The 57,671-nt window shown below is 40.5% G+C and carries 54 protein-coding genes (1 of these 54 only partly in view); 22 read left to right on the top strand and 32 right to left on the bottom strand.

Annotated features, from left to right (window positions below; genetic code table 11):
* A partial coding sequence (locus tag AC5JMF_RS24750) for a WD40 repeat domain-containing protein (RefSeq protein WP_495798357.1) occupies window positions 1-218 on the top strand: 218 nt, incomplete at its 5' end.
* A gap of 191 nt (window positions 219-409) precedes the next feature.
* On the top strand, window positions 410-652 hold the full coding sequence (locus tag AC5JMF_RS24755) for a hypothetical protein (RefSeq protein ID WP_495798358.1): 243 nt from the start codon (window positions 410-412) through the stop codon (window positions 650-652).
* 70 nt (window positions 653-722) lie between these two features.
* Here AC5JMF_RS24755 and AC5JMF_RS24760 read toward each other — a convergent pair whose 3' ends face one another.
* Window positions 723-845 (bottom strand): hypothetical protein, encoded by a 123-nt coding sequence (locus AC5JMF_RS24760; RefSeq protein ID WP_495798359.1) that lies wholly within the window; start codon window positions 843-845, stop codon window positions 723-725.
* 328 nt (window positions 846-1,173) lie between these two features.
* On the opposite strand from AC5JMF_RS24760, the gene AC5JMF_RS24765 reads away from it, so the two are divergent.
* Window positions 1,174-1,911 (top strand): LmeA family phospholipid-binding protein, encoded by a 738-nt coding sequence (locus AC5JMF_RS24765; RefSeq protein ID WP_495798360.1) that lies wholly within the window; start codon window positions 1,174-1,176, stop codon window positions 1,909-1,911.
* 230 nt (window positions 1,912-2,141) lie between these two features.
* Window positions 2,142-3,851: a beta-carotene ketolase CrtO gene (crtO, locus tag AC5JMF_RS24770; RefSeq protein ID WP_495798422.1), complete on the top strand. Its 1,710-nt coding sequence runs from the start codon at window positions 2,142-2,144 to the stop codon at window positions 3,849-3,851.
* A 43-nt stretch (window positions 3,852-3,894) separates the two neighbouring features.
* Here the strand turns inward: crtO and AC5JMF_RS24775 are convergent, their stop codons facing one another.
* Window positions 3,895-4,101 (bottom strand): ribbon-helix-helix domain-containing protein, encoded by a 207-nt coding sequence (locus AC5JMF_RS24775; protein ID WP_495798361.1) that lies wholly within the window; start codon window positions 4,099-4,101, stop codon window positions 3,895-3,897.
* Between the two features lie 163 nt (window positions 4,102-4,264).
* Here AC5JMF_RS24775 and AC5JMF_RS24780 point away from each other — a divergent pair, with 163 nt between their 5' ends.
* The 3 genes from AC5JMF_RS24780 (at window position 4,265) to AC5JMF_RS24790 (ending at window position 6,498) form a co-directional block, all read left to right on the top strand.
* Window positions 4,265-4,462 (top strand): hypothetical protein, encoded by a 198-nt coding sequence (locus AC5JMF_RS24780; protein ID WP_495798362.1) that lies wholly within the window; start codon window positions 4,265-4,267, stop codon window positions 4,460-4,462.
* A gap of 170 nt (window positions 4,463-4,632) precedes the next feature.
* Entirely contained in the window at window positions 4,633-5,739 is a 1,107-nt protein-coding gene (locus AC5JMF_RS24785; RefSeq protein ID WP_495798363.1) for a saccharopine dehydrogenase family protein, read from the top strand.
* Between the two features lie 339 nt (window positions 5,740-6,078).
* Window positions 6,079-6,498, top strand: coding sequence for a hypothetical protein (locus AC5JMF_RS24790; protein ID WP_495798364.1), 420 nt, complete (start codon window positions 6,079-6,081; stop codon window positions 6,496-6,498).
* 228 nt (window positions 6,499-6,726) lie between these two features.
* Here the strand turns inward: AC5JMF_RS24790 and AC5JMF_RS24795 are convergent, their stop codons facing one another.
* The 7 genes from AC5JMF_RS24795 to ndhC all read right to left on the bottom strand — a co-directional run bounded on the left by AC5JMF_RS24795 (window position 6,727) and on the right by ndhC (window position 14,244).
* Window positions 6,727-7,332 (bottom strand): DUF4360 domain-containing protein, encoded by a 606-nt coding sequence (locus tag AC5JMF_RS24795; protein ID WP_495798365.1) that lies wholly within the window; start codon window positions 7,330-7,332, stop codon window positions 6,727-6,729.
* A gap of 638 nt (window positions 7,333-7,970) precedes the next feature.
* The gene (locus AC5JMF_RS24800; RefSeq protein WP_495798366.1) at window positions 7,971-10,133 is read right to left on the bottom strand and encodes a tetratricopeptide repeat protein; all 2,163 of its coding nucleotides are present in this window, start codon (window positions 10,131-10,133) and stop codon (window positions 7,971-7,973) included.
* A complete protein-coding gene (locus tag AC5JMF_RS24805; protein ID WP_495798367.1) occupies window positions 10,123-11,415 on the bottom strand; it encodes an ATP-binding protein in 1,293 nt (430 codons plus the stop codon). Before AC5JMF_RS24805 ends, AC5JMF_RS24800 begins: the two co-directional genes overlap by 11 nt.
* 355 nt (window positions 11,416-11,770) lie before the next feature.
* Window positions 11,771-12,448 (bottom strand): class I SAM-dependent methyltransferase, encoded by a 678-nt coding sequence (locus tag AC5JMF_RS24810; RefSeq protein ID WP_495798368.1) that lies wholly within the window; start codon window positions 12,446-12,448, stop codon window positions 11,771-11,773.
* A 185-nt stretch (window positions 12,449-12,633) separates the two neighbouring features.
* Window positions 12,634-13,161 (bottom strand): NAD(P)H-quinone oxidoreductase subunit J, encoded by a 528-nt coding sequence (locus AC5JMF_RS24815; protein ID WP_495798369.1) that lies wholly within the window; start codon window positions 13,159-13,161, stop codon window positions 12,634-12,636.
* Entirely contained in the window at window positions 13,154-13,891 is a 738-nt protein-coding gene (gene ndhK / locus AC5JMF_RS24820) for a photosynthetic/respiratory NAD(P)H-quinone oxidoreductase subunit K (protein WP_495798370.1), read from the bottom strand. The genes AC5JMF_RS24815 and ndhK overlap by 8 nt, the downstream gene beginning before the upstream one ends.
* Window positions 13,882-14,244: a photosynthetic/respiratory NAD(P)H-quinone oxidoreductase subunit C gene (ndhC, locus tag AC5JMF_RS24825; protein ID WP_495798371.1), complete on the bottom strand. Its 363-nt coding sequence runs from the start codon at window positions 14,242-14,244 to the stop codon at window positions 13,882-13,884. The genes ndhK and ndhC overlap by 10 nt, the downstream gene beginning before the upstream one ends.
* 343 nt (window positions 14,245-14,587) lie before the next feature.
* On the opposite strand from ndhC, the gene AC5JMF_RS24830 reads away from it, so the two are divergent.
* The 6 genes from AC5JMF_RS24830 to AC5JMF_RS24855 all read left to right on the top strand — a co-directional run bounded on the left by AC5JMF_RS24830 (window position 14,588) and on the right by AC5JMF_RS24855 (window position 17,018).
* The gene (locus AC5JMF_RS24830) at window positions 14,588-14,923 is read left to right on the top strand and encodes a rubredoxin (RefSeq protein WP_495798372.1); all 336 of its coding nucleotides are present in this window, start codon (window positions 14,588-14,590) and stop codon (window positions 14,921-14,923) included.
* Between the two features lie 235 nt (window positions 14,924-15,158).
* On the top strand, window positions 15,159-16,181 hold the full coding sequence (locus tag AC5JMF_RS24835) for a photosynthesis system II assembly factor Ycf48 (RefSeq protein WP_495798373.1): 1,023 nt from the start codon (window positions 15,159-15,161) through the stop codon (window positions 16,179-16,181).
* A gap of 120 nt (window positions 16,182-16,301) precedes the next feature.
* Entirely contained in the window at window positions 16,302-16,550 is a 249-nt protein-coding gene (gene psbE / locus AC5JMF_RS24840) for a cytochrome b559 subunit alpha (protein WP_495798374.1), read from the top strand.
* Between the two features lie 9 nt (window positions 16,551-16,559).
* Window positions 16,560-16,697: a cytochrome b559 subunit beta gene (gene psbF, locus AC5JMF_RS24845; protein WP_103136072.1), complete on the top strand. Its 138-nt coding sequence runs from the start codon at window positions 16,560-16,562 to the stop codon at window positions 16,695-16,697.
* A 9-nt stretch (window positions 16,698-16,706) separates the two neighbouring features.
* A complete protein-coding gene (gene psbL / locus AC5JMF_RS24850) occupies window positions 16,707-16,826 on the top strand; it encodes a photosystem II reaction center protein PsbL (protein ID WP_071989460.1) in 120 nt (39 codons plus the stop codon).
* Window positions 16,827-16,898: 72 nt separating this feature from the next.
* A complete protein-coding gene (locus AC5JMF_RS24855) occupies window positions 16,899-17,018 on the top strand; it encodes a photosystem II reaction center protein J (protein WP_167725640.1) in 120 nt (39 codons plus the stop codon).
* Between the two features lie 186 nt (window positions 17,019-17,204).
* Here the strand turns inward: AC5JMF_RS24855 and AC5JMF_RS24860 are convergent, their stop codons facing one another.
* The 12 genes from AC5JMF_RS24860 to pstB all read right to left on the bottom strand — a co-directional run bounded on the left by AC5JMF_RS24860 (window position 17,205) and on the right by pstB (window position 32,521).
* Entirely contained in the window at window positions 17,205-17,315 is a 111-nt protein-coding gene (locus tag AC5JMF_RS24860; protein ID WP_495798375.1) for a photosystem I reaction center subunit VIII, read from the bottom strand.
* A gap of 175 nt (window positions 17,316-17,490) precedes the next feature.
* Window positions 17,491-20,007: a hypothetical protein gene (locus AC5JMF_RS24865; RefSeq protein ID WP_495798376.1), complete on the bottom strand. Its 2,517-nt coding sequence runs from the start codon at window positions 20,005-20,007 to the stop codon at window positions 17,491-17,493.
* 165 nt (window positions 20,008-20,172) lie between these two features.
* Window positions 20,173-20,832 (bottom strand): flagellar motor protein, encoded by a 660-nt coding sequence (locus AC5JMF_RS24870; RefSeq protein ID WP_495798377.1) that lies wholly within the window; start codon window positions 20,830-20,832, stop codon window positions 20,173-20,175.
* Between the two features lie 4 nt (window positions 20,833-20,836).
* Entirely contained in the window at window positions 20,837-22,504 is a 1,668-nt protein-coding gene (locus AC5JMF_RS24875; protein WP_495798378.1) for a hypothetical protein, read from the bottom strand.
* A 15-nt stretch (window positions 22,505-22,519) separates the two neighbouring features.
* Window positions 22,520-25,780 (bottom strand): tubulin-like doman-containing protein, encoded by a 3,261-nt coding sequence (locus tag AC5JMF_RS24880; RefSeq protein ID WP_495798379.1) that lies wholly within the window; start codon window positions 25,778-25,780, stop codon window positions 22,520-22,522.
* Window positions 25,781-25,798: 18 nt separating this feature from the next.
* Entirely contained in the window at window positions 25,799-26,956 is a 1,158-nt protein-coding gene (locus tag AC5JMF_RS24885) for a VWA domain-containing protein (RefSeq protein ID WP_495798380.1), read from the bottom strand.
* A gap of 526 nt (window positions 26,957-27,482) precedes the next feature.
* Window positions 27,483-27,728 (bottom strand): hypothetical protein, encoded by a 246-nt coding sequence (locus AC5JMF_RS24890; protein ID WP_495798381.1) that lies wholly within the window; start codon window positions 27,726-27,728, stop codon window positions 27,483-27,485.
* Window positions 27,729-27,757: 29 nt separating this feature from the next.
* Window positions 27,758-28,579, bottom strand: a complete 822-nt coding sequence (locus tag AC5JMF_RS24895; RefSeq protein WP_495798382.1) for a hypothetical protein — start codon at window positions 28,577-28,579, stop codon at window positions 27,758-27,760.
* A 109-nt stretch (window positions 28,580-28,688) separates the two neighbouring features.
* A complete protein-coding gene (locus AC5JMF_RS24900) occupies window positions 28,689-29,465 on the bottom strand; it encodes an RNA polymerase sigma factor SigF (RefSeq protein ID WP_495798383.1) in 777 nt (258 codons plus the stop codon).
* Between the two features lie 899 nt (window positions 29,466-30,364).
* Complete coding sequence (locus AC5JMF_RS24905) at window positions 30,365-31,198, bottom strand: photosystem II manganese-stabilizing polypeptide (RefSeq protein WP_495798384.1); 834 nt, start codon at window positions 31,196-31,198, stop codon at window positions 30,365-30,367.
* 301 nt (window positions 31,199-31,499) lie between these two features.
* Window positions 31,500-31,703 (bottom strand): hypothetical protein, encoded by a 204-nt coding sequence (locus AC5JMF_RS24910; RefSeq protein ID WP_495798385.1) that lies wholly within the window; start codon window positions 31,701-31,703, stop codon window positions 31,500-31,502.
* 8 nt (window positions 31,704-31,711) lie between these two features.
* On the bottom strand, window positions 31,712-32,521 hold the full coding sequence (pstB, locus tag AC5JMF_RS24915) for a phosphate ABC transporter ATP-binding protein PstB (RefSeq protein ID WP_495798386.1): 810 nt from the start codon (window positions 32,519-32,521) through the stop codon (window positions 31,712-31,714).
* A gap of 842 nt (window positions 32,522-33,363) precedes the next feature.
* On the opposite strand from pstB, the gene AC5JMF_RS24920 reads away from it, so the two are divergent.
* From AC5JMF_RS24920 to pstA, 4 genes are all read left to right on the top strand, one after another.
* The gene (locus tag AC5JMF_RS24920) at window positions 33,364-34,470 is read left to right on the top strand and encodes a sulfate ABC transporter substrate-binding protein (protein ID WP_495798387.1); all 1,107 of its coding nucleotides are present in this window, start codon (window positions 33,364-33,366) and stop codon (window positions 34,468-34,470) included.
* Between the two features lie 216 nt (window positions 34,471-34,686).
* Entirely contained in the window at window positions 34,687-35,688 is a 1,002-nt protein-coding gene (locus AC5JMF_RS24925) for a PstS family phosphate ABC transporter substrate-binding protein (RefSeq protein ID WP_495798388.1), read from the top strand.
* Window positions 35,689-35,726: 38 nt separating this feature from the next.
* Complete coding sequence (gene pstC, locus AC5JMF_RS24930) at window positions 35,727-36,668, top strand: phosphate ABC transporter permease subunit PstC (RefSeq protein ID WP_495798389.1); 942 nt, start codon at window positions 35,727-35,729, stop codon at window positions 36,666-36,668.
* 14 nt (window positions 36,669-36,682) lie between these two features.
* On the top strand, window positions 36,683-37,573 hold the full coding sequence (pstA, locus tag AC5JMF_RS24935; protein ID WP_495798390.1) for a phosphate ABC transporter permease PstA: 891 nt from the start codon (window positions 36,683-36,685) through the stop codon (window positions 37,571-37,573).
* Window positions 37,574-37,745: 172 nt separating this feature from the next.
* Here pstA and AC5JMF_RS24940 read toward each other — a convergent pair whose 3' ends face one another.
* The 3 genes from AC5JMF_RS24940 to AC5JMF_RS24950 form a co-directional block, all read right to left on the bottom strand.
* Window positions 37,746-37,991, bottom strand: a complete 246-nt coding sequence (locus tag AC5JMF_RS24940; protein ID WP_495798391.1) for a hypothetical protein — start codon at window positions 37,989-37,991, stop codon at window positions 37,746-37,748.
* Window positions 37,992-38,327: 336 nt separating this feature from the next.
* A complete protein-coding gene (locus AC5JMF_RS24945; RefSeq protein WP_495798392.1) occupies window positions 38,328-38,876 on the bottom strand; it encodes a phosphate-starvation-inducible PsiE family protein in 549 nt (182 codons plus the stop codon).
* Window positions 38,877-39,164: 288 nt separating this feature from the next.
* Window positions 39,165-40,076: a tetratricopeptide repeat protein gene (locus AC5JMF_RS24950; RefSeq protein WP_495798393.1), complete on the bottom strand. Its 912-nt coding sequence runs from the start codon at window positions 40,074-40,076 to the stop codon at window positions 39,165-39,167.
* 281 nt (window positions 40,077-40,357) lie between these two features.
* Here AC5JMF_RS24950 and AC5JMF_RS24955 point away from each other — a divergent pair, with 281 nt between their 5' ends.
* Window positions 40,358-42,406: an elongation factor G gene (locus AC5JMF_RS24955; protein WP_495798394.1), complete on the top strand. Its 2,049-nt coding sequence runs from the start codon at window positions 40,358-40,360 to the stop codon at window positions 42,404-42,406.
* Window positions 42,407-42,551: 145 nt separating this feature from the next.
* On the opposite strand, the gene AC5JMF_RS24960 is transcribed toward AC5JMF_RS24955, so the two are convergent.
* Complete coding sequence (locus AC5JMF_RS24960; protein WP_495798395.1) at window positions 42,552-43,433, bottom strand: 4-hydroxybenzoate solanesyltransferase; 882 nt, start codon at window positions 43,431-43,433, stop codon at window positions 42,552-42,554.
* 446 nt (window positions 43,434-43,879) lie between these two features.
* On the opposite strand from AC5JMF_RS24960, the gene AC5JMF_RS24965 reads away from it, so the two are divergent.
* Window positions 43,880-45,517, top strand: a complete 1,638-nt coding sequence (locus AC5JMF_RS24965) for a Ppx/GppA phosphatase family protein (protein ID WP_495798396.1) — start codon at window positions 43,880-43,882, stop codon at window positions 45,515-45,517.
* Between the two features lie 21 nt (window positions 45,518-45,538).
* On the opposite strand, the gene AC5JMF_RS24970 is transcribed toward AC5JMF_RS24965, so the two are convergent.
* From AC5JMF_RS24970 to AC5JMF_RS24980, 3 genes are all read right to left on the bottom strand, one after another.
* Entirely contained in the window at window positions 45,539-45,772 is a 234-nt protein-coding gene (locus tag AC5JMF_RS24970) for a hypothetical protein (RefSeq protein ID WP_495798397.1), read from the bottom strand.
* A complete protein-coding gene (locus AC5JMF_RS24975) occupies window positions 45,772-46,059 on the bottom strand; it encodes a type II toxin-antitoxin system HigB family toxin (RefSeq protein WP_495798398.1) in 288 nt (95 codons plus the stop codon). Before AC5JMF_RS24975 ends, AC5JMF_RS24970 begins: the two co-directional genes overlap by 1 nt.
* A gap of 250 nt (window positions 46,060-46,309) precedes the next feature.
* On the bottom strand, window positions 46,310-46,972 hold the full coding sequence (locus tag AC5JMF_RS24980; protein WP_495798399.1) for an SMI1/KNR4 family protein: 663 nt from the start codon (window positions 46,970-46,972) through the stop codon (window positions 46,310-46,312).
* A gap of 116 nt (window positions 46,973-47,088) precedes the next feature.
* Between AC5JMF_RS24980 and AC5JMF_RS24985 the strand changes: the two genes are divergently transcribed.
* Window positions 47,089-48,546: a protein adenylyltransferase SelO gene (locus AC5JMF_RS24985; RefSeq protein ID WP_495798400.1), complete on the top strand. Its 1,458-nt coding sequence runs from the start codon at window positions 47,089-47,091 to the stop codon at window positions 48,544-48,546.
* 571 nt (window positions 48,547-49,117) lie between these two features.
* Here the strand turns inward: AC5JMF_RS24985 and AC5JMF_RS24990 are convergent.
* The 4 genes from AC5JMF_RS24990 to AC5JMF_RS25005 all read right to left on the bottom strand — a co-directional run bounded on the left by AC5JMF_RS24990 (window position 49,118) and on the right by AC5JMF_RS25005 (window position 53,993).
* Window positions 49,118-51,634 carry a DUF3769 domain-containing protein gene (locus tag AC5JMF_RS24990; RefSeq protein WP_495798401.1) on the bottom strand — a complete coding sequence of 839 codons (2,517 nt, stop codon included), beginning with the start codon at window positions 51,632-51,634 and terminating at the stop codon, window positions 49,118-49,120.
* Between the two features lie 276 nt (window positions 51,635-51,910).
* The gene (locus tag AC5JMF_RS24995) at window positions 51,911-52,027 is read right to left on the bottom strand and encodes a photosystem II reaction center protein I (RefSeq protein WP_495798423.1); all 117 of its coding nucleotides are present in this window, start codon (window positions 52,025-52,027) and stop codon (window positions 51,911-51,913) included.
* Window positions 52,028-52,445: 418 nt separating this feature from the next.
* Window positions 52,446-53,153, bottom strand: a complete 708-nt coding sequence (locus AC5JMF_RS25000) for an acyltransferase (protein ID WP_495798402.1) — start codon at window positions 53,151-53,153, stop codon at window positions 52,446-52,448.
* 711 nt (window positions 53,154-53,864) lie between these two features.
* Complete coding sequence (locus AC5JMF_RS25005; protein WP_495798403.1) at window positions 53,865-53,993, bottom strand: hypothetical protein; 129 nt, start codon at window positions 53,991-53,993, stop codon at window positions 53,865-53,867.
* Between the two features lie 498 nt (window positions 53,994-54,491).
* Between AC5JMF_RS25005 and AC5JMF_RS25010 the strand changes: the two genes are divergently transcribed.
* Both AC5JMF_RS25010 and glgP read left to right on the top strand, forming a co-directional pair.
* Window positions 54,492-54,806: a hypothetical protein gene (locus AC5JMF_RS25010; RefSeq protein ID WP_495798404.1), complete on the top strand. Its 315-nt coding sequence runs from the start codon at window positions 54,492-54,494 to the stop codon at window positions 54,804-54,806.
* A 400-nt stretch (window positions 54,807-55,206) separates the two neighbouring features.
* Window positions 55,207-57,671, top strand: partial view of an alpha-glucan family phosphorylase gene (gene glgP, locus AC5JMF_RS25015; RefSeq protein ID WP_495798405.1) — the 5' portion only. It continues 100 nt past the right edge of the window; 2,465 of the gene's 2,565 nt are visible here — the first part of the coding sequence; it begins with the start codon at window positions 55,207-55,209; its stop codon lies off the right edge, out of view.

The raw sequence follows: 57,671 nt of genomic DNA on the forward strand, positions 1-57,671 counted from the left end.
TGAAAGGGCATCAAGGCGTTGTTACCAGTGTGAGTTTCAGCCCAGATGGCAAAACCATCGCCACCGCATCATCTGGTGGGATAGCGCGGTTGTGGGCAGTAGAAAATTTCGACCAACTACTGGCGCGGAGTTGCAATTGGCTACACGATTATCTGAAGAATAACCTAAACCCAAACGATCACGATCGCCACCTCTGCGATGACATCAAATCAAACTAAGTTTTGCTATTTTTACAGGCGATCGCCACCTCTGCGATGACATCAAATCAACTTAATCTTAGGCGATTTTAAAAGGCGATCGCCACCTCTGCGATCACTTTTTCACTGCAAAATAAACTGCAAACTAAAAAAACTCTAAAGAAGCAAAGATGAACCGTTACCAATAGTTTGTATTTTTGAGGATTACAAACATGACTGAAACAGCAACTCTAATACCGCTAAGCTCTGTTATTCCAGTTTTCACCGCAATCAGCGATCGCGATTGGGTACGGTTCAAGGAGCTTGAAGTAAGTTTTGCAAACACTCACGGTGTCGAAACTTGGGCAGATGTTTTCAACTTCCGAATCATGCCCGCACTAGAGCCTGATGCTAAAAGATGGCTGTTAGTGACAAAATGCAGCCAAGGTATTAAGTCAGTCCAAATCTTAGATTAAGGTCTTGTTGAGGCAGCATGTCATTCTTATATAAAGAATAACCCAAACGATCGCCACCTCTGCGATGACATCAAATCAACTTAATTTTAGGCGATTTTAAAAGGCGATCGCATTTCATTAATTGCTTTGGCTCAACTCTCAACCACTCAGTTGGTTGAGCGAAGTCGAAACCAACTGTTCTAAGCTGTTCCACATATAACTTGCATAATTAGGGCGGGCAAGATGCCCACCCCACAAGAGTTTTATTTAATTTGATTATGTAATTTAGATGTTTTTTAGCTTAGGAAATTTTTTCCTAGAAATCACTTAAGCATTTTTTACCAAAGTTAAAGCATTTATAATAAACTTTCGCAAGAGATTTTATGAACTATTCTTACGAGGAGCTATAAAAATATTTCTTCCCTACTCCCTATGTTCAAGACAATATATATTCCCAGTTGTATATACCTTGCTATAGATTCGTTCCTGTAAATCCAGGCTTAAAGTAAGGTGTAATAGGAATACTCAGAGAGTGAAAATTAATGTCAGATGAGCATAAATTGGAAGAAGAGTTATTGTCACAAGAAGCTAAAAGGCGGCTATATGACCAACTAGATAAAGCAGAAAAAATAGACGTAGATGTGCAAACTGATTTGTTGAAAGTCGTGCAAGGACAGCTAGACGGTGTTTCGGTTACAGGTCAAGGATTAGTAATCAAAGAAGACATCCGCGTTCAGGAAATCAAAATCCAAACTGATAGTATTGCTGTTAATCCTTTCAGGGCAATTTTGGGTCAAATAGAGTTAAATGAGCCAGTAAATGCTATGGCTCGTGTTACGCTCACTGAAGTAGATATTAATCGTACCTTATTATCAGACTTTACGCATAGTTATTTTAATACGTTTAATTTAGATGTAGATGGTGAAATTGTCAGTTTTGAACTGCAAGAAACTCAAATGTCATTACCTGGTGATGGCAAAATGGAATTTAGGGGAAAAGTACTGCTAAAGGAAAAGGGAAATACTCGTCCTTTAGCATATATGGCAATGATTAGCCCACGCACGCGATCGCAACCTATATTATTAGAGAGTTTTCGCTGCATTCAGGGTGAAGGAATTTCACTGGAAATAATTACGGCATTGATACAGAAAGCAAAAGAATTGGTGGATTTAAACTATTTTGAGTTCGAGGATATGGCGTTACGCGTCAAAAGTCTCAACGTGCAAAAAGGTAGTTTAATACTTTTGGTAGAGGCTAAATTAAAGCAAATACCATCTTAAATAATTCGTAATTCGTAATTCGTAATTCGTAATTAAAAGCGATTAGAAATCGCGGCTACACAGACAAAACCCACCTCCGTGGGTTTAAAATACATAACTTTTGGTTAGTCCACGGAGGTGGACTTTGCTTTGTGTAGTAGCGAATTCTATTCGCCCACAACTGATTTTGTAACTGGCGAATGATGTCAATTTAGTTAAAATTTTTTAATATTCAGAAAGATAGATATTTCATCAAAATTCCAACTATGCAAGAGTATGACGTTGTTATTATCGGTGCTGGACACAATGGACTAGTTTGTGCCGCATATTTACTAAAAGCTGGCTACAGTGTCCTGTTATTAGAAAAGCGTTCTGTTCCTGGTGGTGCAGCGACAACTGAAGAATGTTTGCCACAAGAGGCTCCTGGCTTTAAATTTAACTTGTGTGCAATTGATCATGAATTTATTCATTTAGGGCCTGTTGTTGAAGAATTAGAACTAAAAAAGTATGGTCTGGAATATCTAGAATGCGATCCAGTTGTTTTTTGTCCCCATCCTGATGGCAAGTATTTCTTAGGACATAAGTCGGTAGAAAAAACTTGTGCAGAAATCGCCCGTTATAGCCAGCGTGATGCTCAGAAATATGCAGAATATACCGACTATTGGCAGCGTGCGATCGGTGCAATGATTCCCGTTTTTAATGCACCACCAAAATCAGTTATAGACATCGTTGGTAACTACGATATCAAAAAACTCAGAGATTTATTCTCTGTAATTGGTGCGCCTTCTAAAACGCTGGATTTTATTCGCAATATGTTAACCAGCGCTGAAGATTTACTCAACGAGTGGTTTGATTCCGAGTTTCTCAAAGCACCTTTGGCAAGATTAGCGTCAGAATTGGGTGCGCCACCATCGCAAAAAACCCTTGCTATTGGTGCAATTATGATGGCGATGCGTCATAATCCTGGTATGTCAAGACCACGTGGAGGTACTGGCGCACTAGTGCAAGCTTTGGTGAACTTAGTCACAAGCCAAGGTGGCGTCATTCTCACAGATCAACATGTAGAAAAATTATTGATTGATGATGGTAAAGTTGTTGGTGTGCGGGTTGCTGGTGGTAAAGAATATCGCGCTAAACATGGAGTGATTTCCAACATTGATGCCCAGCGGTTGTTCTTGCAAATGACAGATAAAAGCGATATTAATGCAGTCGAACCCGATTTATGGGAAAGATTAGAACGTCGCATCGTTAACAACAACGAAACTATCCTCAAGATAGATTTGGCTTTAGATGAACCGCTACGTTTTCCCTATCATGCACACAGAGATGAGTATCTCATCGGTTCTATCTTGATAGCAGATTCTGTTTCTCACGTTGAACAAGCTCACAGTAAATGTACATTAGGAGAGATACCCGATTCTGACCCATCAATGTATGTGGTAATGCCCAGTGCCCTCGACCCTACCTTAGCACCTCCAGGCAAACATACCTTGTGGATTGAGTTTTTTGCCCCTTATCAAATTGCAGGTGCGGAAGGCACGGGTTTAAAAGGTACTGGTTGGACGGATGAATTAAAAAACCAAGTTGCAGATAAAGTCATTGACAAATTGGCAAGTTATGCTCCCAATGTAAAAAACGCGACAATAGCCCGCCGTGTCGAAAGTCCCGCTGAATTAGGCGAGAGATTGGGTGCATATAAAGGAAATTACTACCATATCGACATGACTTTAGATCAGATGGTGTTTTTCCGTCCTCTACCAGAAATAGCTAACTACAAAACCCCAATTGAAAATCTCTTCCTCACTGGTGCAGGCACACATCCAGGTGGTTCTATTTCGGGAATGCCGGGACGCAATTGTGCGCGGGTGTTTTTGCAGACTAAAAATCCCATTAGCCAGACACTCAAAGATGCGCGAGATTCGATTAAATCGACTGTAGAGTCGGTGTTTGGAATTAATTAAAGCAAGATGTACGCCCAAAAGCGCACATCTTTCAAGCTTCCTCTCAGATTTTTTTGGGATCTGGGGGGATTTTGTTTTCTGTTTCAGCTTGTTTTACTGCTGCTTCCACTATAAATGCAGCTAAGTTAGCAGTGGGTCTTCCTTCAGCATCTGCCCACCGCTCTAGCGCATAAAAGACTGCATCAGCCAAGGTTAGATTAAGTCGTTTGCTCACGGTTTCTTGTGCTTTATCGTCGATTCTATCGTACATTTCTGTGTCTTTAAAGTTATCATTAGTTACATATTAGTGTTTTTTTAGTAACATATTCGTGCTAAAGTATAAAAACTTTTAAAAAGTCAAAGCCAGCACTCCCAAGTTTGTCAGGCTCTGGTGTGCTGGCTTTGGCTCCAATTTGTATGGAGATAGCTAAATTATGTCGTATCGAGAACGACTCAACAATTGGGCAATTGCTCGTTTATTGCCAAACAATCAATGGCTGATTATTGCTAGATTTCGCATTCGGTCTGATGCTGATGGGCATTTTCAGTTTCTTTGCCGGACTATGCCCAATGTACAGTTTAAGGTTGTGTTTGATATGGCTGAGGATGGTGAGAATGCTAACACAATTTAGATTGCGTTTCTAGCGATCGCTTTTGTAGAGACGCCATAGCACGTCTCTACACCAAATTATCGTTAGAATAGTTGCCACTTCTCAATGATCAAGCAAGTCATCCTTGTAACCGATGACAAATAGGACATAAAACTGTTCAAATAATAGTGATGTTGCCCAATGCCGGAGTAATGACAGATCGCGTTTTAATTATTGGAGGACGGGGGCGAATTGGTAGCAGTGTTGCTCAAGATTTGGTCTCCCACACATCAGCACACATTACGATTACTGGGCGTTCCCCAGAAACTGTAAAAGCCATTAGCTTGCCTTTAGGAGAACAAGTAAATTTTTTAGTATTAGACTTAGCGGAAGTTGACAAATTGCAAGAAGCGATCGCTAACTCTAATTTAGTTATCCATTGTGCTGGCCCATTTCACTACCGAGATACCAATGTTCTTGAAACTTGCATTGCTCAAGGCGTTAATTATCTAGATGTCAGTGACCATCGTTCTTATACTAGTAAGGCTCTCAACTATCAAGAAAAAGCCGCTGATGCTGGTGTGACAGCCATTATTAATACTGGGATTTTTCCAGGTATTTCTAATAGCATGGTACGTGAGGGTGTCGAGCAATTTGACCAACCAGAAAAAATACATTTAAGTTATTTAGTTTCTGGTTCTGGTGGTGCTGGCATCACCGTGATGCGAACAACTTTTTTAGGATTACAGCATCCTTTTGAAGCTTGGATAGATGGAAAATGGCAGCTAGTTGAGCCATATAGTGAAAGAGAAACAGTGAATTTCTCATCACCCTATGGATATAGTGGAGTTTACTGGTTTGATATGCCGGAAACTTTTACAATGCCTCATTCTTTCCCCTCGGTTAAAACGGTGATTACCAAATTTGGATCTGTTCCCGATTTCTATAATCACATGACTTGGATCACCGCTCATGTATTTCCTAAATGGTTGATGCAGAAGCGCAGTACTATAGAATTTCTATCTCGTGTGAGTCATTTGATGACAGATATAACTAATAGCTTTACCGGAATTGGTGTGGCAGTCCGCTCAGAAGTTACCGGACAAAAAAATGGTGAAGCAGCTATTTTCTGTTCCGAGTTGGTGCATGAAAATACTGCGATCGCCTCTGGATGTGGCACGGGCAGTATTGCACAATTATTGCTAGAAGGTAAACTTCACAAACCAGGTGTTTTTGCCGTGGAAGAAGCCCTACCAACCAATTTATTTGAAGATACAATGCAAAGTCGAGGAATTCAAATATCTCATAGTTGGTCTTAAAAAATTTGAATTGTTACAAGGTTTGTATCTGTTGCTTGATTTTAGCGAATTGGTATAAGTATGAACGCTTGTATTGAGATAACTAAAAATTAACAAGTTCCGTGGTTTTAAGTCCCCCGGTTCTATAATCGGCAAGTTTTGTGTTTGGGTCAAATCCCCATTACAAAACTTAATTACGTTAGCGCAGCGGTAGCGAGTCCGCGATAGCGTTAGCGAAGCGGTAGCGAGGTACGAGCGTCAGCGTTAGCGACACAGGAGCGTCGCGTCATTACGAATTACGAATTATTTAATATATCTTCAGGTAGAAGTGAGAACTTTACCTAAACAATTACGATGCCTATGACCTTTAAACATTGGCAAGTGTTTACTATGCAAAAAATCTTTTTATCTTTAAAGCAAGTGCTACGTTCTAGTTTTTTAGTTATTGGCTTGCTCATGCTGATCAGCATCTCTAGTATATTCATTCTTGTTCCACAGCCTAGCTATGCCACCACACTTGAAGAATTGAAGTTAGTACCTCCAGAATACAAGCCAAATTCAGAAGAAAAAATTAATCGTGCTTACGAATATGATCCAGGTGTTGGTGTTCAAGAAGAAGAACGACAAGAAGCTTATGAACAAGCTATAAAAGATGCCGAAAACCTCAATACTATTGAGAAGGCATACAAAAGAAATTTAAAAGCTGAAAAAGCACAAAACCCTCAAGAAAGTTTTGTTGAGCAAGCCAAAGAAGTGATTGAAAATGTGACAGGCAAATAAGGATTATTGGCGTTGCTGAATGATAGGATGATTGAGGTTAACGTGAAGATGCGGGGATTATGTATTGATGCAAACTCTCAAATCATCCCGCAATTATGCAAGACCGGATTATTTTATTATAAAGTAGGCGTCTTTAGCCATAATCGTAGCTAAATTGGAATTGCGATCGCATACTTAAAAAAGTGCTGAGTATCAAATCATTTATGACTCAGCACTCACTACTCAATACTAACGACACTGGCGATATTTAATGTGATAAACTAACCCGCGATGAGCAAGGTCAAAGGAGTCAACAGTTGCCACTCCTTGACCACTGGCGGTCATTGCAGCATTCACCCGCATATTTACACTGTCACCGCAGCGCGACCAAACATCAGCCACAGTGACTAATTGATCTCTAACATTGTAGTCATTTTCGCCTCTAAATGTCCTAGAAAAAACAGGGCCACGTTGACCAGCAAAAAAGTACTCTGCTCTTAATCTTCCAGTTGTGTAGGGGGCAACATAGCCCCGATAATCAGCATCATAGAGGGAAATTTGAAAGCCTTGAGGTACTTTGATAGGAATGCTCAAGTTACAGCTTTTGCGTCTTTGTGATGATTTATTCCCCTCAGCAATAAACTGATCAAATAGGATACTCAATTCTTGACCATCGGGACTGATACTGACGCTAGCAGACCCATCAGGACAACCATTACCACCATATTCTGCATCTAAAATCTCAACTTTATCGTTAGCAAAAGCAGGATTAATAGATGCAGTAATCAGTATCGTTGCTGCCAAAAAAGCTTTAGCAATGTTGATAGACTTTTTCTCAAAGTTTTGATTATTCATTACTTACCTAACTTGAGTCTTTGGAATAGTGTTAGAACTAATATTTTGTAGGAATTGTAAATTACCAAATCAGAACGCATGAAAGTTAAGCATAGCCCACTACAGCTATCATCGACATCTTAAAGATGAGCGAAAAATAGCCTAATGTGGTATGCTAGAGTTATATCTGCATACTGAAGTTAAGCTTAACTAAAATTGAATTGCTGATAGAGCGATCTAAACAAAATTCAGTATTTTGAATCAGATAAGCGCGTAAGCTCAACGATTGTTCGATAAACGAACAATGTTTTGACACTCACCAAATTAAATATTTGGCAGTCTACAACTAGCGAAAAAATATCGCTAATTAATTCTGATTTATCAACTCTGAATTATTAGTCAAGCTTTTGATATTCAATCCTTACTCGCCTAATGACTGCAAATTTTTTCTTGTGTTCCCGTAAAAGCGATCGCTCTAGTTAACTTAGCCAAAAAGTGATTAAATTAAATGAGGCTTTAAGTAGGTTGGTGTGAATATTTATCATTAGGATGATGTAAGAAGCAGGGGGCAAAAAGCAAGAGGAAAGAGAGTTTAAATCTATTTAATTTTTCAATACATAGTTGTGTTTTTCCACCCCGTTCTACTTAACTCTCTTTTGTTACATACTATCTTGCATTGCTAAACTGAGTTTTTCCAGATTTTGCCCAATAGCAACAGTGCGGGAATGATTTGTACCCCAAACGCGTTCGCAAATATCCAAGGCCTGTAAATAAAGTGGTTGCGCTTCGCTGTGGCGTCCTGTGACGCGGTAGATTTCTGCTAGGTTGTTGAGACTTTCGGCAACATGGGGATGGTTGTCTCCCAACAAATGTTTATCAAGTTCTAAGGCTTTTATACACAAGGGTTCCGCCTGATCATAGCGTCCCTGTTCTCTGTACATGTAACCAAGAGCGTAGATGGTATCTGTTAATAAAGGATGCGCTTGTTGTAGGAAACGTTGCTTAATTTCCAAGGCTTTTAAAAACAATGGTTCGGCTTGGTCGTAACGTCCTTGAGCGCGATATATTAATGCTAAATTGTGAAAATCTGTAGCAACATCGAGATTATCTTCTCCTAAAAACCGCCGATCTAGTTCTATGGCTTGTAACGATAATGGTTCAGCTTCAGTGTAGCGTTCTTGATGATAATAAAGTAATGCAAGATTATTCAAAATGATCGCCAGAGAAGGATGATTTTCGCCTAGCAGGTGTTTTCTCAGTTCTAATGACTGTAAATAGAGAGGTTCGGCTTCGGTGTAATGTCCTTGTTCATCATATAGTAGTGCCAGGTTATTGAGACTGGCGGCGACATCAGGATGGTTGTCTCCTAGCAGACGTTTCCGCAGTTCTAAAGCTTGCAGATATAAGCGTTCGGCTTTGCTGTAGTTGCCAATGGATTTATACAGTCCTGCTAAACTGTTAAAGCTAGTAGCCAAGGAAGGATGATGATCTCCTAATATGCGTTTTCGCAGTTCTAAAGCCTGTTGATATAAAGATTCTGCTTCGCCATAACGTCCTGTAGCGCGGTAGAGTTCTGCAAGATGGTTGAGGCTGGAAGCAACATAAGTATTTTGGTCTCCCAGTACGCGTTTTCTGATTTCTAAAGCTTGCATTAATAGAGGTTCCGCTTCGCTGTAGCGTCCTGTAGACTCATATAGAAATGCCAAGTTGTTGAAGCTGAGTGCAACATCGGGATGGTTTTCTCCTAGTAAGTATTTTTTAATTTCTAAAGCTTGCTTAAGGAGGGGTTCGGCTTTAGCATAGTGTCCGGTTGCACGGTAAAGCAATGCTAGGCTGTTGAGGCTAAGTGCAACATCGGGATGATTTTCTCCCAGCACGTCTTTTCTAATTGCCAAAGCTTGGACTAACAGAGGTTCGGCCTCGTCGTAGCGTCCTGTGACACGGTAGAGAAATCCTAAGTTATTCAAGCTAGCGGCTAAGTCAAGCTGTAAACCTAATTGATTTTGCAGTTCTATAGCCTGACACCAATACTTAATCGCTAATTCCTGTTCTTTTTTATAATCCTGAGACTCACCTCGATCTAGTCTGCGGCGGTAAATATCACCTAATCTTGAGTATAAGGTAGCCAAGCTGGGGTCTTTTGCTCCTCGTTCTTGTTCTACTTTTTCAATAAATTTTTGTAAATCTTGAATAGGCAAGAAAAAGGGGTTATTTTCGTCGGTGTCAGTGCTGGCTAATTCTGTGTCGCTAAAAACAAAGCGTATAGATTCTAACTCTTTGCCGGCGATCGCATTTGTCTTTTTAGAAGCAAACCGAAACACACCATTGCGCCAACTCCAAAAATCAGGAGCTTTTTTAATCAAATTGACTAAAATTTGATTAGTTACCCAAAGAACGATAGCAAATGGAAATTCGCGTAATCCTTCCCTTGTCCACTGTAAGTAACCAAAAAATTTCTCTTGTTCTGATTGTTCTTGTCCTAGCCTGAGAAAATAAAGTTGCTCAGCACCCGTTACAGTAATTATGGCTGGGTGATGTTGACGAAGATATTCTTCTTGTTGCACTAGTTGATTAATCGCAGCCTTGAGACTTGGTTCATTTCGTGCCAGAGTCACTCGATATGCACGAAAGGATAATTGTAACTCTGCTTCATACTTGGCGATAATTTCATCACGAAAGTTAGCATCATCGCAAACTGCAATTAATAAATTTAGTCCCCGCTTTTGCGCTTCAATAGAAACGATTAAATCATCATAAGCATCTTGATTATCTCCATCATGATTTAAAAATTCTTCATTATCTGCTCCTTCTTCATGCAACATTGATCACTCCTTGCCTTTTGAGACTTTCTATAATAATTGGATGAACATCGTACCAAGTTTCATCATTACGATATTCCAATACATATAGTCCATGCAGCAAATCTAAAAATTCTGCTTGCTTCGGATCATGAGGTATAAATTGCTGGTAAACACTTTGCAAGATATCTAAATCGACTTTTCCTAAACGTATCGAAAAGTCATTGCGGATTTTATTGATTGCTTGTCCTAAGATTTCATCATCTATAATAATTTTTTCTGTAGGATTTCGTCGGATCATCCGCAAACAAATCCGACAACATTCCTTAGAAATCCGAATTAGTTCTCGTAAGACACCACCACTATAGATGACAATTTTATCCGCAGTCGCATCTGCTATTAGTTCACTGGCAATTCGCTTTTCTAAAACTTTACCCAGAATCTCCGTTGCTTCTAGACGAGGTTGAGCATAAGACAGTCGATTTTTACCTTTCTCGAAAATTTTCAATACAGGCATGACTACAATTTGGTCATTGGTTTCTGTAGCAATTATAGTGCTGAGAAATGTTTCACGTAGCACAGCGATGGGTATGGTGTAGATAATCCGAAAATTAGGTTGGCAAAGAGCTTTAATGTTATCTCTGTAAATCTCATTCACCCGGCCTAAGTCGAGTTTATCTAAATCATCAATAATTACTAAAACGTCTTGTTTAGTAGCAGCTTGAATTAAAGCAGCAATTTCGTTAATTCTGGCGACTAAATCTGAAATCTTGCGTTCAAATTCTTGCTTGATTTCATCACGGACTGTAGCATCAGCTTTTAATTTAGAGCTAATTAATTTTAAGAGGTCAAAACCAATTTCAGCTTCGGCGTGTAAATTTAGTTCTTCAGTACGAGTACGGGTAGCGAACCACTTATAAAGAGCTTCTTTAGTAGATTGAGGAATTTCCACTCGGCGTGCTTCCGCCTCAGACATTAAATTAACTGCGATCGCAAACAATATATTAATATGATTAACCGCTGACATTTCGATTTTGTCAGCGATAGAAAATAAAACCACAAAATACTTTTGTTGAATTTGTCGGCTAAATTCAGCTAACAAAGTTGACTTACCACATCCTCGATGTCCTGTAAAGACAATTTTGCCATCTCCATTGGGACTATCCTCAACTAATTGGTTAAGATCTGCAATCAAATCATCACCATACTCGACTCTAAATTTTGTCATTTCGTTCTGTTCCATTAAGGGGAACAATTCGAGATTGCTGTATGCTTCTTGGAAGGAATTTAATAATTCTTGAGACATTGGATAGTGCCGTCAACATGCTAACTATTCATATGATGGCTCATCCTTTTTGTAGCAAAAGTTCAAGCGATCGCTAGTTATAAAAAACCATCAATCAATAATTACTAAGTAACTAATATCTCATTTTCTCAACAGCAAAGCCATAACTCTTAAAATACCAATATAAACACAATAAATAAAAGGAAATCAAAAATCTCAAGGAATGATAGATTATACAGCCGCAATCGTGAAAGCTACCGAGCAAAATATCTAAACTTAAATTTAGATTTATAAAATTTAATTTAAAGCTGTAGTTATGAATGGCGAAGCTGTCGTTGCTAACACTGAAATCGTCTTGAATTTTTAACACGTTTTGTTAGCATCGCTCAAAGACAAAAATGATTGAGATGGGCTTTTTCGTTATGGGATGACAAGGTTCTTGTAAATTCAATAATCGGTAATTATAACCATAAAACTCCTGAATCCATGATTCAATTGTTCTGAAGTACCAAGGAGCAGGGTGAAACACTTCATTGCCAATTCCTGTCCATGAAGTCTCTCTCCACCCATCCTCATAAGGAGCATCACCGCAGGCTATGAGAGGATGAAGTGTTTGGATGATTATTTTGCCATGATCTTCTAAAAGGTGACAGCCAGCCTCAGCGATTTGAGTAAGATCACGTTGTCCCAGAATTGAGAAGTTACAAATTAAGCAAGAAAACCGCAGAATATTTTCAAATTTTTGCGATCGCAAATCCGAGTAAGAACAGACAATAAAGCGAGAATCATTATATAACCTTGCTGCCTCAATCAGATCTGCACAGGCATCAACTCCCCATCCATCAATACCTGGGGAGAAAAGTTGACGACATAACCAGCCTTCACCACATCCAACATCTAAGAACGTTTGTGGATTTAGTTCCTTGACAGCCTTGATTATAGCCGCATCTGTAGCGATCGCCCGGCTTTCAATTTGCTGATGATGAATTACCCGTGTCCATGATTTAGCATTAATTTTCCATGAATCAAAGATTCGTTGTTCATTCTCATTCATTGAATAGGGAGTGGGGAGTAGGGAGTAGGGAATGGGGAAGAGGTGTTTTGAGTATTCCTGCCAGAAATTTAATATATATTTCTCTGCGAACCTTTGCACTATCCTTGGCGTTCCCTCTGCGTTAAAAAAATTAACCCCTCTCCGCAAACGAAGAGGGGTTAGGAAAATTATCGCGCACTCAGCATTTAATAAGCATCTTGCAACTCATAGAAATCGGGCGAGATGTAATCTTTTCGCAAAGGCCAACCTACCCAATCTTCCGGCATCAAAATCCGCTTGAGATTTGGGTGTCCTTCGTAAAAAATGCCGAACATATCGTAAGACTCGCGCTCTTGCCAGTCTGCGGTCTTCCAGATCCAGTATACTGAAGGCACTCTCGGATTTTCTCGTGGTAAGAACACCTTGACCCTGACTTCATCAGGGCGATCGCTATGATCACCAACTTTAATTAAGTGATATACACTCACCAATTCTTGTCCTGGGCCAAGGTCAACGCCGCCTTGAAACTGGAGATAATTAAACCCGTAGGCATACAGGGCTGTAGCGATGGGAAGCAAGAAATCTGCTTCCACTTTAATTATCTCTACCCCGTTTTGATCGGGTGCTAAATACTCATGGTCAAAGCCATTTTCCGTCAACCACTGAGAAACTTTACCAGCTTGCACTAAAGATTCTGGTTCTGCTGGTACTGGTTTAGATTCTTCTTCAGCCACGGTTTTGCTCCTCTTTTTGCGCCTTTGCTGCCAGTAGTGCCGGTGGTATTGGCATTCCAATTGCTTGGGCCAATTCTTTGGGCGGCGTCAAGCGAGTTTCTGACTGCAAATACTTACCAGTTAAAATTTCCTCTACTGGCTTGAGGTTATGAGTGGTGCTGTAATAACGGTGGGTTTGCTTAATCTGATCGCGCTCTTGCATCGAATCATTAGCAATCTTCTTCCGCAGCTTGATGATAGCATCGATAATTGCTTCAGGACGGGGAGGGCAACCAGGCAAATACACATCTACAGGAATCAGTTTATCAACTCCGCGTACCGCTGTTGGAGAATCAACACTGAACATCCCGCCAGTAATTGTACAAGCTCCCATGGCAATTACGTACTTTGGCTCTGGCATTTGTTCATAAAGACGCACTAATTGAGGTGCCATCTTCATCGTGATTGTCCCTGCTGTGATAATTAAATCAGCTTGGCGGGGGCTAGAACGGGGAATTAACCCAAAACGGTCAAAATCAAATCGAGAGCCAATCAAGGCTGCAAACTCGATAAAACAGCAAGCAGTACCAAACAGCAACGGCCACAAACTAGAAAGCCGCGCCCAGTTGTAGAGATCATCAACCGTTGTCAGAATCACGTTTTCTGAAAGGTCTTGAGTGATTGTAGGACGCTCAATAGGGTTGATGATTCGCTCTTTGTCCTGGGCTGTAAGATTAGAATTCAAGACCATTCCAAAGCTCCTTTACGCCATGCGTAAACTAAAGCGACTACAAGAATTGCAATAAAGATTAGCGCTTCAATAAATGCCAGTAGCCCTAAACGATGGAAAGCTACCGCCCAAGGATACAAGAACACAGTCTCTACGTCAAAGACAACAAAGACTAGAGCAAACATGTAGTAGCGAATATTGAACTGAATCCAGGCTCCCCCGATGGGTTCCATCCCAGATTCATAGGTGGTACGCCGTTCAGGGCTTGCACCGCTGGGTCGTAGAAGCTTGGATGCTGAAAGCGCTAGGGCAGGTACTAGGCTACAGATAATCAAAAAGCCTAGAAAATACTCGTAACCGCTGAGGACAAACACAGTTAATTTCTACCGCTTATGGTGTAATCGAACTGGGGACTGGGACTGGGACTGGGGACTGGGGACTGGGAAGATCAAGGAAAATTTTAGAGGTTGAGGAAAAAAATATTTAATTCCCGATCTCCAATACCCAATACCCAATCCCCAGTACCCGATCCCCAATCCCCAATCCCCCAAATTCCGTAACTTTCTTTTACATTATATCTTTTTGGCTTTTCTGAAATCTGGGAAACAGATGCACTTCAGGTATTTGATTCGTTTCTGGTGGTGATAGAAAACTCTAACATTTATGTCATAATTTTTAACGTATATTTAAGATTTCCCCTTCTTCGAGACCCAAGCCATGAGCGAACAAGCTGTTGAAACTTCAGTTTTAGACCGCTACGAGTGTCGCGCCTGCGGTTATGTTTATGAACCCGAAAAGGGAGATGACAAGCATGACATTGCTTCAGGAATTGCCTTTGCAGAATTGCCCATTAATTGGCGCTGTCCAGTTTGCACTGCCAAAAAGACCGCTTTTGCCAATATTGGGCCAGCAGGTACAGCATCCGGTTTTAAAGAAAATCTCGGCTACGGTTTTGGTGTCAATAAGCTAACGCCAAGTCAAAAAAATCTCCTGATTTTTGGTGCTTTGGCTATTGGATTTTTGTTTTTCATGAGTCTTTACGGCTTACAATAAGGCTCGCATCTTGAAAGTGCTGAGTTCTGAGTTCTGGGTCTTAAGTGTAAAAAAACACTAATCTTAGAAAATTGAATCAGAAAATAGTTTCTTTTTCTTTCTAAGTCGCTTGCTCTGTAACCAAATTGCCGAGTAAATAACATTAATATACTTGGTTTTAATCAATACTCAGCACTATTTTTGATGAACCTTTTAGAAAACCCTACACAAATTTAGAAACAACTAAGAAATACTGATGCGTTCAATTGTAAGAAGTTGGCAAAAAATATTTGCCTTATTTTTGGTAGTCTTGATGTGTATTGGTTGTAGCAAGGTTCCCTCTATCAGCTACAATCCTTGGCAAATCATTACTGTACCGACAGACGCGAAACTGCTCGATATTGCCTTCACTGATAATCCTCAGCATGGTTACTTAGTGGGTAGTAGTGCTACTTTATTGGAAACAAATGATGGTGGCGAGACTTGGCAACCCATCAAACTCCAATTAGATGACCCCAAAGCTCGTTTTGACTCAGTAAGTTTTGCGGGTAAGGAAGGTTGGATTGTTGGAGAGCCTTCACTGCTGCTACATACAACCGACGAAGGTCGTTCTTGGTCAAGTATTCCCTTGAGCGAAAAGCTACCCGGTAGCCCGATCGCAGTCAAAGCACTCAAAGAAAATGTAGCTGAGATGGCTACTAATGTCGGGGCAATATATCTCACCACAGACGGCGGCAAAAATTGGAAAGCTCAGGTAGAATCAGCTGTAGGTGTGGTACGTAACATAGAACGTGGTGCTGATGGCAAATACGTTGCTGTTTCTGCCAAAGGAAACTTTTACTCAACTTGGGAACCAGGACAAAATGCTTGGGTACCCCATAACCGCAATAGTTCTCGCCGCGTAGAGAATATGGGCTTCGCTGACAATGGTCAATTGTGGATGCTAGCTAGGGGCGGTCAAATTCAGTTTAACGACCCAACAAAACCTGAAGAGTGGCAAGAGGCACAATATCCAGAATTAGCAACCAGTTGGGGTTTACTAGATTTGGCATACCGTACACCTGATGAACTTTGGATCGGCGGCGGTAGCGGTAACTTACTGCGGAGTGCTGACGGCGGTAAAACTTGGGAAAAAGACCGTGAAGTAGAAGGAGTAGCGGCTAACTTGTACAAGATTGTCTTCTTCCAGCCCGATCAGGGATTTATCATTGGCGATCGCGGCGTTTTGTTGAAATATCGCCCAGACACTAAAGCAACTTCCCCATCAGAAGCCGCTTAGAGATACCCTAGTGTTCGGTATTCACCCTGATTTGTGAGAAGAATGTTGCAACTTGTAACTCTTTCTAAACTTTGTAGGATAATAAACTCAATAATAGTCTTTGTGAAGGTAGGGATCTAAATGTCAGGTACCACTGGAGAGCGTCCATTTTCAGACATTATTACCAGTGTTCGCTACTGGGTAATTCATAGCATCACCATTCCAGCATTATTTATTGCGGGTTGGTTATTTGTGCAAACTGGTCTAGCTTATGACGCATTTGGCACACCTCGCCCCGACGAGTACTACACACAAGCACGGCAGGAATTGCCGATTGTGAAGAACCGTTTTGAAGCGAAAAAACAAGTTGAACAATTTATCGGAAAGTAGTTTGAGATCATGACTAGCGGCAACAACGTTAATCAACCAGTTACCTATCCAATCTTTACAGTGAGATGGCTTGCGGTTCACACACTAGCTGTGCCAACCGTGTTCTTTTTGGGCGCGATCGCCGCAATGCAGTTTATTCAACGCTAGGAGCAACTGATGGAAAGAACGCCCAACCCCAATAATCAGCCGGTTGAACTAAACCGGACTTCACTATACCTGGGACTACTACTAATTTTCGTTCTAGGGATTCTGTTTTCCAGTTACTTCTTTAACTAATTGGAAATACGTTTGTTAATCTTTGTTTATTTGATTTGTGTTGATTTGTTTTGTTAAGAGAGGAGAAAACCAGTGTCTGGAAGTGGGAGAATTCCCCTGTGGGTCGTCGCTACGATCGCAGGTTTAGGTGTGATTACTGTTTTAGGCATCTTCTTTTATGGAGCCTACGCCGGAATCGGTTCTTCGATATAATACAGGTCTCAGCCGAATACTATTTAGCTGGGATTTTCTAGCATTTGTTTAGAAATCATCATCATAAAACCGCCTATCCCAGAAAGATAGGCGGTTTTGTTATATTCATTAAATATGAAAAGCGTCATTAGTCATTTGTCCTTTGTAAATACAAATGACTAACGACAAAGGACAACCTCGAACTATTTAAGCAATATCATCACGTTCCATGTAAACAAGTAGAAACGCGAAGGTTACAGCAGGCAGAACCCAACCAATTATGGGTACAAAAATCGAGGGCAAAAATGAAGCTGCCATAGTAAATATTCCTGTCAAATCACACTACAATTCAAGATGAGCTTACTGCAAATCCTGTCCACTTTTTGAAATTCTAAAGATTTTTAACACAGCCGATGTGGGGGGATGAGGGAGATGAGGGGGATGAGGGGGATGAGGGAGAAATTTTCTCCGCGTCCCCGCGTCCCCTTGCCCCTCAAAGCATCAATTCATCTAGCTGCAAGTTTGGCAAGTCTGGAGGAATAACAGTCCGTACTACTGTGACTTTGTGACTCTCCTGTTGGGTTGCCATGTCGAGAGCGATCGCTTCTAGGCGAATTTCTAAACAGCCGAAGGGAATATTTAATTGCGTCATCACTTCCCACCCTCCCAAGGGTTTAGGCAACAAATGTGTGAGCAAATGGGGGCCATCTAGTAACCAGCGAGTTTGGTAATCTTCAACCCATAATTTCACGACAACTTGCGGGGACACTTCCGGCAGTTCGACGCGTACTAAGATAGTTTTGCCAGCGATGAGTTCACCATCTGGTACACGCAGTTGCGGAACTGGCAAAGGTTCTGTAATTACTGTATTTCCAGGCAAGGAACAGGATAAATTTAAGAATGGATGATCCTCTTGTTCAGATAGTTGATGAGTTGCTATTGCTACATAAGTTTGTGGCTCAGCGTCTGTATCATCTATAACTATTTCTTGCGCTAACCAAGCTGCTTGAGTAGATAAGGCGGAGGGTAAGGGTATTTGTTGGTGTTCTTCTGGTTCTGGTGCTTCTGCTTCTAGTGTCAACTCTATTTCAGAATCTAAATTTAATGGAGTTTGAGCGCTTAGAGATGGGAGAGGCTGTTGCTCAAGTATTGTTAGTTGGTCTAAAATATCACCGTTGTCTTGGTATTGGATGTAAATAGACTCAGGCAAAGAATAGCCTTGACTCTGCATCCACTTTCTAATTAGCCGCGATGATTGGAGATGATCTGTTGCTGTTGGTTCCTCACTGGGCTGATTTTCTAATTCAACAATAGATTCACTATTTTGTTGAGCTACTTCTTCGATGGCAGTTTCATCAGTCAACTCTGTATTTGGTTGAGTTACCAATTCACTAATTGATTCTTGCTGCAATTGTGTATTCTCAGACACTAATTCCGGTGTATTTTCAAGCTCCGATAAAATTAAGTCTGGCTGTGGCGACTGCTCATGAGTTGGCAATTCCGCAACATCTGATGTCTTGCTACTTGCTTTTGTGCGATTATTTGCTGGCGAAGTTTTTAGCCGTCTCAAGTAGGGAAAAGTTGGGTTGCGCCGATGTCTGATTACTAACTGCTCTAGGTTAATGGCAGCCATAATATTATCTTTCTGTACAGACTCTTCCTGTATTAAAGGATCTGCAATTTCGGTACTAGGGGCGATTGCATTGATTTTGTTGACAGGCAGTTTCGGTAATTGCGGCGATCGCTCACCCGGCTCCTCCAAGCTAGTTTCTCGCAATCGCGCGTTAATTTGCGGTGGCAAAGGCTGATTTGGCGCGGGAATGAATGCCAGAGATTGATCTATTTTTGGAGTCTTAACTAGGTTAAACAGTTCTAAACCAAGGCTCACGGGTGTCTGTGATGTTGGTACAGCAGGTGTCAATACGTTATCGTCGTTTGACGATTCTGGTTGACTAGACTTAGCTACTGTGATTGCCAGTAATGCCATCACATCTGCTGTAATGGTGAAGGATTGACTAGCTAATAGGCTGACTTCACAAAACTCGTCAAGTGCCCCATACAAATTAATATCTGCCAGAATCAGCTTAGATTCGCACTCAGCAGGGATGATAACTGAGGTATTAACACTCAAAGGTAGTGCCTTGTTTAGTAAAGGTTGCCGTACCTGAGTTAAAATCACCGACTCCAAAGGTGAGTAAAGTTCAATTACTAGTTCAAGCTTGCAGAGGCGGTTTACGGATAATGTTTCAGCCAAGTCTAAATTTAGCTTTTCTTTTAGTTCTACCTGGCCATTGATATTAAGGGTTTGTCCCCAGCTGGCAATATAAGTTTCTCGTTCTAAATTTATTTGTAAAAGTAAAGGTGGCTGGATTGCTGGAAAATCAGCAACAGTTTCATTCGCCACTAAGGGGTCAGAAGTAGGTAAAGCTAATTCTACTAAATTTTGTAAAATTTGCTCTGCTGTCTCACCTTTAAACCAGACGGGGCTAACAGGTTGATCAATAACTGCATCTTCTTGTTTAATAGCAGTTGCTAAGACAGTTGTAGCCAGATCGCTATCTGTAGTTACCACATCAGCAGAGACAGTAATAGTCTTCTCTAGTGCGATAGTGACTTCTACTCCCTCATCCCCCTCATCTCCCCCTATCCCCGCCTGCAATTCCTCAGACAAGACTTGCAGATGGATACTATATTGCCAGGACATACCAAACATTTCCGACATCAAATCGCCGGAGCAGCGTAACTCCCAGATTCCGGGATGGAAGTAGGTAAAGGGAATTACCGCCATTAACCCCTCGGAATTTGTCCGACGCGATCGCTTAAAAATTCGCCGCTTTGGTGGAACTTCTTGAGTTGAGGAGTAAATAACTCGCACTTCTACTTCTATATTAGGCAGATTAGAACGAGCCAAAACTCTATACTGACCTTCCAAAAGTTCTACATTTGGCGATTCCAGGGTTTGCCAAGAGCGATCGCCCTGTTTCTGTATCAGAAATTGCCAGTGTTCCATTGTGATTGATGCTCAGATCGAAAATTCACTCTTGTAATACTTTGCATTGTTGCTTGAAGCTTACCTCAGCAATTTAGAATTGCATCACCTGATTATGATACTTTGATTCACATATTGGCAAGATTAACAAGAGTGTAGTAAAACATTGCTGTAGGACAGTTATACTTATCTGACTTCTCGTACTTGGCCTAGTCGTGTAAAGCGAATTTCAATGCGTCGCCGTGTCGCTTGTGACTGCCGCAATGCTTGAGGAATAGGAGCAAATTCTCCATTTGGTAATATTAGCTGTGCTGCTGAATAAGCACGAAACTTGATTTTTTGCATTCTCGCTTGCTGTTGCTGGATTTTCAGGAGTTCTTTAACTACTGCCAGAGAACGCATCAGTCCTAAATCAGCATTAGAACCCGCCTTAAGATTACTGACTGAACCCTCGCTACTGGCTGCTGCTTCTAAATTCTTGTCTAAATTGCTATTCACACTACCAATAGGTTGCTCATCGGTGTGACCAATGATTTCTACAGTATTTATATTAAAATCTTTAGTAGTTTTTTCAATATCCGGTACGAGTTTATTAGTAATATAATCCAACATGGCCATTGGAATTTCGGCGCTGCCTAAATCAAATCTATAATTTTCATCTTTAATTAAGAGAATGGGCGGAGTTCCTTTATTTTGATTATTAGATATCTGCGATATTGTATAACTACTACTTGCTATAAATAACATTAATAGTATAATCATGAAGGCATTAGACATTAAATCTGTAAAAGCCGGCCAAATGTTGAGGTCTTCATGATAATTCGTATGCCGCGAACGACGAGTCATAATTTCAATTTTCAGTAGGTATAGGTTTTTCTTCCAAGTTTTCTATTTCCTGCTTGAATTTACTATTTTCATTTGTATTATATTTTTGTAAGTATTGGATTAACGTTTGTAATAGCTGTTGATTAATTTCTGTTTGTTGGCTAATTTTTCCAACAAGCAAGGTATTAATATTTTGAGATTCTGAAGTTGATTTTTGATAATTGGTTTGTATTAATTCCATTAAATCTATTTTAAATGTATCAGTTTTCATGATAAACTGATTGATATAGCCTTCAAAATTATTAATGAAAATCTGAATTTTTTGATTGTGACTACCCATTTGTTCAGACAAGTTATTAATCAAGTGATCGCCTATATTCCCAATTTCTAAATTGACTTCTTCTGTATATAATTTCAAGGTTTGTAATAATTCTTTAAGAGCATTTTCTACCTCATTCAAACTATCAGCTTTATCTACAATTTTGTTTTCTAGTTTCTCAAGTTTTGTAATTGCTCTAGAAAAACTACCAGCGCCTTGCTTGAGTTGAGGGATAATTTCACTCAGAGAAATTTGATTCTCTTGATGAGAATTTAATACTGTAATTGCAGTTTGATTAACAATCTTGATTCCTGCACCTAAACCGATTAATTCCTCACTACAACGCTGAATTTGTGTGACTACTATGTCAATAGAACTTACTGTTTGAGCTAAAGTTGCAGCAGATTGGGAAAATTTCTCTTGTGTACTAGCTAAATCTGTCATAGCTGCTGATAATTTGTCAGGAAATTGGCTTTTTTCAAAGATTTCAGCCGATTGTATAAATATATGAGATTTTGCATTTAGTTCTGCGATCGCATGTTCAAATTCAGTAGCGGCAGCCGATATCGTACCAGAAGCTTCGGCAAATCTCTCATAAACCTGCTTGGCTAAATCAGCTGCTTCTTTATTACCTTGAGCAATTTCTTTGGCTACACGTCCTAAAGATTTATCAACTGCATCCCGGACTGTTTCACCAAATCTAGTTAAAAACTCATCCTGCTGAGAAACCATTTTTTTGACTATTTTATCTAGGCGAGTATCACCCTGTACTTGGGGATGATAAATATTATCTAGATAATCTTCTAAAGAACTAATTAGTCGATATTTGATAATATTTGTATTTAAAAAGAAATTGAATAATGTTACTAAAGCACTGCAACCAAGTCCAAATAAACTAGTAGTAAAGGCAATGCTCATGCCTTCTAATGGTTTTTTTAATTCATCGACTAAATCACTAATATTGCTGGTAGATGTTTCGCTGATTGTTTGACTGAGTTCTGATAAATTAATCGTAATCCCTAGAAAAGTACCAAATAAGCCGAAAGCTAATAGTAAGTTTGGGATAATGCGGCACAAATACTCGATTTGTTCATAAGTAACTCGCCAAATTTTTTCTTGACTGTAAACTTGGTCAATTAATGCTGCTGTATTAATCTGATCTAATTGACTGCTAGCTTTTCTAAATCTTGCTTCTATCTCTTTGACTATTTTTGGCTGATTACCTGGTGAATTTTCATTAATTAGCCTTCTTACTCGTTCTTCTAAAAATACTAAACGTCGATAGAGAAACCAGCGGCATATAATAGTAATAATAGATGGTAAAATGACAATTACAACAATTAAAAAAATTAAGTAAGACGGTATTGACGGCATGAAAACACCCTGAAATTATTTTTGTAGTGGGTACTTATTAAATATTTTTTGACACTCGCGATCGTATTCTTCTTGAGTTATAAAACCATTTGCCAAATATTGTCGCAGTGGCTCTATTTCTGACCGTCGCTTGTCTATATTGTTAGTAACATTTATAGGATAATCAACCGTTTCGCCAACCAAAACTTTTTGATTTTCTTTGTTTGCTTGTGGAGTTAGACCGTGTTTTTCAGAAGTTGCAAACTGCTCAGTCATCTTAACACGAAAACGGTTAATAATTCCCTCTTTTGCTAGGGGATCTGTACCTGCGGTAGTTCCAACCACTGCCGCTTTATAAGGATAATTTGGAGTTTCCTCTAGTAAATCATCAACTTCTTTTACAAACTGCCGCAATTTAGGTAAGTATTCATTTTCCCAAAGTTCAGGCTGTCTTTCTATTTGAGAGATTTCATTCTCCAAAATTGTTTGTAAAGCCTCAGTCATATCCTGACGATTAGCAAGTTCCTCCAAAGCCTGACTCCAATCTGGACTAAGACAAGCAGTATGATGACTATCTCTTAATACATCATAATATTGAAATTCTAACTGCTGATTTTGTGGATTTTTCTCTAACAAATCAAATGCTAAGCAAGGATAGAAAATATCTTCCAACTCTTCCATTCTTCTAGCATCAGGAGGAATGATATCAGGAAAAGCGGCATGGTTATCATTATGGAGAAAAGATGTCGCAGAATTTTGTTCGCGGATATAAGAATTTCTCATTCTTTCTAAATTTCTGATGAGTCGTAGAGGAAAGCCAGCATACTCATTAACGATTAAAATTTCGTCATCCGCTTGTGTTGGTTTCAAGAAACTTGAGGTAATAGCTAAATCTTGGTCAAGCAAAGTTTTAAATTGTTTTACTTCTAACTCGTCTACATCTTTAAAACCGATTAGCTTACTACTTTTAGCAGGGTCATCACGAAAGTAAGGGTCTTTTAAATTTAAATGCAACAGGGGTTCAGCTTCCTGCATAATTTGTGCCAAGCGAGTTGAACGTGCCGCTAAAGAGTAGTTTTGCATAAAGCGCTTAATCACGGAATTGACGATATTAATACCTCTAGAAGCAAATAAACTATCAACATTGAAATCGATTTCTTTTTGTAATTGCTCAGGACTAGTCCGTTCCCTATCTATAAAACTTGCCAAAGATTGTCCTCTGCCGGTAGGTTCTGTAATTGCCGAACTGACTAATACTAATTGGCTGCGAATATCATCTTCTGATAAAATCGTTTGATAACAACGGTCAATATCTTCACTATCAAAAATTGCTTCCCCACTCATTTCATCAAAATTTAACTGTCTCAGTTCCTTTTCTTGCTTCTCATAACTACCTTGTAAGTTTTCTATTAAGCTACTAAAAGCAGCAACTTGAGTTGTTCTCATTTGCAGGTGTTTTTGCAGCTCATTAACAATTTTTAGACCTTCTTGCAAAACTGCCAAGTTAAAATTATGCTGAACGAGGTCATAGGCTTCTCGAAGTACTTTTTTTGCTTCACCTTGAACTTGGCTATTTTTACTATTGATAAAGGGAATACCAGCTTTTTGCTCAATTTCCTCGATTAACTGTTCAGCATCTCGCCACTTTTTCTCTAGATTTTCTAGGGTTTTTGTTCCGCCTAAATCAGCGATTTGTTCTTGCAAGTTACGTTGGTAACTATTCAATTCATGCCGCAAAGCATCCAGCCAGTCACGAGTGCTTTTAACCGAAAAATTAGACTCAAGGGGAGTAAGTAATAAATTTAGAAAATCATCAATATTAGTTTTGAGTTCTTTAGTAATAGTTGGCACAATTTGCTGTAGCCTAGTCAACCAAATACCTCTGGTACTTTCAGTTTCACCAGGTTGAGTTTTGCGAAATTGCTCACGAAATTGCCTCAGTAGTTCTTGACGAATGCCATTACGATCATCTCTATTTTGGCAATCAGAAATTGTCCGCTCTAATTTATTTCTCCAAGCGGTGATTGTATTACTAAAAGTCTTGTTAGATTCTTGTACAGACTCCGAAAGCCTAGTAATTAAGCCATCCTTTTTCGCTAAATCACTCTGCCAACCATACTGAATGAGAAATTGCTCAAGTAATCTACTCGGGTCTGGACTTTGACCTTTGCCATTTAACCAAAATTTTACCAATTCCAAACTGACCAATGTCAAAGCAATCTGCACAATGGTATCGCGAGGGAAATAAATTGCTGCCAGTCCAAATGTTAAATAACGCTGTACATTAGGACGCGGGTGCTTATCCCATTGGATCATTTGTTCCATAAAATTGTCTCTGTTGCCTTTAACTACTGGTGCTAATTCACCCGAAAAGTCCAAAGCAATTTTATGTGCAATGACATTACACAGCTTACCTTGTGCAAGAATCGAATACTCGCCTCCTGTTTGACTAGAAACTAGATAAGCATAGTCAAATGGCGGACGTTGTTCCTGTACGTATAATAAATTTTGAATATCATAACAAGCTTCAAATCTTGTACCGGGAGTAGTATAATAATTTAGTTCTTTGAGAGCAGCATAAGTATTAGCATTCATCTTTGGAGTATTAGTATACAGTTCTGGACTAACTACTAAATAACCAACAATCTGCACACTTTGCTCGCCATAAAGATGCCTTAGACTATAAGCTAAATCTAAAAACATACCGCTGCCAGTACCACCACAAAGAGAACCGACAACAAAAATACTCAGTCCTGGCTCAACTTTTAAACCTGATTTCAGTAATACGGAATCATGTCCTCTGGTACGATTTTCTGCTGTCTCGATTGCTGTTTTAATCTTTTGGTAATTGTGGAAAAAGGCTAGTCTTCCTAAAGGTCTAATACATTTCGCACCATCTTCAATTGCTTTTAAATCTCGTAATAGTTGTCTAGGAAACCAAATACCAATATGGTCGTATGGTCCGTGACGTTCGTAAGCCGAACGCCGCTCTAATCCTTGTACGAACATGGTAACTTCTTTAGCGGACATTGTAGCGCTAACTTTTTCCGCTTCCCGAAAGCTGAGGTCAACTCCATGATATGTACTACCAGTACGAATTCCAGATATTTGCGTTGCTGCTTTATCTGTATCGATATGGATAAAACTGACAATTGGTAGGTTACTTAAATCTCCATGCCTGTCAACAATTAACCTGCGAATTCGCATCAAAACATCACGTCCTGTACCACCTAATCCGATACAAATTGTGCGATTAATTCCCCTATATTGAAGTGAATTTGTAGTTGCTTGACTCATAGCATACTTCCTTGGGCACTATTTTTTTAATTTAATATTTATCTCGTAATCGCGTTTACGAGCATCTGGGCAATTTATTCTAAAATTTGACCTGTTTATAGGAGTAGATGAAGTAATTTCTTCACCATTATAAAAAATTGGCGCTAAGTTAGTTGGTTCTAAGTAAAGCTTCTCACCTTTGCGTTTTAGATATGCTCTCACTTCTGAACCTGGACAGTCAATAGAAGCTACGCAAGTTGCATCATATTCCCCGATCGCAATCTGTTTATTGTTAGGCAATCGACATCTTTGGTCTTCAGGTTTTTCCGTAGCTTCAAAATCTATTATTAATTCCCACTTTTTTTGTGACCGAGAAAATTTGAACCCAGCCCAAACTAGCAACACAAATATTATTAAGGAAATTAACCCTGGAACCCATAACTTTTTAATTAAATAAGGAGTAACCAAACAAGTATCTTGACCGCCTGGTGCTGGTGTACAAAATTCTTGGACTGTAGGGGCAATATCTACTACAGTGAGTTTATATTCTTTATTTCCTTGGGTGGTAATTGATAGCGATCGCTTCTTAATTGGCAAAGCCTCTAAAGCTTTAATCCAAGCTTGTCGTTGTTGACTTTCTAGAGAGTCTGCTATCCGAAAAGCACTATTCGCAGGTGTTTCTATCCAAACTTGTGAATTAATCCCCGGTTGAGTAAACAAGGGTGCATCAGTCACCCAAACAACCGACTGCGGCTTAACTGGTTGATTTTTTTGCAAGCGATTTTGATTAATCTGAGCAATACCTTGATAAATAGTTAACTCAGATTGCTGAATATCTGCACCATAACGGTTAGGGTCGGATACAAAGGGTATCTTTGCTAAGATTTTGTCAATATTTTCTTTACTATTACCACTAAAGTAAGTGGGTGTACCTAACGGAGTAATATCAGATGTAACTTCACTTAAAGTTACATTCTGAGCAAAAGGGACAATATATACAGAATCCCCTGGTTTCAAGCTATCTTCAACTATTTGACGTAAGCGGGTACGACCTTGATCATCTAATCCGACGCTTGCTGTAATATCAATTGCTAAGACAACATCTCGTCCTCCGCCACCTAAAACAGAGACTAAATCTAAGCCGATTTTTTGTACAGAAGTCAGTGGTTGTCCTGGAGTAATTTTTGTCTGGATCACAGATACGACAGTTGCTCAAATAGTGGATGAGAAGGAATAGGGATTGTGAAATTGGTAAAGCTAGCGAATTTCAGTACACTGTGACATTCGCTAGAATTCTACTACTCTATATTGTATATATTTAACGATGCGACTAGAAGGTCAATGTGGTAACGGCTTTTGTTGGGGACACACTGACAGCAAAAAATCGACCTGTCTGATCAACAAGGTCGATTTCACACCTTACCTATTACATTGATTGTGCCTAAACCTAGCAGTGTTGACACTCCCCATCCTGAAGTTCGGGGATTCTTGGATCACGGGGAGTCCATCGACTTTACCCTCACCAAGCTTCACCTCGACGTGCCCCGCCGATGAGTAGAGAAAATTCCGTGCGCTCCCTAGGAGCCAAAACTTTCTCAGGATTTGCCGCCCGTTGCGAGACAGGTTCCTCCACCGAAGTGCGAGCCTCTGCCTGTGTTGCGGATTCCTCTAGTCTATCAAAAAGCCGGGAAACGAAGCACGGGGCTTGTACCCATCTTTTCGGTCAAACACCATAGCGATTTTGATAGTAAGCCAAAATTTCCTTGACGCGTTGGCGACTTTCTGAATTGGAGTTTGCTGTCCAGGAGATACACAAACCGCTGATTTGACTTTGGCTGTAATCAAAATGTTGGTCTGACTGGGGAATTAAATCCACTTCTATTCCTGTCACTTGCCGCAGATGAGCCGCTATTTCTCGATAAACTGCTAAAGGTAAACCAGCAAATTCAATTTTTTCTTTGGTTTCCATCTTTACAAAGCTCCACCACTAATAAGATTTTAAAGCGGTGTGAGCAGCGAAATAGATTTATCGCTAGCAGTTGTAGCTGATGATTTTGAGTCAACTGCTCCTTCACCAACCATTTTGGCAACTTCAATGCCATATTGTTCGAGAATTACAATCGGGTTGGAGCCTTCGTTCATTTCAATGCGTTTGACTAGCACGCCGTTGGCTAATCGCTGTCCTGCCTGCACATAGCGACTTGTAGGTTCGTCTGGTACTTTGATAATTGCTTGTGGTTCCCTACCAATGAGAACTACACCAGATACCATAACTCCTCTTGCTGCATCGGGTTGTGGTGTTGGTGGTAATACAGATACTAAGGTGGGGTTAGGGACAACTTGAGGCAAAACTCTAGGTAGAACCGGAGTTAAGCCAGGCCGCTTTGCAACTCTATTTGGTTGATTTAAAGCCACACTGCGTATTGGCAGCCTTCTTAACGTTGCTGATGCGGTTTGAATGCTGGCGGTAGGTAGGGGGGGTAACTTAGGTACGGTTTTTGTGCCTGTGGTGTTGGGTGTTGCTGCCACAGCTGAACCAACAATTTCTGCAAAAGGATCATTCCGTCCTTGTGATATCACAACTACCCGTTCTGTAGCATTAGTTGGTTGAATTAAGTTCAGGGTTGGAGAAGCAACTTGTGAGGTATATTTGACGGGTACTACTGGATTTTTAAACGCTTGAGCTTTTGGTAGCGACTTTGCCGCAATTTTCGGAACCGGCACCGGAGGATTAGTGGCTTGTGGTGTCTCTTCAGCAGCACACCCAGCGATCGCCAAGGTTAAAATAGCTGCAACTGTAATTTTTAAATTTTTGCCCATATTTTTATCAAAGGCGAATTCTGTTATCTTTATAACCTATATTTTTGGGATTTCAAGCATTGCTTTTAACACTTATAGCTCAGCATAATTGCGGATGCGATCGCTGGCGTTAATCTTCTGCAACACCCATGATATTTTTCAGCAAATCCAGTCCCTTCTTGACTTGACGAGAAACTGTGACAACGCTAATTCCCAGGTGTTCTGCTACTTGTTTTTGTGTTAAATCGTGTAGAAACACACATTCGAGTACTTCGCGGGTGCGTTTTTCTAGCTGAACCAGTGCTTGTTGGAGGCGAATTTGGTCTTCTTGTGCCAGTTGAAAGCTACGGTAGTGAGGATCTGGAACCAATTCTCCTAAACAAGTAGCGCCTTCCTCGCCATCATGCACTGGCACATCTAAACTCAAGGGAGCGCGATTAATCCATGCTAATTTGATTTCTTGCCATTCGCTGGCAGAAACTGCTAGTGCTGCGGCTAATTCTGAGTCAGTAGGTTGGCGATTATGTTTTTCACGCCAAGAACGCGAAACTCCTATCGCCTGCTGTTGTAGCGCTAACCACCGCCGAGGAATTCTCACAGTCACGCCTTTATCTCGGAGGTAATGTTGAATTTCACCTCGAATATAAGGAGTAGCGTAGGAACTGAAGGCATGTCCCCTAGAAATTTCAAATTTTTCAATGGCTCGTATTAAACCTAAACAGCCGACTTGGAGTAAATCTTCGTAGTTTTCCTGACATTGATTCATCCAATAATGAGCTTCTTTTCTCACAAGTCCAAAGTTGAGTTTCACCAGTTGGTTGCGAATAAGTTCTGACCGATATTGCTGATATTCTCGCAACAACTGCCAAGTTTCATGCTTTAGTTCATTGGTAACTGCGGTAGGCATAGCACTGTGTTTATTGAATAAATCAACGCTCAAGCACTCGCTTTTAAACCAAGCTGCGATTACGCGGTATTCAAGAAAAATACCGCGCTATATGTCCTAGTAATTCCTATAGCAAATCACATTTTTTTACAAATAAAATGCTATAGGTTAGGTTGGAATCGAGCAAAATTTAAATAGGCGAAATTGTTATTTCGTTTATTATTAAGCTTAGGAATAACACCAATTCTTTAAAACAAGGCTATAGATTTGAGCCTAATTTTATTAATTACGTTAGCGCAGCGGTAGCGAGTCCGCGAGCGTCATTAAAATTACGAATTACGAATTAGTACGGCCTGTAGCTTTTAACGAATCACATAGAAATAAAATATTAAATTAGTTACTAATTCTCAAACCGAGATTGTACCTAATTTAATTAATTAAGTATCATATTGAATAATAAAAATAAGGTTTGAATAAGCCAAATTCTTATTAACAGTAAAATTACGGAGAGTTTTTAATAAGCTGTTCCACATATAACTTGCATAATTAGGGCGGGCAAGATGCCCACCCCACAAGAGTTTTATTTAATTTGATTATGTAATTTAGATGTTTTTTAGCTTAGTTGTAATTTAGTTTTGAAAAATTAGTAAATGCCAATAGAAATCACTATGTATATTCACGCAAGCTAATAAAAAAAGGGCTAAATGCCCTTTGTTTAAATTAGTGTTTATGTATTGAGCAATGAGTAACGAGTTTTAAGTAATAATTTTTTACAAAACTCAGTACTGAGTCCTAAGTCCCTCGGTTGATAGTAAATTAAAACTTACTCAGTACTTATGCACTTGGTAAAAGCCCTGACGTCACTTGCTACAATGCGAGCCTTTTAACTCAGCACTTCTTTACTCAGCACTCAAAAGAGTTTAGCCACGAGTTGGTTCAACACGGGCATAGAATATACCACGAATCTTAACTTCTTTAGGTTCGCCAGCACCTAAGTCGGTATCAGATGGCTGTTCGCTCTCGAAAGTACCAGCAATTTCACCACTAGAGCTGTCTATTTTAGCTATCTGTAGAGAAATCTGACCATCGAGATTTTCAGCACGTTTAACGTTGGTACGAGTCAGTTCTTCATCATCTGCTTGGGCAGGAAGAGCCACAGCATTATCATAACCACTGACTACACCACGACCTTTAGGATCTAGGAAGGCAGCACCACGATAGGAAGGAACTTTAAATTTACCTTCAAAATCGGTGGAGGTGTTAATGCTGGTCAAATCGGGTTGTGTTTGAGCAACCAAGTTTTTGATGGTGAAGAGGAAAGGAACTCGCTCACCACCAGGAAGTTGTACTGTAATGGCTTGGAAGTCAAGACCATCTGTTTCCACAAAGGTGAGGCTTTTATCTGAATTAATTTTCAGATCACCTTGCACTTGGTCAATGGTGGAAGTGTATCTAGTCAGCAATTTGCCAGCAACAAATTCTGCTTCTTGTCGTTTATTGGCTGGTTCTTCTTTTACAAAGAAACTGGTTGGCTCCAAACAAAGCTCTTTAATGGCGTAGGACTGGCTAGAATCGATGGGAATCGAGCCACGGCTTGTTTCTGTTAGTTGAGGGCATTTGTTAGCCAAGCCAGTGCCCCGAATTTGTTCGTAAGTGAGTATCTCCCTAGTGCTAGTAGAAGAACCATCACTACATGCAGTTATTAGCCCCAGGCACAAAGCCAAGAATGCAACAATTAGAGCGCGATACCTCATTGGTCAACCTCAATGTCAAAAATTAATATCTAAATGTGAGAGTTTGGGCGCATCGATGAGTACGCCCCAACACAGAGCGGCATAAGTCCTGGCCTCAAAAGGCGCGAAGAGTTGGGCTTTACTTCGCGCTTTGCTCATGCCATGGGCAAAAGCAGCGTTGCCTAAGTCGTTCTGTAGTATGTATGTAATGCAACTACATACAGCCCATTGTTTGATGGGGAAATCAGCCAGATCATACGATTTTTTTTAACTCAAAATCAAAGCACTCTAGGATTAACCAAGAATTTGCGATCGCGTTTAGCTATTGTAGAGGCTGTACTAAACGCCACCGCTCTGTTTCGGAGGCGATTTTTAAAGATGCTGGCTTGGCGAAATGTTTCTTAATGTCTTTGGGGAATGGGGAATGGGGAATGGGGACGTGGGGACGCGGGGACGCGGAGAAATTATCTCCCTCATCTCCCTCATCTCCCTCATCCCCTGGTTGGTGAGCGAAGTCGAACCACATCCCTAAAATTAACCAAACCGTCCGCTGATGTAGTCTGCTGTCTCTTCTGAGGTGGGGGAGTTAAACATTTGTGTGGTGGAACCGACTTCGACTAATTTCCCTCGCCGTTTGCCACTTTCGTCAGTTTCTGTGTTGAAGAATGCGGTTAAATCTGATATGCGTGTGGCTTGTTGCATGTTGTGAGTCACCATGATGATCGTGTACTGTTCTTTGAGTTCTGTACACAATTCTTCAATTTCTCTGGTGGAAATCGGATCTAGGGCAGAACAGGGTTCATCCATTAATAATACATCTGGTTTCATGGCGATCGCTCTGGCAATACACAGACGTTGTTGCTGTCCTCCTGATAAATCTGTGCCTTTTGATTTCAGTTTATCTTTGACTTCATCCCAAATAGCTGCCCGTCTGAGCGACTCTTCTACTAGTTCGTCTATGTTGCCTTTATAACCGTTGGCGCGTGGCCCAAAAGCAATGTTTTCGTATATCGATTTGGGAAAAGGGTTTGGTCTTTGAAATACCATCCCCACTTGACGCCGTAGCTTTACCGGATTTGTTCTGCTGTCGTAGATGTTTCTACCCCGATAATTTAGCTGTCCTGCAACTTTGGCTCCTGGGATTAAATCATTCATGCGATTGAAGCAGCGCAATAAGGTGCTTTTACCGCATCCTGAAGGGCCAATAAAAGCTACGATTTTCTTTTCAGGAAGTTCCATGTTTACTTCCGTCAGCGCCATAAAGCCACCATAATAAACTCTGACGCCTTGAGCGTGAAAAATAGCTGTATCTTGTCTATTTTGAACTGTATTGTTCGCGCGCATACCCTGTATTACCCCTATATATTGATGACAAGCCATTAGTTAGATTTTCCATTCAAGCACTATTAGCAAGAGATACATAATAGTCAGTTATGGCTAAAGTTGCTCTTGTTATTTATGTCTTGAATTGACCAATTTAACTAGGGAATTAGAAGCAAGCAGAATAATATATAGCAACTTATATTAATACATTATTTTTTAGTTAATAATGTTTAATCTTTGGCTATTTTTATATTTTTAAATTGGCAAATCTTAAATTTAAGATTATTGCTTTATCTACCTCAAAATATTGAAATAAATAATTTTTTAATCCAAAAAGTTACATTTGTTGTTATAATCTCCACTAACTTGATTGTTTTACAGTATATTATTGGTAGATCAGTATCACATATTAATTCTGAAAAAGCAACTATTCCTCTGACAATAGTCTAAGAAGTTGTTTGAGAAGCGTTAGAATTCGCGGCTACACAAGCAAAGAGGTAATGCAAGAGGCTACTGGAATAAACTCACAATACCAAATTTTATCAAGCAGTTATGGTTTGGGTATCAAGTCAAAAATATGCTAATTATGAGAATCGTGGTGGGTTAATAAGCTCTTAAACGTAGTTCGGGATGGCTTTTCAGACTTTGCATAGTGCCTGGTAGTAGCTTGGCTATTTTTAAGTATTTATGGTCAATTGCTTACTTAGTAAAAAAAAATGAAGCTAAATGATAACTATTGTTCTAAAAGCTTTACAATACTTATAATTTACTGTATTCCGACCAATGTATCGTATTTTCAATGATGAACTCTAAATAGCGAGTCTCAATATACAACGCGGTTAAAAAATTACTTAGTTAGAGAAATGCTAGCTTCTATTGTGAAATTGTTACAGACGATACAACTTTTGTGCCAAGGTATAACTATAAATTGGTTGAAGAGACGCCGTGTACAAAGTTTTGTGAGTCTATTGTTAGTAGGCACTATTTTAAGTGTAGCGATCGCTGCCTGCTCTGAAAGTATTTTAGCTACTAAAACTGACGTTAAACTGAAGCTTGTTTCTTTCTCAGTGACAAAAGCTGCTCATGACCAAATAATTCCCAAGTTTATAGAAAAGTGGCAGCAAGAACATAAACAAAACGTCACTTTTGAGCAGAGTTATGGGGGTTCTGGCGCTCAAACAGCTGCTGTGATTGCTGGTACACAAGAAGCAGATATAGTACATCTGGCACTGCCTTTAGATGTCAATAAAATTCAGCAAGCAGGTTTGATTAAATCAGGTTGGGAAATTAAATCACCTCGAAATGGTATTGTTAGTAGATCTGTTGCTGCGATCGTGACTCGTGAAGGCAACCCCAAGAATATTAAGACTTGGCAAGACTTAGCAAAAGATGGTGTGAAATTAATAGCTGCTAACCCAAAAACCTCTGGGATTGCTATCTGGGAATTCTTGGCTTTGTGGGGTTCAGTCACTCAAACAGGAAAAGATGAGGCAACAGCATTAGATTATGTTACCAAAGTTTATAAAAATACTCCTGTACTGACAAAAGATGCTCGTGAAGCTAGCGATTTATTTTTTCAAAAAAATCAGGGAGATGTATTAATTAACTACGAAAATGAGGTGATTTTGGCAAAGAAAACTGGGCCAAAACTGCCTTACATTGTACCACAAGTGAATATTTCGATTGATACTCCTGTGGCGATCGTTGATAAAAATGTTGATCAGCACAACACAAGACAAGTTGCAGAAGCATTTGTTGAGTTCCTTTACTCAGCAGAAGCCCAACGGGAATTCGCTAAATTACAATATCGTCCTGTTAATCCTACTGTTACTCAAGAAGTAACGTCTCAATATCCTCAAATTCAAACTTTATTTACATCTCAAGATTTAGGTGGTTGGGATAGTATACAGAAAAAGTTTTTTGAGGATGGGGCAATTTTTGATAAGATTCAAGCTGCTAAGAAAGCATGAATATAAATATAGCTTGTAGCGATTAGAAATCGCGCGCCAGTTGCTTCAAGTCGGCAAAGCCGCCCAACGCACTGGCTTGGCTACACAGACAAAACCCACCTCCGTGGGTTTCAAGACCTTAATTTTCCATTAGCTCACGAAGGTGGACTTCGCTTGTGTAGCAGCGAATTTTATTCGTCCAAAACTTTTCTACGAACCTAATTTCACTTACAAAGTATGAACTTTATTAGCTCATTGAAGGACAAATTATTACTAGTAGCTTTAATGTTTACTGCCTACGGTGTGACTAGTTGTAACAGCAGTGAAGAATTAAAAAGTCAGGTGAGTATTGATGGTGCAGCTGTGGGTTTTCCTATTTCTTTAGCAGTTGCAGAACAATACGGAAAGGTTAAGCCCGATGCTAAAGTTAGCGTTGCTTCAAGTGGCACTGGTGGTGGAATTAGTAAATTTTGTGCTGGCGATATTGATATTGTTGGCGCTTCTCGTACTATTAAGGATGAAGAAATCAAAAAATGTAAAGGTAAAAATATAGAATTTGTGGAGTTGCCTATTGCTTTAGATGGTATTGCTGTAATTGCTAACCGTCAAAATAATTTTGCTAAATGTTTAACTATTAAGGAGTTAGACAAAATCTGGAGCGCTAAATCAGATGGTAAAATTTTAACTTGGAATCAAGTTAACCCTAAATTTCCTAACCAAAAACTGAAGTTATATGCTCCAGCTTCTGACACTGGAACATTTGATTATATGACTCAAGCTGTGACTGGCAAAGCGAAGAATGGTCGTACAGATTACACTCCAAGCCATAATCAAAATCTTTTAGTACAAGGGGTGTCAGGTGATGCTTCAGCATTAGGTTATGTCGGGATATCTTACTATATTCAAAACCAAGAAAAACTCAATTTAGTTGCCGTAGAAAGCCCTTCAGGAAAGTGTGAAAAACCAGTTCCCATAGATAATGTCGTCAAAAATATCTACACACCTTTGTCTCGTCCATTGTTTATTTATGTTAGTAAAAAGTCATTAGATAGCAAGCCATCTGTTAAAGAATTTGTGGAGTTTTATTTAGAAAATTCTTGGAAGTGGGTTGATAGTGTTGGTTATGTAGCGTTACCTGATGAAGCTTACGTTAAAGTGAAACGAAAGCTAGCTACTGGTGAAACTGGTACAAAATTCAAAAAAGCAAAACCAGGTCAACCAATCACAAACTTTATTTAAACGAAATCTGAATTATGGGAGTTTAAATTTAACAGTTTATGCAAAGTACAAATCCTCAAGACGATTTTTACCAAACATCCAGAGAGTCACTGGATAAAAATGTATCTGAAGATATTTTAGAAAAGATTGTTGCAGTGATTTTATTTGCCTGTGCTTTAGTTTCTGTTTTGACTACCTTTGGGATTGTCATAATTATCTTTCAAGAAACATTTAGTTTTTTCCAAGAAGTTTCGTTTGCTGAATTCTTTTTAGATACAAAATGGACACCTCTATTTGCAGATAGGCATTTTGGGATTTGGCCCTTAATGAGTGGTACTTTTTTAACTACAGCGATCGCTATGGCGGTTGCTATTCCTTTAGGTTTATCTTCTGCCATATATTTGAGTGAATATGCTCAACCTAAAGTAGCAGCCATTTTACGTCCAGCAGTAGAACTTTTGGCAGGAATACCAACAGTAGTATATGGTTACTTTGCGCTGTTGTTTGTCACGCCATTGCTACGAAATATTATTCCTGTGGAAATATTCAACGCCTTAAGTGCGGGGTTAATGATGGGAGTAATGATTACTCCTACTGTTGGTTCTATTAGCTTAGATGCTATTCAAGCAGTGCCGCGTTCTTTACGAGAAGGATCTGACGCTTTAGGAATTACTAAGCTAGAAGGCATTTTTAAAATAGTCCTTCCAGCTGCGCTTTCTGGAATTATAGCCTCGATTATTTTGGGTATTTCGAGAGCTGTGGGTGAAACGATGACTGTCCTCATTGCTGCTGGACAACAGCCAAAACTAACCATTAACTTTGCAGAATCAATAGAAACAATGACAGCCTACATGGCACAAATTTCTGGTGGTGATAGTCCGCGTGGTAGCCTAAATTTTAAGACTTTATATGCTGTAGGTGCTGTTTTGTTTTTAATTACCCTAGCTTTGAATATTATTAGCTATTGGGTTGCCAATCGTTTTAAAGAAAAGTATGACTAAGAGGCATAAATATAATGTATCAACCAAACAATTATATTGATTCGGCAACAGAATTTACTGATAATGTTGAAAAAAGAGAGACTATAGGAAAAATATTTGAAATACTTTTTCTGTTAGGCTTACTGATTGGTTTATTTGTTCTAGCATTGCTACTTTTTGATATTTTTCGAGATGGATTAATCAGATTTTTTACACCTGGATTTCTCACAGAAAACCCTTCTCGTTTCCCTGATCAAGGTGGTATTCGTCCTGCTATTGTTAGCAGTGTTCTTTTAGGGATTGTTGTAATTTTGGTGACTGTGCCAATTGGTGTAGGAGCAGCTTTATATTTAGAAGAGTATGCACCTAAAACTTGGTGGACAACAATTATTGAAATTAATATCACTAATCTGGCTGGGGTACCTTCTATCGTTTATGGACTGCTGGGGTTAGGAGTTTTCAATTATTTACTGGGATTTGGCCCTGCTTTGATTTCTGGGGCATTGACTTTATCTTTGTTGTCTTTACCAGTAATTATTGTGACAGCTAGAGAGGCTATTCGTGCTGTTCCAGATTCTTTAAGAAATGCTTCTTATGGACTAGGTGTAACTAAGTGGGGAACTATCAGTCATCATGTTATTCCCTATGCTATTCCTGGTATTTTGACAGGGGTGATTATCTCTGTATCCCGTGCTATTGGTGATGCTGCATCTTTAATAGTTGTAGGCGCTGTGGGTTTTCTGACGTTTGATCCTGGTTTATTCCAGAGATTTATGGCGTTACCTATTCAAATTTACAGTTACATTACGCGTCCTGAAGCGGGTTTTGGCAATGCAGCAGCAGCAACGATTATAGCGCTGTTAGCCTTGATTTTAGTTTTGAATGGTGTTGCAATTTACATTAGACAACGCTTTTCAATTCGTTAGGGAATAGCTTCGACTTCGCTCAGCCTGCGGGGAATGGGGAATGGGTAGTTTGTAGCGATTTTATGTGATTAAGGACGATCGCCCCTGATTTTTTCTTGGGGTTGCGAATAAGGAGCGATCGCATTACCCATCTCTATGCTCATAATCACAAATTTCCCAGTCCCCAGGCAGACTACATCTTACCATGCTCCATTACTTCTTGGAGATGATGCCGAATCTCTTTTGCTTGTTCCATATCCGATTGTCGCAATTTTTCAAACAACTCGACACAAGGCTGTGAACCGGCTTGCTTAGCATCTTTGATGTAGGTATCGTAAGCTTTTACTGCTTCGGCTTTGTTGTGCAACACGGTGATAAAGTCGTATTCCAGGTTGCTAATAGGTTGTTGAGACTGTCCGTTACCAGTATTTTTAGCCATAGTATTGAACCTCTTTTAGGATTTCTACTTAACTTTTACTCACCTTTCAAGAGTGATTCATCTTCCCAAAAGAGTATAGTTCAATACGTCGAAAGAACCTTGATCAGTTACTTGTGCTGAACCTACCCCTACTGGACTGTTTTAGCTGAAAAAATGCAATAAATTTTATAGGTTGGGTTGAGGGACGAAACCCAACCTACGCCTATTAAATCTAATGCACTAGAATAGCTGAAACAGTCTACTACGCTTAAGCAAGCTACGCATAGCGTCTTTGACAGGAGAAGCATCAGTTATTAGTAAGCTACGTTTTTGCTGACTGTTCACTGTTCACTAATTTTAAGAGATGGGTTGATTTTCATCATAGCGATGTGAATACTGGAATTCCAATTCCTTTTGCAGTTCTCTGCTTTCTTTATACACAACAGGACAAAACTTGGTATTGGCACTAATGCAATCCATGTGTGGCGTTTTGGCACACACGATTAGTAGTGAGCCGAGAATAAACAATAAACCACAAATTGCTGCTGTCTGCAATCCAGAAATTTCTAACGCGCCGTGGACAACGACTTCTCGCAATACAGATACGATTGTGACTTCAACTGCTACTCCGACGGCAATGCTATGCTCTTGCAAATATACCATGAGTAAGCGAAATAGCTCTACCAAAATCAATACAAATAGTATTTTTGCTGTCACTTGTTTATAGTCTAGGGGTTGTGTGAGGGCAATAAATATTCCCCATAACTGTAGCAGCATCACTGCAAATAACCCTAAACATAAGACGATCACAATTAGATCTTGAAAAGCTTCCATATTGCGAACAATTGAATGCCGATCAAGCCAGCGATCGCAAAATAAAAATCGGCTCTTGAGGCGCTTTTTCATGTGGATTTCCATTGCAATTGGGACTAGTTCACACCACACCGGCCAATTCTACCCATAATCTTATGTTACGCAATATTAAGCGATCGCGCCTCAGCATTTATAATTCGTAATTCGTAATTCGTAATTCGTAATGACGCTCCTTTGGACGCTCGTACCTCGCTCTAAGCGAAGCTATGCCGTAGGCTTTACGCTGCGCTAACGCTACGAAGCGCGTAATTAGTAATTAATACATACGTAGAAAGGCTTGCTTTAACAATTTACTCTGTTTTGAAAACAGTTTATTGTTGACTATTGTTGTTTTAATTTTTGTGCTTGTTGCAACAATTGGTTAGCATTTGTTGCCCACTGAGAAATGCCTTGAGTGTTATATAAATCTCTGGCATATTGCAATACTTGTACTGCATTTTCATATTGGCGTAATTGGATAAAAACTAATCCGGCTCCATAATAAGCGTTGGGATAGTTAGAGTTAGCCTCAGCCGATTTTCTAAAGGCTTCTAATGCTTCTTGTAGTTTGCCTTGATTAAACCAAATCGTCCCCAGGTTATAATGAGCTTCTGAATATTTAGGATTGATTTTAATCGCCTGACGAAAAGCAGCTTTAGCTTTATCAATTTGGCTTTGTTGCAGATAACATATGCCGATATGATAAGCAGGCTCTGGGGCATTTTTACTATATTCCATCGCTTTTCTAAAGGAAGCGATCGCCCGCTCACAATCTTTTTGCTGTTCTCGAACTAAACCTAAGTTATAGTGAGCAAAACCTAATTTAGGATCAAGTTCTAAGGCTCGTTGTAAATAGTCATTCGCCTGTTGTAAATTATTTCCTTCTAACAAGGCTCCGCCTAAATTAGCAAAGGCTGGAGCAAATTGGGGATCGGCTTGCGTCGCTTGATAAAATGCATCTGCCGATGGTTGTAATTGTCCCACTTGTCGCAGTGCTAACCCCAAGTTGTAATGGGCTGCTGCCAATTTTGGATCTAACTTGATTGCTTGTTTGAAGGCCGCGATCGCATCTTGGATCTTGCCTGCTTGAATGGCTTGTAAGCCCTGATTTAACCAGTCTACAGCGGTTTTTGCACTCGATTGGGCTAGCAAGGAAACTGCAACGGAGGGGAGAGTAAGGGCGAGAGTGCTGCTAGTTATTAATAGCAAACTGGCGATCCCTGCTATGCGATATTTTGTGAACGATGATGCCATTGATTTGTTGACTTTCACAGTTAAAGTTACGTTTTCTTTACAAACTTTTTGAGGAAAACGCAGTTGTTTACAAAACTTGTAACTTTGGTATTAAAATTTGCGATGCTTAACTTTTCTTTAGCTAAATCTTACAACAGACTACAATTTTTTTTGCTTGTGATTAAAGGGAGGATAATAACAAGTTAAAGAAGGGATAATTCATCCTCCAGAACATTATTAATTTTATCCCTGCAACAAACAGGATAGCGCGAGTAAGAAAAACTTACCGCAAGGGAGGTTTTATGAACGAAAAAGTAAAATCGGGTTCGCGGAATGTTGCAATTGTTGGGCCTTATTTAAGTGGAAAAACCACGCTCCTAGAAAGCTTGTTATTTGTGACAGGGGCAATTTCCCGCAAAGGCAGTGTTAAGGATGGTAATACAGTGGGAGATAGTGCGAATGAGTCGCGCGATCGCCACATGAGTGTTGAAGTTAGTGCCGCTAGCACAGAGTATAACGATACGCGCTTCACATTCCTTGACTGTCCAGGTTCGGTAGAATTTGCCCAAGAAACTTACAATGCTTTGATGGGAGTCGATGCGGCAATTGTAGTTTGCGAACCCATACGCGATCGCGTCCTCACCCTTGCCCCCCTATTTAAATTCCTGGACGATTGGGAAATTCCCCACCTCGTCTTTGTGAATAAAATGGATCGGGCAAATATCCATGTTCTAGAAACGTTGCACGCCCTGAAAGCTGTATCCAGCCGCCCCTTGGTAGCGCACCAATATCCCATCATGCAAGGGGAACAGCTCACTGGCTTTATCGATATGGTCAGCGAACAGGCATACCAATATCATCCAGGCGCACCCGCTGATCCTATTCCTTTTCCTGAACATTTAAAACAAGAAGAACACACAGCACGAGCAGAGATGCTCGAAGCCCTAGCAAATTTTGACGACCATTTACTCGAAGAACTTTTAGAAGACATCGAACCGCCTCAAGAAGAAATCCTTAAAGACTTAAAACTAGAATTAGGAGCAGATCTAGTAGTACCCGTCTTCTTTGGGGTAGCAGAACAAGATTATGGTGTCCGACCATTAATCGAGGCGCTATTGAGAGAAGCACCCGAACCAGAAACCACAGCAGAACATCGTTTAAAAAATACCAAAGGTAATACTCCTTTAGCGCAGGTACTGAAAACTTACTACACTCCCCAAGGTGGCAAACTTTCCTTGGTACGCGTTTGGCGGGGTAAATTAACTGACGGCATTGTCTTCAATGGTGTTCGTGCTGGTGGGATTTATCGCCTGATGGGACAACAACAGCAGTCGGTGAATGAGGTTGGTGCAGGTGAAATTGTCGCTTTGAGCCGATTAGAGGGTATCAAAACAGGGGATATTATCTCTACAGATCAGCAAGCTATAGAATTACCCAAAGCTGAACAACTCGAACCAGTGTATGCCCTTGCCATTACACCAGAAAAACGTAACGATGAAGTCAAGCTTAGCAGTGCGATTACTAAGCTATTGGAAGAAGATCCTTCTCTGGCTTGGGAACAACACGGTGATACTCATGAAGTGATTCTTTGGGGTCAAGGCGAGATTCATTTGCAAGTCGCCCTCGACAGACTGCGCCGCAAGTATAACCTGCCGATGACAACTCATCTACCGCAGGTGCCATACAAAGAAACTATCCGCAAACCCGTGGCTTCAGTTCATGGGCGCTATAAGCACCAAAGTGGTGGTCACGGGCAATTTGGCGATGTTTTCCTCGATATTAAGCCCTTACCACGCGGTGAAGGTTTTAACTTTAGAGAAACGATTGTTGGAGGTGTCGTTCCCAAACAATATATTCCTGGGGTAGAAATGGGTGTGCGGGAATTTTTGGCACATGGGCCTTTGGGTTTCCCAATGGTGGATGTGGCGGTAACTCTCACCAATGGTTCTTACCATACTGTTGATAGTTCTGAGCAAGCCTTCAAGCAAGCTGCCCGGTTGGCGATGCAAACGGGGATATCCCAAGCTCAACCTACCCTGTTGGAACCGATTTTGCGCGTGCAAGTAATCACACCTAGCGAATTTACTTCTAAGGTGCTGCAATTGCTCAGTGGCAGACGTGGACAGATTTTAGGCTACGAGGGTAAAAATGATTGGTCAGGCTGGGATAATGTTTCTGCATACTTGCCGCAAGCAGAGATGCAAAACTTTATTGTCGAGTTGCGATCGCTGACTCTCGGTGTTGGTTCTTTCCACTGGGAATATGACCATCTCCAAGAAGTGCCGGAGAAACTTGCTGAACGTGTTTTGCAAACCAATGGCAATGGTGGTAATGGTAACGGTCACAAGTGATTTAGGTTAATTTAAAATCATTGCTAGCTCGAAACACAGAGTTCCGGGCTAGTGTTTTTTAAACGCAGAGGGGTGCAAAGTAAGCCAGTGCGTTGCAGAGGTTCCCTCTGCTCAAATTAACCCAAGACAAAAGCAACAGAGTTGGCTACAAAGACCCAGTAATCATACCAGCAAGTAAAATAAAACCAATCCACACATTTTGCTTGAACATCTCACCATAAGCAGGGTTGGGTAAATTGGGCTGGCTAAGTCGCAGACACTGCCAAATCCAACCAGCAGCAGCAATTGCTAGGGTAATCCAAAAAGTCAAGTGAAGGTGGATTAAAACCCCTAGCCAAGCTAATAACGAGATTGTGCCAGCGAAGAAAATACCAATGGCTATGGGGGCATAGTTGCTAAAAAAGAGGGCGCTAGAATTAACACCAATGCGCCGATCATCTTCGCGATCGCTCATGGCATAAACTGTATCAAATCCTAATGTCCACAGTACAGTTGCACCCCACAAAAGCCACGTTGCTTGAGAGAGGGTTTGAGTGACAGCACTCCAGCTAATCAATACACCAAAACCCCAAGCAATCGACAGCACCAATTGTGGAACAGGAAAGACTCGCTTCGCACCCGGATAAAGTAGAATCACAGGCACAGCTGCCACAGATAACCAAAAACTCAGAGGATTGAGATAAAAGGCGAGAACAGCTGCACATATCATCGCTATAATCGCCACAACAATACCAACTTTTACAGAAAGAGCGCGAGATGCCAAGGGGCGATCGCGTGTTCTCTCCACTTCTGGATCAATATCTCTGTCCCATAAATCATTGACAACACAGCCAGCGGCACTTGTAGCCAGAGTACCTAACATAATCACACCCACCAAAGGTAAAGGTGGTTTGCCAGAAGCGGCTAGAAATACAGCCCAAAGGGCAGGAATCATCAAAATTAAGCGTCCTTCCGGTTTATGCCACCTCAGAAGGCGAATAATGATAAGCCACATGGGTTGTTGATTTTGTTCTGGCGTTCCTAGCATGGGGTTGGGGAGTCTCTTATGGGTAGGTTTTTTAGATTTCGCGTTTTGGTTGACGCGGGGACGCGGGGACGCAGGGACGCGGGGACGCGGGGACGCGGAGAATAATCAATAACAAATGACGTTAGCGTAGCGGTAGCGAGTCCGCGATAGCGAAGCGGTAGCGAGGTACGAGCGTCAGCGTAAAGCCTGCGGCATAGCTTCGCTTAGAGCGACACAGGAGCGTCGCGTCATGACAAATGACAATTCCCTATTCCCTATTCCCCATTCCCATCTATAGAATATCTTTATTTGCTATTTCACTAAAAGTGGCAACTCAGGCTAAATCTCAATAGCCACTTGATTGATCAAAGGTAGGGTGAGTATTTTTACCGTTTTTAAACATAGGTTAAGTGTTAAGTGTTAAGCGTTCCCTTTGAATATCATTCCTGAATAGAGAGAGAATCTAAATGCTGAATTTGGTTTCTTCGGCTGACTGGGAGACTATGACAGTTCAACCAGTTAAGCAACACCGGATTATTGCTGCCATTGACTTAGGGACAAATTCACTACATATGGTGGTGGTGAAAATTGACCCTGCTTTGCCAGCTTTTAGTATGATCGCCAGAGAGAAAGAAACTGTTAGGTTGGGCGATCGCAATCTGACTACTGGAGAGCTGAAACCCGAGATAATTGAAAGGGCGATCGCTGCTCTAAGACGCTTTCAAGAAGTTGCCAAAACTCTTGATGCTGAAACAATTGTTGCTGTGGCAACTAGTGCTGTGCGAGAAGCACCTAATGGTAAAGATTTTTTACAAAAAGTAGAATCTGAGTTAGGTTTATGCGTTGACCTGATTTCTGGTCAAGAAGAAGCGCGACGTATCTATCTAGGCGTACTGTCGGGGATGGAATTTCACAACCAGCCTCACCTGATTGTTGATATTGGTGGTGGTTCTACAGAAATTATTTTGGGGGACAGTCATCAACCACGTAGTCTTACTAGTACTAAAGTTGGTGCAGTGCGACTTACTGGTGAGTTAATTAACACTGACCCCATTAGCAATTCCGAGTTTCAATACTTACAAGCCTATGCACGTGGAATGTTGGAACGTTCTGTAGACGAGGTGCTAGCAAATATTGAGTTTGGTGAATCTCCTCGGTTGGTGGGAACATCAGGCACTATCGAAACACTCGCGTTAATTCATGCGCGGGAAAAATCTGGTGCTGTTCCTTCAACTCTCAATGGCTACCAATTTAGTCTTAAAGACTTGCGAGAGTGGGTGAATCGTTTACGAAAACTGAATAACTCTGAAAGGGCTGCGATACCGGGGATGCCTGAGAAGCGGTCTGAAGTTATACTAGCAGGAGCAGTAATATTACAGGAAACAATGATTCTTTTAGGTGTAGATTCGGTCACTTTATGTGAACGCTCTCTGCGCGAAGGTGTAATTGTTGACTGGATGCTTACCCACGGTTTAATAGAAGATCGGCTGCGGTACCAGAGTTCGATTCGCCAACGGAGTGTGCTGAAACAGGCAAATAAGTACCACATTAACTTAGAGTATAGCGATCGCGTGGCAGTATTTGCTCTGAGTTTATTTGATCAAACTCAAGGTACATTACACCATTGGGGAGCAGACGAACGACAGATGTTATGGGCAGCTGCCATATTACACAATTGCGGGCACTACATCAATCATTCAGCTCACCATAAGCACTCTTACTATTTAATTCGCAATGGGGAATTACTTGGTTATACCGAAACCGAAATAGAAGTGATTGCCAATTTAGCGCGATATCACCGCAAATCTCCGCCCAAGAAAAAGCACGAAAATTATAAAAACTTGTTGAGTAAAAAGCACCGACAAGTTGTTAGTCAATTGAGTGCAATTTTAAGATTAGCGGTTGCACTTGACCGTAGACAAATTGGTGCGATCGCAAGAGTGCAGTGTGATTATTATCAACAATTTCAGCAGTTTAATCTGCTAATTTATCCATCTCAACCTGATGATGATTGTGCTTTAGAACTTTGGAGTTTAGATTATAAAAAAGGCATATTTGAAGCAGAATATGGAGTTAAGCTAGTAGCAATTTTAGAAAAATCGTAAATTGCAGGAAAAAGCTTGGTTTCAAGCAATATCCTCTAAATGAGGAACGTATTCATCCTCGTATTTTTCAATTAAAACACCAATAACTTCCATCAGAGAAGCAAGCGGATGACTCTCATCTTCACCAACCTGATCAATGAGATAATCTAGCATCTCAACCAATCGCTCATATTCCTCCTCAGTATGAGGAACAAAAACATTTTCAGCAATGGATGACCAAGCAACGATAGCTTTGTGAAGGTTAAAACTTTGCATTATTCCTTCCACTTTCTTTCATCGTATTCTGAATGCGTTAACACAGATCGAATGTAAACCTTTTGGCGGTTGTAATGAATTGCAGCAATAAGTCTAATTTTGTTTCCACCAATGTTAAATACAGTCAATTTACCAACCTGATCTGCTGATGGAAAAATTTCTCGCAGTTCAACAAATGAGGCAAACTCATTTCTTTTTACCAATTGATACCACTGAGCTAGAGCATTTTTCGTATCTGGATGAATTTTAGCAAATTCATTCAACCGTTTACGAGTAATAACGTGCATTTTAAATCTGCAAATAAAATGTTAATTTTGCCATTTATTCAAACTTTTTCCTAGATCTAGGCTCGTATTATAACTTTTATACTGTATGAAGTTCTATTAACTCTCCTGCTTCAATTAATATTCGAGAAAAACCAAGCACTGGTTGTGGAGATTCTTCTCATAGTATGCCTCCGTCCTTGCGGGGACATGCGGACGAGGGGAATGTAAATGAAAGTTTCTCAGCGTCCCCGCGTGTTCCCTACTCCCCATTTCAACGAATTTGCTCTAAACTTCTATTGAGCCAATCTTCATACCAATTATAAAAACTCAAGGCTTTTTTATCATCACTAATTGGATGATACTCATCGGGATCGGCATTATGGAAATAATGACAGAAGTTTAAGGAAGCGGGATATATACCATTGTCATTAGTACGATCATCGATCCAGATATTTCCCTGCTGCTCTCCGGTGATAATTAATATTGCATAAATCCCACAACCATAATGAGCGATCGCTATACTACCTTGAATAAACTGCTCATTAAAATAGGCATCATTGTTAACAGAAATATCTGCATCATCTTTAACTATTAAATCTAAATTATTCCAGGCCTCTGCAAAAGGAAATGGTTGGGAGAGAATTTTACAATTTTGTGGGTACGGTGTTACCAAAATTGTGTTTTCATATGTAATTCCAGGCATTCTGTATAAACCGTATCCTGGGCCGGCACCACCATTACCAATTTCTAATACAAAGTTGCGATAATCACTGGGTAGCGTAATTTTGTATTTTGTTTCAAATATTTGAATATCTGTTTCACTTAAACAAGGATTAAGTTGATATTGGTGTGATTCTGAACCAAATACCTGAAATGTGGCGTCTAAAGTTGCCAGTTGAGTTAATTTATTTTTTAATTGCAAAACTTTATTCATTATGCGTTCCAAATTATGATTATGGCGCTGCCATATTTAGATATAGGTGGCTTTCTTTGTCGATGCTGATGCCAGAGGTAGTATTAAAGGAAGAAATAAATTAAGCTTTGCTCGTAATGACTCTGGCTGAAACTCCAAACAACAAGAATTCTAGCAATCCTTTTCTTACCCTCAACTACGAACCTGCCTTAGAATCTCTAGGCAATGACTACTATGACGAAGTTGTGGCGGCGGAATTTCCTCAACACATCTTACGTTGGCGCAACAATGCACTGTTACCTCGTTTGGGGTTAGATTCCCAAACAGTCACAGACGAAGATTTCATCACAGCCTTTGGCAAATTTCAAGAGCGCAAACCCTTATTAGCACTACGTTACCACGGCTATCAATTTGGTGAATATAATTCACGCTTGGGTGATGGTAGAGGCTTTCTCTACGGACAAGTACGCGCTGTTGATGGCGAACTATACGATTTTGGCACAAAAGGTTCTGGGAGAACGCCCTACTCTCGTGGTGGTGATGGAATGCTAACACTCAAGGGTGGGGTACGGGAAGTTCTGGCAGCGGAAGCATTACACTACTTGGGAGTACGCACTTCCCGCTGTCTCAGCATGATTGAAACAGGTTTATCACTGTGGCGTGGAGATGAACCTTCACCAACCCGTTCATCTGTGATGATCAGAATGAGTATGTCACACATTCGCTTTGGTACTTTTGAGCGATTGCATTTTTTTCAGCGTCCAGATTTGACTAAAAAGCTGCTAGACCATGTAATTGAGCAATATTACCAAGATCTCAACACCGAAAAAGATAAGTATGCTCTGTTTTATGCAGAATTAGTGAAACGAATTGCCAAATTAGTAGCACAATGGATGGCAGTTGGCTTTTGTCATGCGGTTCTTAATACCGACAATATGTCAATTACCGGAGAAAGCTTTGACTATGGCCCTTATGCGTTTATTCCTACTTATGACCCATATTTTATAGCTGCATATTTTGATTATTATGGACGCTATTGTTACAGTCAGCAACCAAGTATTTGTCAGTTAAATTTAGAAATGCTCCAGGAACCTTTGAAAGCGGTGATTGATAAAGGGGATTTGGAGGCAGGATTAGCTAGCTTTCATCAGGATTATCATGCTGAGTACAAGGCTTTGATGTTGAAAAAGTTAGGCTTTATAGAGTTGCAACATCCACAAGCTGATGAACTTTTGCATCTAACGATCGCATTTTTGCAAGAAAGCCAAGTTGGCTATCATCAGTTCTTTTATGAAATGGCTCGTACCTTTTCATCTAAATGGCGGGATGAACCAGCTTTTGTCTTGAATAATTCAGATGTTGTGCCAGCATTGGGCACATCAGCAATTTTTGATAATTGGTGTATACTTTACCATAAAATTTTGAATGATTTTGACCCAGAAAATATGAATGCGATCGCTCAAACTTTGGCAGAGCAAAATCCTCAAACAGCATTGTTAAGACCTATTATAGAATCTGTTTGGGATGCGATCGCTCAAGAAGATAACTGGCAATCTTTTTATGATTTATTACAGCGAATTCAATCTAAACAGTAGAGGTTGTTTTAAAACTTTTGAGCGAATATAATTCGCTACTATACAAGCAAAGTCCGCCTCTGCGAATTAACACAAAATCAAAACTATTAAACCCACGTTCACCCTTAGCGATTTCGTACTTCTTTAGGGAAGCAAGCTAGCAAGAGCATCTCCGACAAAACAAGGGTAGATGGATTTTGTCTGTGTAGACGCGATTTCTAATCGTTGATACTAAAAAACACCGCAGCAAGCACAATTAAACCTAGAAGTGCTAACGGAACCCAAAGATTGGGGAGATCTGACAAACTCATAAGTAATCCAAGATATTTCTTTAATACTTATTATGCTAAGGTTTGGGATAAAATTTAACGAGTTCCGTAGGTTTAAGTCCCCCAGTTCTATAATCAGCAAGTTTTGTGTTGGGGTTGTCTTACAAAGTTGAGGCAGTGTGATCTTGGGGAGCCACTGCGTTGGACGGGTTTCCCGGATTAAAGCAAGTGGCGTGGTTTCCCCCATGAACAACTGCGCGTTAAATCCCTATTACAAAACTTAATTACGAATTACGAATTACGAATTACGAATTACGAATTATTTAATTATTTTGTCGCACGCCACCCACAACTGGCTTCACCTCATCATTAGAAAAGGGATCGGTGCCACCAGTCCAGTTAAAGTCACTAATGCGGATGCTAAAGCCGCCTAATTGCAACACCGGGTTATAACGCAAAGTGATGCCATAGGTACGACGATTATATTCTAATATGTAATCTGTACTACTTTCTTCTCCTGTATCTAAGTTAATTGTTGTTTGAAAGCCTAAGCGAAATGGGCCGTAAATTTGCTGTGATATTCCAGCACTTAACACTCTATTGTCAACGGAGCGATCAAACAAAAATGGGGATAATCCACTGTTTATACCTTGAGAATAGCGGATATTAAAAGCGGTGTAGTCGAAAAAGGGACGAGAAAAATGACCAACCTGTCCTTCTAAGCCAATCGTACCAATCAGAGTAGTTTGATTATCACCGTTAGTGTAATAGCTAGTAGTACCTGTAACGCCAGCGATCGCTTGTAAATAAGGCACTACTGGATTAGGTGTATACCGTAATCCTTGGGTTGGCGTAGGTGGCAATGGTTTCCCGCGCCATAGTACTATGCCTGTACTCAAGGCGGCACTAGCTTGTAAGCGACCTAGCGAAATGCGATCATTATCCCGATTCGTTTCTAGCAAGTCTAGACGATCTGTGTTGGCATTGATATACTGAGCGCCTCCTTGATAGCTAAGATTAATACCGCTTTTACCCAAAGGAATCACAGGAGATGTGATGACGCCGCCAAGACTGCTTTGGACGGTTTGAAAACCAAGTGTGCCATTGTAGAGACGATCGCGGTAGCTATATTCTAAATTCAATGTATGGGGATTGCGATCGCCTAATAACTGGCGTAATCGCAGACTTGCCCGCAAATTTTCTTCGACTTTGTTTAAGTCTAAGCTAGTTAAATCACCAGAACCTTCAATTACAGCTTGTGGACTCAAAACAACGTTTAACTTTGATTTCACCGCAAATAACGCTGCTATGTCATTAGGGCCTTCTTGCACAGCTTTTTGAGCTAAAAATTGCGGCGTAATTGTCCAGCGTGCCTGTTCTGTATTAATCGGCACAAAACCGCGCTCCAGAAATAAACCACCCCGCTTATCTCCATCAAAGCCAGGAGAGACTATTGCCGGGGTAACTTCCTGCTCTCGACGATCAATAGTCTGCCCATCTACGGGGATAGGTACGGAATATTTTTGGTCAAATACTAAACGTTGTTGCTGTGTATTAACACGGTCTACCAAGGGAGACTCCCGCGTGAGAGTAACTTTAGATGCACGCAACTCTAATTCTGGGGGTGAAAAAGGGTCATTGGTAATTCGCACATCTCTGGCTTGGAAACCTCGCGGATAGAAGTCAATTGTTTGGGCTTCAAATCGTAGGCGATTAACTTCACCTCCTGTACTTGGCGGTGGGACATTGCTACCCTCAGTTCGTCCCGAGGTGATATTCAGTCCTCCAGGACTGCCGACACCTGAAGTGGGTTGATTGGCCCTGATGCGATCGCTTAGCGGACGCTTGGGTACTCCACCTGCTGTCACATCAGTTGGCAAGAAAGCAAAATCCGTTTGAGCGGAGGGTACATAAATCTCTCCTCTACCATTTTGCAGTTCGCCAGTATCTTGGACAAAGTTATAAGTAAAACGTTGTCCCCGCAGTACCTGATCGCCCCTTGTTAAGGCGACGTTGCCTTCTCCCACAGCAATCAAATTATCCAAACTCACTTGTAGGCGATCGGCATCCACAACCGCCTCATCAAATCGCACCACTACATTGCCTTCAGCCGTAATAATTCGCCGTTGCTCATCATACTCTTGCTTATCTGAAGTCACTTCTACCACTCTAGGTCTGACTGGCGGCACATTTGTACTAGGTGGTTGACTTTGTGGCTGTTTTGTGGGTTGAGATTGTAGTGTAGATGCAGGTAGTTGAGCTTGTTGAATATCTGACTCAAATTCTATCGTGATGGGTGTTGAAGGTTGATTTGTCGATTTGCGAGACTTGAATTCTATAGTATTTTTGATCGACTGAGAATTTGCTGCATTATCTAAAGCAGATTCAGAGAGATTGATTTTTCCTGGAGATTGTTGTGCAGGATTATGACTTTGCTTTCTTTGTTGAGTTAATTTATTGGCTAATACTTGCGCCGCAGAGGCTGTCACCTCTTGCATAGGATTACCAATTGTCAGCGGTTCGCCCAATAATACAGCACTCCCAGAAGCAGTAAGGGGTGAAAATTCTGGTGATGTTTCTGAGGTACTTGGTAAAGATGGGGTTTCAGCAACTAATTGAGTTGTGTTGATAGGAGTTGATAGATGCCGATAATTCCCATTGTCGGTCGCACTTGCTAACTGAGGTAGATATTTTTGCTGCTGGGGTTTTTCTTGGCTTTTTGGCGTTTTAGTTTCAATAGTTGAATGGAAGTTGAATTTACCAGCAGATGCGATGGGATTTGCGGGTTGGGCAGGTTTAACGATAGAAGGAAAAGCAGGCGGCGGAACAGGATGAAGCATATCAGAGAAAAATCGAGCTAACAAACAGCCAAATGGCAGCCGGAAGGATCAATTCTACATTTTGCCTTCCGACTTTTGCCTTCTGCCTACTTGCAGCAAGCTATCCGGAGTAGGACACTAGACTTTTTGGAGAAGCTTGGTAAGGGAGAAGCAAAGGATAATTCTTCTCCTTTGCCTTCAATCTTTTTCTCAACTCATGTAAGTTTGTACATAAGTTTTGCTTAGTGTTTATGGCGTCTATTTTTTCCGCCTTCCGGTAGTTGCGGATTAGTCGCCTTACTCCGAATCCCGACGACCGGGGTTACGAGCTGGGTCATTCGACAAAAATCCGAAGATAAAGATAGTCACGAAGAAGGCAACAACAATATAAACAGCAATTTTTAATGTCACCATAAAAAATCTCCAAGGGGTATGACAAAGAGGGTTTCTCTCAGAATCTGCCATGCAGAAAAGATAGCTCCTATATATTACCCAAATCTTGTCCCTTTTTTGGAGGACTCTAGTTAGCGTGGAGAACTTTTTATCATACTCAAGTTTGAGTTACCATCTTGCGATTACTAGGTTTTGTCGCATATTTAGCTTTTTTCAAACAAAAAAGTTATGTGTAAGTTTGCCATTGTCGTGACGTTGAATAACAGCAAAGGTTTCCACCTGTTGTCAAACATCGCCTCTCAGTCATAACACAAATTGTGGGGACTGGGGACTGGGGACTGGGGACTGGGACTGGGGACTGGGGACTGGGGACTGGGACTGGGGACTGGGGACTGGGGACTGGGGACGAGGACGCGGGGACGCGGGGACATGGAGAAAATTACTTCCTTATCTCCCTCATTTCTCCCACTCCCACTCTTGCAAGTCGGCTTTTAATGACTCGTGCTGGTGTACCTACAGCAACGGAAAAGGGAGGAATATCTTTGTTCACAACTGCTCCCGCACCAATGACGCTGCCTTGACCGATGGTAACGCCATCTAGAACTGTAACTCCATGTCCTAGCCAACAATTATCCTCAATCACAATTCCCTTGCGAGTTATACCTTGATTTTTGATTGGTTCTATGGGATCTGCAAAATTATGATTATTTGCATATATCCCTGAGTGACCTGCAATTAGGCAGTGCTTGCCAATTTTTATATCTCCTGGCCCCTCAATACACACGCTAGGGCCAATAAAGGTTTCTTCATCAATGTGAATGACAGTATCTTCCAAACACCCTATATCAACGTTACGCTCAATTGCGACTTTATTACCTAGATAAACTCTATTATTTCTGTGTCCTCTGCCGTCTATGCGTACACCTCTGAAAATATATACTTCATTGCCAATTTCAATCCCAGAAGTACCGATAAACTCTACTCCATTTTGGATATATATTTGTCTACCTATATTTGCAAAAATACTACGATATATCAACTTTCTGATTTTTGGCCCTAGAGCAATTGTCGGAATATCACCTAATAAGGTAATGATTAAAACTTCTTGCAGGCGCTGCCATTTTGAGGAATATTGCTTGTTGCTCATGGCTAAATATCTCTCAAGTAAACTATTGTTGACGTTCTGGAGAATTGATTTGGGTTTGGTTCTGCCTGCTACTCATACCAATCACGCTGGTATATATCAATTTTTAAGTACAATTGATTGCGTTCCGGCAAGTTTACATATTTTTAGATAGTTTGCCAAATAATGGAAAACTTAAGTTTAGGTTTGACGATCTAATTCAAAGGGTACAGGGAACGGCAACGCTTAATAGGGGAACCTACTTGCAAATAGTGACATTAAAACAATTACACTGTTTTTCAAAACATCTTTTTTGGAGTGCGGCTCTGTACCCACAACTAAAGTTTTTATCCCTGTTCCCTATCCTGAAGGGTATGTAATGATATTGCTTATTGTTGCTGAACTAATTAATCAGCTAATATCATTGCATTGTCGAGTCAAACCTCAAACTATTAAATTGTCAAATATGAAAATTTGCTGGTTTAGACAGGCTAAAATCTTGTTTATCCGGAAAATTTCCAAAGCTTATCATTTAATTATAAATAGAGTTGTTTACCTGGAGTCTATTTACTCACCAGGTTTTTTTGAGTTTTTTAAACAACTCAAATTAATAAGCTATTTTCTAACACAACTACATTTATATATGTAATTTTAAAGGCTAGGTAAATTTTCTGCCTACCATTAAATGTAGTTATTGTTGAATTTTTCCGGGAGCTTTGCTCAAGTAAAACCCTTTTAGGGTGGAGTGTCTCCCACTTCAGCCATCACATTGAAGTTAACCATCGGTGCAAACAAGTAAGCGCTTCCCCGATTGCTATGACGACTTTCTTGCAACGAATTTCTAGAGTATGCTGCTCCAATCATGTTGCACACGGATGATTTACAAACTAACTAACAAAATCACACTCCTGACGACATGAGTGAACTTTGATAACAGTTGCTTCTAACCATAACATATTTTATTTTTTGTGGAATACTTTTATCAGGCCAATTTTGATGATTACTTAACAATTAAAAAACACTAATTGGCTAATTTTTTTACTTTAGCGATCGCCATTATGTAGCTTTTTATTCATCGTGATAATTTTGGTGCTAAATAGGTTACATATAGGTTTGTAAAAGGGACTGGCGGTATGACACCCTTAGTTTGTAGCGCAGAGTATTTTACTCATATTGAAAAATTTGTAAATCACCCAATCAGGTGAGCCAAGCGGGTGATGCGTGCGTGACATGGCTCATTATAAATTCTTATTGAATGAAATATTAAATATACTCTAGTTTTCAAGGGGATTCCATAAAAGAATATTAGACTGATCTGAGTATTAATTTTGACTTACACATTTGGTTTCATATATGATTCTTATGCAAGAAATTGTCCAAGAAGCTTTAAAAACAGGCTATTTGAGCGCTGCTGCTGAAGATAGGATGCGATCGCTTATTCAAAATAACTACGATTCTGAAGATTTAGATGCCTGGATTATTTTGCAACGAGCTGTCAGTGCGGGTGAGGTGAAGCAAGAATCGCGTCGCAAAAAAGCTGCATTCTCTTCTCAAAATAAAGACACTTCCTCAAATATTAAACTTGCTTATCAAATAGCAGCAGAAATTGCTTATGCCGCTGCTATTGCTTTGAGTATGTCGAAAAATACCAAAGACCAACCTCCTTTAGGTGCTTAATAATGTTGCATGACTAAGTTATTGTATACTTTTGATACCAAGCAGTTGGCGATCGCCTAATCAACTGCTTGGTAAAATTTTAGATTTTCTTCAAATTTTGCTTGGGTAACTTCAGCGCAGCCCTGATCTTTTTTTTAACTGAATTTTTATTAAAAAATAATTAAATCTAAATAAAAAATTAACTCAGCGAATAATTAAATTTTTATAAAATTAGCACTTGGTTTAAGATAACGCCTAGAATTAAAAACATCTTTGGTGTAAACCATAGCAGCGAGGAGTAGAATAATTCTCAATGCTTAACAAAGTCATGGCATTATTACAAACACAGTATAAAGAATTGGCAACATTGGGAAAAGACAGTAAACAATAACCATAGCTAACCTTGGAGTTTTGCCAACCTATGCAGCCAATTCGCACATTTAACGTTTCCCCCTCCCTACCGCCGCGACTCGAACCGCTGCGGCGGCTGGCACAGAACTTGCACTGGGATTGGAACGTTGAGACCAAAGATTTATTTCGTCGCTTAGATGCTGACTTGTGGGAATCTAGTCGTCATAATCCTGTATTGATGTTAGGTACAATCAGTCAAGCACGGCTTTTGGAAGTTGTTGAAGATGAAGGCTTTCTAGCGCAAATGGATCGGGCCTTTCGCCAATTAGAAGACTATCTTCAAGAACGCACTTGGTATCAAAAGCAACGCAGCAACAAACCAAAAGAATGCTACGCTTACTTTTCGGCTGAATTTGGACTTGTAGATTGTTTACCTGTTTATTCTGGAGGCTTGGGTGTTCTGGCGGGGGATCACCTCAAATCCGCTAGTGATTTAGGACTACCGTTAGTAGGTGTCGGCTTACTTTACCAACAAGGATACTTTGCCCAGTATCTCAACGCCGATGGCTGGCAGCAAGAACGCTACCCCATCAATGATTTTTATAATATGCCTTTGCACCTAGAGCGTAATCCCGATGGCTCAGAATTGCGGATTGCTGTAGACTATCCAGGACGCAAGGTATACGCCAGAGTTTGGCGTGTGCAGGTGGGAATGGTGCCACTTTATATGTTGGACACCAACATTGAACCCAACAAAGCTTACGATCACGACATCACAGATCAGTTGTATGGTGGCGACATTGATATGCGTATCCACCAAGAAATCATGCTGGGTATTGGTGGTGTGCAGATGCTCAAAGCTTTGGGATATGAGGTTACAGCCTACCATATGAATGAAGGTCACGCTGCCTTCTCCGCCCTAGAGCGCATTCGCATCTTAATTCAAGAAGAGGGTTTAGATTATGCCCAAGCTAAACAAATAGTCTCTTCTAGCAACATTTTTACTACCCACACACCAGTACCAGCGGGAATTGACTTGTTCGCCCCTGACAAAATTTTGTACTATCTGGGCTACTATGCAGATATCTTTGACTTACCCAAAGAGCAATTTTTAGGACTGGGACGCGAGAATACAGGCGATTTGTCTGCACCCTTTAGTATGGCGGTGCTAGCCCTGAAAATGGCGACATTTTCTAATGGGGTGGCACAGCTGCATGGTGTGGTGTCACGGCAAATGTTCCAAGGGTTATGGAAGAAAGTCCCCGTGGAGGAAGTACCTATCGCTGCAATTACTAACGGCGTTCACGCCCGTAGTTGTGTGGCGAAATCAACTCAAGAGTTGTACGATCGCTACTTAGGGCCAAATTGGTCATCAGCATCAATAGATAGCCCATTATGGGAACGGATGGATGCAATTCCTGATGAGGAATTATGGCGGAATCACGAACGCTGCCGTTTGGATATGATTTTGTATGTTCGCGAACATTTAGTCAAGCACTTACGCGATCGCGGCGCTTCTTCCTCAGAAATTGTCCAAGCACAAGAAGTTTTAGATCCCTATGCTTTAACAATTGGCTTTGCTCGTCGCTTTGCCACCTACAAACGTGCTACCTTGTGGATGCGCGATTTAGAACGCATCAAACGGATTTTGCTAGGTAACAAACACCGCAAAGTCCAATTTGTGATTGCTGGTAAAGCACACCCGAAAGATATTCCCGGTAAAGAACTCATCCGCGATATCAACCACTTTATCCGCGAACAACACTTAGAAAAACAAGTGGTGTTTGTTCCCAACTACGACATTCACATATCGCGGTTGATGGTGGCGGGTTGCGATATTTGGTTAAACACACCGCGTCGTCCCCGCGAAGCCTCTGGTACCAGCGGCATGAAAGCATCAATGAATGGATTACCCAATTTAAGTGTTCTAGATGGCTGGTGGGATGAAGCTGATTACGTCCGCACAGGTTGGGCAATTGGACATGGAGAGAATTACGAAGATCCCAATTATCAGGATGAAGTCGAAGCCAACGCTCTCTATGATTTGCTAGAGAAGGAAGTTGTACCCCTATTTTATGATCACCGCGATACCGATGGCTTACCCCGTCCTTGGGTTGCCAAAATGAAAGATGCAATTCGGCTGAATTGTCCGTTTTTCAATACAGCGCGGATGGTGGGAGAATATGCTGGGCGGGCTTATTTCCCAGCCAGCGATCGCTATCATACTTTAACTATCGATAACTACGCCCCTGCTAAAGAACTCGCTGCTTGGAAAGCAAAACTCAGTGAACATTGGTTTAATATCAAAATCAAAGATATCAACGTATCCGCAGCATCAGACATCGAAGTTAATCAAACCGTTGCCGTCAAAGCCCAGCTTGATTTAGCAACTATGACTAATGATGATGTGCAGGTAGAGTTATATCAAGGTGCGATCGATGCCAACGGTGAGATTGTCAACGCTGTGCCAGTGATCATGGATTACCAAGGAGAGGATACACAAAAACTAAGTATTTACACTGCCAACATCACTTA

Source organism: Desmonostoc vinosum (assembly GCF_059505385.1).

Coding starts and splice junctions, on each gene's coding strand:
- AC5JMF_RS24755 (WP_495798358.1), top strand. CDS start 410: ATGACTGAAACAGCAACTCTAATACCGCTAAGCTCTGTTATTCCAGTT.
- AC5JMF_RS24765 (WP_495798360.1), top strand. CDS start 1,174: ATGTCAGATGAGCATAAATTGGAAGAAGAGTTATTGTCACAAGAAGCT.
- AC5JMF_RS24775 (WP_495798361.1), bottom strand. CDS start 4,101: ATGTACGATAGAATCGACGATAAAGCACAAGAAACCGTGAGCAAACGA.
- AC5JMF_RS24780 (WP_495798362.1), top strand. CDS start 4,265: ATGTCGTATCGAGAACGACTCAACAATTGGGCAATTGCTCGTTTATTG.
- AC5JMF_RS24785 (WP_495798363.1), top strand. CDS start 4,633: ATGACAGATCGCGTTTTAATTATTGGAGGACGGGGGCGAATTGGTAGC.
- AC5JMF_RS24790 (WP_495798364.1), top strand. CDS start 6,079: ATGACCTTTAAACATTGGCAAGTGTTTACTATGCAAAAAATCTTTTTA.
- AC5JMF_RS24795 (WP_495798365.1), bottom strand. CDS start 7,332: ATGAATAATCAAAACTTTGAGAAAAAGTCTATCAACATTGCTAAAGCT.
- AC5JMF_RS24800 (WP_495798366.1), bottom strand. CDS start 10,133: ATGTTGCATGAAGAAGGAGCAGATAATGAAGAATTTTTAAATCATGAT.
- AC5JMF_RS24805 (WP_495798367.1), bottom strand. CDS start 11,415: ATGTCTCAAGAATTATTAAATTCCTTCCAAGAAGCATACAGCAATCTC.
- AC5JMF_RS24810 (WP_495798368.1), bottom strand. CDS start 12,448: ATGAATGAGAATGAACAACGAATCTTTGATTCATGGAAAATTAATGCT.
- ndhK (WP_495798370.1), bottom strand. CDS start 13,891: ATGGTCTTGAATTCTAATCTTACAGCCCAGGACAAAGAGCGAATCATC.
- AC5JMF_RS24830 (WP_495798372.1), top strand. CDS start 14,588: ATGAGCGAACAAGCTGTTGAAACTTCAGTTTTAGACCGCTACGAGTGT.
- AC5JMF_RS24835 (WP_495798373.1), top strand. CDS start 15,159: ATGCGTTCAATTGTAAGAAGTTGGCAAAAAATATTTGCCTTATTTTTG.
- psbE (WP_495798374.1), top strand. CDS start 16,302: ATGTCAGGTACCACTGGAGAGCGTCCATTTTCAGACATTATTACCAGT.
- psbF (WP_103136072.1), top strand. CDS start 16,560: ATGACTAGCGGCAACAACGTTAATCAACCAGTTACCTATCCAATCTTT.
- psbL (WP_071989460.1), top strand. CDS start 16,707: ATGGAAAGAACGCCCAACCCCAATAATCAGCCGGTTGAACTAAACCGG.
- AC5JMF_RS24860 (WP_495798375.1), bottom strand. CDS start 17,315: ATGGCAGCTTCATTTTTGCCCTCGATTTTTGTACCCATAATTGGTTGG.
- AC5JMF_RS24865 (WP_495798376.1), bottom strand. CDS start 20,007: ATGGAACACTGGCAATTTCTGATACAGAAACAGGGCGATCGCTCTTGG.
- AC5JMF_RS24870 (WP_495798377.1), bottom strand. CDS start 20,832: ATGACTCGTCGTTCGCGGCATACGAATTATCATGAAGACCTCAACATT.
- AC5JMF_RS24875 (WP_495798378.1), bottom strand. CDS start 22,504: ATGCCGTCAATACCGTCTTACTTAATTTTTTTAATTGTTGTAATTGTC.
- AC5JMF_RS24880 (WP_495798379.1), bottom strand. CDS start 25,780: ATGAGTCAAGCAACTACAAATTCACTTCAATATAGGGGAATTAATCGC.
- AC5JMF_RS24890 (WP_495798381.1), bottom strand. CDS start 27,728: ATGGAAACCAAAGAAAAAATTGAATTTGCTGGTTTACCTTTAGCAGTT.
- AC5JMF_RS24895 (WP_495798382.1), bottom strand. CDS start 28,579: ATGGGCAAAAATTTAAAAATTACAGTTGCAGCTATTTTAACCTTGGCG.
- AC5JMF_RS24900 (WP_495798383.1), bottom strand. CDS start 29,465: ATGCCTACCGCAGTTACCAATGAACTAAAGCATGAAACTTGGCAGTTG.
- AC5JMF_RS24905 (WP_495798384.1), bottom strand. CDS start 31,198: ATGAGGTATCGCGCTCTAATTGTTGCATTCTTGGCTTTGTGCCTGGGG.
- AC5JMF_RS24910 (WP_495798385.1), bottom strand. CDS start 31,703: ATGTGGTTCGACTTCGCTCACCAACCAGGGGATGAGGGAGATGAGGGA.
- pstB (WP_495798386.1), bottom strand. CDS start 32,521: ATGCGCGCGAACAATACAGTTCAAAATAGACAAGATACAGCTATTTTT.
- AC5JMF_RS24920 (WP_495798387.1), top strand. CDS start 33,364: ATGCTAGCTTCTATTGTGAAATTGTTACAGACGATACAACTTTTGTGC.
- AC5JMF_RS24925 (WP_495798388.1), top strand. CDS start 34,687: ATGAACTTTATTAGCTCATTGAAGGACAAATTATTACTAGTAGCTTTA.
- pstC (WP_495798389.1), top strand. CDS start 35,727: ATGCAAAGTACAAATCCTCAAGACGATTTTTACCAAACATCCAGAGAG.
- pstA (WP_495798390.1), top strand. CDS start 36,683: ATGTATCAACCAAACAATTATATTGATTCGGCAACAGAATTTACTGAT.
- AC5JMF_RS24940 (WP_495798391.1), bottom strand. CDS start 37,991: ATGGCTAAAAATACTGGTAACGGACAGTCTCAACAACCTATTAGCAAC.
- AC5JMF_RS24945 (WP_495798392.1), bottom strand. CDS start 38,876: ATGAAAAAGCGCCTCAAGAGCCGATTTTTATTTTGCGATCGCTGGCTT.
- AC5JMF_RS24950 (WP_495798393.1), bottom strand. CDS start 40,076: ATGGCATCATCGTTCACAAAATATCGCATAGCAGGGATCGCCAGTTTG.
- AC5JMF_RS24955 (WP_495798394.1), top strand. CDS start 40,358: ATGAACGAAAAAGTAAAATCGGGTTCGCGGAATGTTGCAATTGTTGGG.
- AC5JMF_RS24960 (WP_495798395.1), bottom strand. CDS start 43,433: ATGCTAGGAACGCCAGAACAAAATCAACAACCCATGTGGCTTATCATT.
- AC5JMF_RS24965 (WP_495798396.1), top strand. CDS start 43,880: ATGCTGAATTTGGTTTCTTCGGCTGACTGGGAGACTATGACAGTTCAA.
- AC5JMF_RS24970 (WP_495798397.1), bottom strand. CDS start 45,772: ATGCAAAGTTTTAACCTTCACAAAGCTATCGTTGCTTGGTCATCCATT.
- AC5JMF_RS24975 (WP_495798398.1), bottom strand. CDS start 46,059: ATGCACGTTATTACTCGTAAACGGTTGAATGAATTTGCTAAAATTCAT.
- AC5JMF_RS24980 (WP_495798399.1), bottom strand. CDS start 46,972: ATGAATAAAGTTTTGCAATTAAAAAATAAATTAACTCAACTGGCAACT.
- AC5JMF_RS24985 (WP_495798400.1), top strand. CDS start 47,089: ATGACTCTGGCTGAAACTCCAAACAACAAGAATTCTAGCAATCCTTTT.
- AC5JMF_RS24990 (WP_495798401.1), bottom strand. CDS start 51,634: ATGCTTCATCCTGTTCCGCCGCCTGCTTTTCCTTCTATCGTTAAACCT.
- AC5JMF_RS24995 (WP_495798423.1), bottom strand. CDS start 52,027: ATGGTGACATTAAAAATTGCTGTTTATATTGTTGTTGCCTTCTTCGTG.
- AC5JMF_RS25000 (WP_495798402.1), bottom strand. CDS start 53,153: ATGAGCAACAAGCAATATTCCTCAAAATGGCAGCGCCTGCAAGAAGTT.
- AC5JMF_RS25005 (WP_495798403.1), bottom strand. CDS start 53,993: ATGATTGGAGCAGCATACTCTAGAAATTCGTTGCAAGAAAGTCGTCAT.
- AC5JMF_RS25010 (WP_495798404.1), top strand. CDS start 54,492: ATGCAAGAAATTGTCCAAGAAGCTTTAAAAACAGGCTATTTGAGCGCT.